Genomic DNA, 57,671 nt, shown 5'->3' with positions numbered 1-57,671 from the left:
GCCTGACACCGCTGGAGATTCAGGAAGTGCTCCTCCAGTCGGCCGTCTACTGCGGCGTCCCCGCAGCCAACACCGCCTTCGCGCTGGCCGACCGCATCATCACCGAACACCTCGATACCCAGCACCTCGATACCCGGCACCTCGATACCCAGCACCTCGAAGGAACGGACACCTGATGGGCACACCGCAGCACACCTCGGTCGGCATCATCGGCGGCGGCCCGGCGGGCCTGCTGCTCGCGCGGCTGCTGCACCGCTCCGGAATCGACTGCGTCGTCCTGGAGACCCGCGACCGCGCATACGTGGAGCACCGGCAGCGCGCGGGCATCCTCGAACAAGGCACCGTCGACGTGCTGCGCGCCTGCGGGGCGGGCGAGCGGATGGACCGGGAGGGCCTCGTCCACGACGGCATCGAGCTGCGCTACGACCGGCGCGCGCACCGTCTCGACTTCCCGGCGCTGACCGGCGGCCGCAGGGTGATGGTCTATGCCCAGACGGAGTTGGTGAAGGACCTGATAGAGCTTCAACTCGGCTCGGGGGCACCGCTGTTGTTCGAGGCGCAGGCGGTCGCGGTGGAGGGCGCGGACACCGACCGGCCGCTCGTCCGCTACACCCACCAGGGCCGCGAACACACCCTCACCTGCGAATACGTCGTCGGCTGCGACGGCTTCCACGGCGTCACCCGGGACGCGATCCCGGACCGCGCCCGCCGGACGTACGAGCGCGACTACCCGTACTCCTGGCTCGGCGTCCTCGCCGACGTGCCGCCCTCCTGCGACGAGCTGATCTACGCGCACTCCGACCGCGGCTTCGCGCTCTTCAGCATGCGCACACCCACCGTCAGCCGGCTCTATCTCCAGGTCCCCAACGGCACCGACCCGGCGGACTGGCCCGACGACCGCATCTGGGACGAGCTGGCGGCCCGCTCGGCGATCGACGCCCCGTGGAAGCTGGAGCGCGGTCCCCTCACCGCCAAGTCCGTGCTGCCCATGCGGAGTTGTGTCGTCGAGCCGATGCGGTACGGGCGGGTGCTGCTGGCCGGCGACGCCGCGCACATCGTGCCGCCCACCGGCGCCAAGGGCCTCAACCTCGCCGTCGCCGATGTCACCGTCCTGGCCCGCGCCCTCGCCCAGCGGTACGAGACCGGCGCGACGGAGCTTCTCGACACGTACTCCGACACCTGCCTGCGCCGGGTCTGGCGTGCCGAGCACTTCTCGTACTTCATGACGACGACCCTGCACACCGAACAGGACCAGAGCCCGTTCGAGACCCGGCTCCAGCTCGCCCAGCTCGACCGTCTGGCCGCCTCCCGGCACGCCTCCGCCGAACTGGCGGAGAACTACACGGGGCTGCCCCTGGAGTGAGGTGAGGGGAAGGGGGGAAGGCCGCTGCGCGAGCCGGCGTGCTCACCGCTCCTCGTCCGAGTGCGCCATCCGGTAGCGGACCAGCAGCATCGCCGCGTCGTCGTGCAACGGCCCCTCGGCATGCTCGACCAGGTCCTCGCGCACGGCACGCAGCGCGGCCTCGGGGTCGGGGTCCTTGAGCAGCCCGGCACGTTCGTCGAGGGGGTAGAAACGGTCCACCGCGTCGCGGGCCTCGGTGACTCCGTCGGTGTAGAGGAGCAGCTGGTCGCCGGGCGCGAACGGCACCTCGTAAGGGAGCGGCGCCGCCGAGCCGAGGACGGCGAGACCGAGCGGCATGGCACGTTCCGGCGGCTCCGCGTAGCCGACCGCGCCGCTGGGGCGGACGACCAGCGGCGCGGGGTGGCCGAAGTTCAGCAGCGTCGCCTTCGGGCCGTCCCCGATCTCGGCGAGCACCGCCGTCACGAACCGTTCGCCCGACAGATGCCGGTTCAGCGCCCGCTCCAGCCGCTCACCGACCGCCGTCAGATCCGGTTCGTCGTGTGCCGCCTCCCGGAAGGCGCCCAGCACCACCGCCGCGCTCTCCACCGCCTCAAGGCCCTTGCCCTGCACGTCCCCGACGATGATCCGCACCCCGGCGGGCGAGGTCACCACCTCGTAGAGGTCGCCGCCGATCTGCGCCTCGGCGACCGCGGAGGTGTACGAGACGGCGATCCGCAGCGGTCCCGCACCGCGCGGCACCGGGCGCAGCAGGACGCGCTGGGCGACTTCGGCGATCGAGCGGACGTTGGCCAGTTCCCGCTCACGGCGCTGTCGCATGACGGCCGCCACCACGCCGGCCGCGGTGACCCCGGCCACCGTCAGCAGGGCGATCAGCCCGCGCCGGCCCTCGAACAGGCCGTTGTACACCCCCAGTCCGACGCAGAGCACGGACGCGATCAACCCGACGAGAGCGGTACGGCGCCAGCCGCCGACCAGCCCGGCGAAAGCGGGCCCCAGGGAGACCAGGGGCAGCAGACCGACACCGGGGCCCGCGGTCAGATCCACCACGCCGACGAAGGCCATGACCGCATACGGGAGCGCGCACAGCACACGGGAGCCGGGGCGCGGCTCCCCGTTGTCCACGGCCAAGGCGTTCTCCGACGGGTCACTGGGCGGTGGGGGAATTGGCCACCGACCTGAGCATATGCAACATTTGCCGCGCTGAATCACCTCGGGAGCAACGCTGTTACCGAATCGCAGCGGGGGCGCGCGGGGCGCTTCGCCGGAGTGCGCCGGGTGCGCGCACGATCGGCGTCATGGGTTCGGCAGTGCGGGTGCTCAGTGCTTACGGAGTGATGACACGGCCGTCGCGGCGCGGGCCGTGGCGTCCCGCCGTGCATAGCGTGACGGCATGCGTGTACTGGTCACCGGCGGTGCCGGGTTCGTTGGATCGCAGGTCGTCGAGGCGCTCGTGGCGCGCGGGCACGAGCCCGTCGTGCTCGACGCGCTGTTGCCCTCGGCGCACCCCGAACCCCCGCCGCCGCGCCCTGGGGAGCACCGCGTCGTCGCGGACGTAAGGGACCGCGGGGCCGTCGACGCCGCCCTGCGGGGCGTCGACGCGGTCTCTCACCAGGCGGCCATGGTCGGCCTGGGCAAGGACTTCGCGGACGCCGCGCACTATGTGGCCTGCAATGACCTGGGCACCGCCGTACTCCTCGCCGCGATGGCCGCGGCCGGGGTCGGCAGGCTGGTGCTCGCCGGGTCGATGGTGGTCTACGGCGAGGGCCGCTACGAATGCCGTGCGCACGGGGTCGTACGGCCCGGCCCGCGGGCGGTGACCGACCTCGACGCCGGGCGCTTCGAGCCGCACTGCCCCGACTGCGGCGCGGAACTGCGCCCGGGGCTGGTCGGTGAGGACGCGCCGGCCGATCCGCGCAATGTGTACGCGGCGACCAAGCTCGCCCAGGAGCATCTGGCCGCCTCATGGGCGCGCGCGACCGGCGGCCGGGCCGTCTCGCTCCGCTATCACAACGTCTACGGGCCCGGGATGCCGCGCGACACCCCGTACGCCGGGGTGGCCTCGTTCTTCCGCTCGGCGCTGGCACGCGGCGAGGCACCCACCGTCTACGAGGACGGCGGCCAGCGGCGGGACTTCGTCCATGTGCGGGATATCGCGGCGGCCAATGTGCGGGCGCTGGAGGCCATGGCGGACCGGGAGACGGACGGGCCGGGCCGGGGGACGGCTCGGGAAGCGGGGACGCTCACCGCGTACAACACGGGGAGCGGGGCGCCGCACACGGTGGGGGAGATGGCACGGGTGCTGGCCGAGGCGTATGGCGGCCCGGCCCCCGTGGTGACGGGGGAGTACCGGCTGGGCGACGTCCGGCACGTCACGGCTTCGTCGCGGCGGATCGCGGAGGAGCTGGGGTGGCGGGCGGAGGTCGAATTCGCGCCGGGGATGCGGGAGTTCGCCCGGGAGGGGATGCGGGCCGGGGCCGGACCGGGGACGGTGCGGCGTGCCTGAGGAATATCCGGCGGGACCGAGGGTGTGTCACGGGACGCCCCCGGCCCGCCGGCGTCCATGTTTCGTAAGAACCCGAAGTCCTGAATGTCCGCTTCTGATTCCTAGGGTGGCAGCGTGACGAACTCCCCTCTCCCGACCCCTCCCGCAACCTCCGGCCCCGCCTCCGTGGACGTCGTGCTGCCCTGTCTGGACGAGGCCGCCGCACTGCCCTGGGTGCTGGCGCGCATCCCGGCCGGCTGGCGGGCGATCGTCGTGGACAACGGCTCCACGGACGGCTCGGCCCAGATCGCCCGCGCGCTGGGCGCCACCGTCGTACACGAAGCGCGCCGCGGCTTCGGCGCCGCCTGCCACGCGGGACTGCTGGCCGCCGAAGCGGACATCGTCTGCTTCTGCGACTGCGACGCCTCTCTCGACCCGGCCCTGCTGATCCCGTTCGTCCGTGCCGTCCATGACGGCGAGAGCGATCTGGTCCTCGGTCGCCGGCGCCCGCAGGGACGTGGCGCCTGGCCGGCGCACGCCCGGCTCGGCAACCTGGCGCTCTCCCGGATGCTGCGCCGGCGCACCGGACTGCGACTGCACGACCTCGGCCCGCTGCGTGCCGCCCGGCGCACCGCCCTGCTCGGCCTCGGCCTCACCGACCGGCGCAGCGGCTATCCGCTGCAGATGGTCGTCCGCGCCGCCGACGCCGGCTGGCGCATCGAGGAGCGGAACGTGCCCTACCGGCCGCGTACCGGCCGGTCGAAGGTCACCGGCACCTGGCGCGGCACCTGGCACGCGGTACGCGATATGCGGGCGGTGCTGGGCCGGCCCCGGCAGATGGAGGAAACCGCCCGATGAACGCACCCGCAGTTCGTCCGGAGCCGACGACGGTCCTGGTCATCGCCAAGGAACCGGTGCCCGGCAGGGTCAAGACCCGCCTCACCCCGCCCTACAGCCCGCACCAGGCCGCCCAACTGGCCGAGGCTGCGCTGCACGACACCCTCCAGGCCGTGAGCGCCATGCCGGCCCGGCGGCGAGTCGTCGTTCTCGACGGCCGGCCGGGCAACTGGCTCCCGGCCGGTTTCGACGTCCGGCCGCAATGTCCCGGCGGTCTCGACGAGCGGCTGGCCGCGGCCTTCGCCGGCAGTGCCGGCCCGACGCTGCTCATCGGCATGGACACCCCCCAGGTGACACCCCGGATCCTCGCCCCGGCCCTGGAACCCGACGCCTGGCGGAACTGCGACGCCTGGTTCGGCCCCGCCGAGGACGGCGGGTTCTGGGCGCTGGGCCTGGCCGCCCCGGATCCTCGGCTGCTGCGCGGCGTCCCGATGTCCACCGGCCGTACGGGTGCCGCCCAGCGGGCCCGCCTCACCGCCGCCGGACTCCGGGTGCGCGAACTGCCGCCGCTGCGCGATGTCGACACGGCGGACGACGCCCGGCGGGTCGCGGCGGCCGCGCCGGGCGGACGGTTCGCCGCCACTCTCGCCCGGCTGACCCCGGCCCTCGGACGGTGAGCAGCACCATGCCGCCCACGATGCCGCCCACGGCGCCGACCACTCGGCACGACGCCGTCTCCTGGTGCGCGGACCCGTACGCCGACGCGCTGCGCAGCGGCCGCGGCCCGTTGTTCCTGCGCCGCACCGACGGCTGGTTGCTGCCGCTGGAAGTCGAGCGCTGGTGCGCCGGGGCGGACGCCGCCGACCTGTCGGCGCTACGCCGCTGCGAGGGCACGGTCCTCGACATCGGCTGCGGGCCCGGCCGGCTGGTCGCCGCCCTCGCGGCGCAGGGTCACCGGGCGCTCGGCGTCGATGTGAGCGATGCGGCGGTGGCGCGTACGACGGCGATCGGCGGGGCCGCGCTGCGCCGTTCGGTCTTCGACTCCCTTCCCGAGGAGGGGAGTTGGGGTACGGCGCTGCTGCTGGACGGGAATATCGGCATCGGCGGCGACCCCGCCGCCCTGCTCGTCCGGACGGCGGAACTGGTCGCCCGCCACGGGCTGCTCATCGTCGAGACCACACCGGCGTACGCCGACGGGGCGGACGTCGACGAACGGGTCCAGGTACGGGTCGCCAACGGTCTCGGCGGCGGACGCGGTGCACAGGGCGCTCTCTTCCCCTGGGCCCGGGTGGGCACCCCGGCGCTGCTGCGGTATGCCAGGGCTGCGGGCTGGACATGCGTCGAACAGTGGACCGTCGCCGAGGAGCGGAGTGCCGTCGAAGGCGAGGATCAGCGGCCGTCCGCCGGACGCTGCTTTGTCGCGCTGCGCCGTCGCCGCGAGATACCCGGCAGCCGTGGCTGAACCGTACGGCACAGCAGCCACAGGGCCGAGAGCGCGAAGAGCCCGGCCGTGACCAGCAGCCAGCGGGAGAGGAAGACATCGCCGGGCAGGCCGGTGACGGACTCGTAATGCGCCGTCGAGCCGCTCCCCGCACCCGCGATCAGCGGGAACCACACCAACAGCAGCAGCCCGGACAGGGCGGCCGGGACCCGTACGTACAGCGTCCACGCCCGGTGCCGGTCGGTCGCCGCCGTGCCCCTGCGCACCGCCCGGTCGGCGAGCGCGTACAGCGGCAGCAGCACCAGGTCGTGCAACAGCGCCGCCCCGACGAACCACACGATCACCAGCGGCCACTGCTCACCGGCCAGCAGCCGTAGGCCCGCATAGGCGGTGAGCGCGAACGAGCCCAGCATCAGCACCAGATGCAGTGGCCCCTCGCCGTACCAGCGGCGACGGCGCTTCTTCTGCGACGGCACCCGCGCTGCCCGCTGAGCCCGGTTCGACCGCCCCGGCAGCGCCGGCACCACCGCCCGCTGCCACCGCGCCGGCCGCGCCTCCGGCTTCTCCCGCTCTTTCGATCGCCGCGGCTCCTTCGATCCCTCCGGCTCCTTCGACCGCTCGCCTCGCGCCATCACCACTCCCCGAACGTCATACGGGCCACCCACTTGGTGTTGAGCACTCCGGGTGCCGCCGGGACGATGATCCGCGCCGGATAGCCGTGGTCCGGCGACAGATCCTCGCCGCCCACCCGCAGTGCGAGCAGTGACCGCGGATCGCGCACCTGGTTGTCGCGCAGCGCCGCCAGCCGGAACGCGCCGTGCAGCTGGAGCGACTCGACCAGCACGTCCGGCGGTTGCTCGCCGAGCCCCACCAGCGCGGCGAGATCGCGCAGCCGCACCCCGCTCCACCGCTGATCGTCCGTCGACCAGCCCTCCACGCAGGCGATCGGCAGCGCCGCCTCGTGCTGCGGCAGCTTCAGCAGATCGGTACGGCTGAGCCGGACCCTCCTTCCGCTACCGCCGGGAGGCGCCCCCGGCCCGCCGACCTCGATCGTCAGCCGCCAGTCGTCGCCGGTGTCCTGCGGTCTGATGCCGCGGGACGCCGCGGTCTTGTTGATCTGGAAGCCGTTGGGGCCGCTGCCGGGGTCGGGGCCTCCATGCGGCGCCAGCAGGGCCGTACGGCGCCACCACCCGCCGATGCTCTGCCCAGCCGTCGTCGCGAGCAGCAGCAGCGATCCGCCGCCGACCAGTGCCAGCGCACCGCGCCGCGAGACGGTCGGCGGGTCCGGCCGGGGCGCCACCAGCCCGGTGTCGTCGTCGGCTGTCCGCTGCGGCCCGCCCCGCCCGGGGTCCGTACGTTCCCGCAGCGCCCGCAGCGTCCGCGGAAAGCGCAGCACGACATGGGCGACGAACGCGCCGGTGAACACCCACGCCCCGTAGAAGTGCAGCGGATAGAACGACCCCGGGAAGAGGTACTCCAACTGGATGTTGAGGATCCCGGTGACGAACTCGAACAGTGCCCCGCCGACCAGCAGAAGCAGCGACAGCCGCTCCAGCGCATGGCCCACGGACCGGGCCGGCGGCAGCGCGAACAGCTTCGGGATCACCGACCAGAGCTTCGCCAGCAGGATCGGCACCAGCGCGACGCCGAGGGTGACATGCAGACCCTGGGTCACGCGGTAGAGCCACGCCGGGTCCGTCGGCCAGTCGAAGAGGTAGAAGCCCAGCAGGCCCTTGTCGGGCGTCTGGTCGTTGACCCCGCCGGCCAGATTCGGGTTGTACGCGGCGTAGGACAGCATCCCGGTCACGAACAGCAGCGTGACCCCGGCCAGCAGGACGACACCCAGCAGCGCGGTCAGCCGGGGACCGCGCAGCGGACTGCGCCAGAAGGCCGGTGAGGTGGGGGAAACCGGGGGTGCGGGGGATGTGGCGGAGTTGAGGCGGTCGGCGCTCATGCTCCGACCGTAAGCCGCGATCGGCGCGCCACGGCCGCTGCGACGCGTGACGAAAGTCTGACGTCGGCCTGCATTCTGAGGCCGGCCCGCATCAGACGTCGGTCTGCATCAGGCGTCGGCCCGCATCAGACGCCGGTCTGCGGTCACCTGATGTCGGCGGTGACATCTGACGGATCGGTGACGCCGCCCCGCCGGACGGCCGTAGCCGGCCGCCGACGCCCTAGCGTGCCGGTGTGACCCCCGAAGACCGCACCACGACGTCCGGCAGAGAACGCACCGCGCCGCCCGAGAAACCCACCCGGCGCCCGCGCCGGGCCGATCTGCTCGCCGCCGCGGCCGGCGCCGTCCTCGTCACGGTCGCCGCGGTCGTCGGCACCGTCATCCAGCGCGCAAACGGCAGCCTGCACCTCAACTGGCCCCCGCTCTACGCCTCGTGGTTCCCCCATCTGGGCCCCGGCACCCCCGCCGCGCTCACCGTCGCCGCCCTCGTGATCGTGTACGGGCCCCCGATGGCGGCCCGGCTGACCTGGCGCGCCCTCGTCCCGGCCGCCTGGGCCACGGCGATGGCCTGGACCTGGTCGCTGGCCCTGATCGACGGCTGGCACACCGGTGTCGCCGGCCGCCTCGCCACCAAGTACGAGTATCTGACGGTCATCCGCCGCTTCGACGATCTCGGCCCGGCGGTGCGCGACTTCACCCATCACATCCTCAACGACGCGCCGGACCACTGGCCCGCCCATGTCGCCGGGCACCCGCCGGCCGCGGTCCTCACCTTCGTCGGCCTCGACCGCATCGGTCTGGATGGCGGTGCCTGGGCCGGGATCTGGTGCATCACCCTCGGCACCTCCGCCGCGGCCGCGGTCCTCATCGCGCTGCGTGCCCTCACCGACGAGGTGACCGCGCGCCGGGCCGCCCCGTTCCTGGTGCTGGCACCGGCCGCGGTCTGGGCCGGCACCTCCGCGGACGGCTATTTCGCCGCTGTCGCCGCATGGGCGCTCGCGCTGCTCGCTCTCGCCGCGACCCGTACCGTCCGCGCCCCCACGGCAGCCGCCCTGGCTTCAGGGCTGCTCTTCGGCCTGACCTGCTATCTCTCGTACGGCCTCACCCTCATCGCGCTGATCGCCGCCGCGGTCCTGCTGATCACCCGCACGACCCGACCGCTGCCGCTCGCGCTCATCGGGATGGCCGCCGTCGTGGCCGCCTTCACCCTGGCCGGATTCGACTGGTGGGAGGGCTACCGTCTGCTGGTCGAGCGCTACTACCAAGGCGCCGCGGCCGTACGCCCGTACGCGTACTGGATCTGGGCGAACCTCGCCTGCACCGTCCTGATCACCGGACTCGCCACGGTCGCCGGCCTCCGGCGCACCCTCGTGGCGGCCCCCACCGCCCTCCGGCCGACCTCCACCGGCCTCCGGCGGCGGCCCCTCGCCGCCCTCCGGCGGTCCCCGTCCGGGCGGCTCGCGCTCCTCACCCTGGCCGCCCTGACCGCCGTCCTCGTCGCCGACCTTTCCGGAATGAGCAAGGCCGAGACGGAACGCATCTGGCTCCCCTTCGCCACCTGGCTGCTGCCCGCGACCGCGCTGCTGCCCATGGACCGGCACCGCCACTGGCTGTCCGCCCAGGCCGCTTTGGCGCTTCTGGTCAACCACCTGCTCTACACCGGCTGGTGAGCGGCCGTCGGCTACTGCTCGTCGGCTGCTGACCGTTCGGCTACATGGGCGAGGGGAGGTGGAGGGATGAGCGCGCCGCCGTCACCCGGCCGGAGCGCAGGATGCGGATCGGACCGCGGCGGCAGGACGGGCAGGAGGCGCGGCTCAGCGGTGAGGCGACCGGGAGGCCGCCCACGAAGTAGTCGGAGCGTCGCCGGCCGGCCAGGTCGACGGAGTGGCGGATCTCGTAGTCCTCTTCCCATCCGTGTCCGCAGTGCAGGCAGACGAACGCGTACGCCTCGTGAACCGACTCGTCCATGGCCATGCTCACCACGCCCTCTCCCGTGCCCCTCGCCCCCGCGCGGAGACCGGATCCATGCCGCATTTATCCATTATTGCTCCAGGTAATGGCGTTCGGCACCACGCGGGGGAGGGGTGGGCGCACCCCGCGATCGTCACCATTGGTTCATCACTGAAAGTGGGCGAACGGGTACGCATTGTAATCACCGTGTTGTCGGCCAGGTGGACGTCCCTACGACGTCCGAAACAGGCCCACACGCAGAGGAGTTGGCACGGCGCCGCCGACCGAGTCCGATCTTGCCGACGCGCTCCACGAAGCGACCCGCGCGGCGGTGTCGGAGCTGTTCCGGGAGTATCCGGATCACCGCTTCTGGCGAGGCGTTCGGCCCCTCGCTGTCCGCATGGTCGGCGGAGGCGCCAGGGCGTGTCCGATGGGTCATGGCCGGGTCCGCGGCGCTACGCCGACTCCCCGTTCTGCTGCTACGGCGAGCGGTTGCGGCTGCGCGCGATGGAGTCGGCGATGGCGCGGCTGGACGAGGAGGGTCTGTTCGGCGCCGGTGACCGGCGGTTGGGCATCGTCATCAATGTCGAGGTGGCGGCGCCCGTTCGGCGTCAGCCCCGCGCCCGGCCCAGGGCCTCGTACACCGCCCTCACCAGGCCTTTGTTGCGCGGGTCGTCGCCCGTCGTCTCGCCGCCGAACTTGTTCATCGTGTACGCGAAGGACAACCGGTTCTCCGGGTCCGCGAAGGCGTAGGAGCCACCCGCCCCGCCGTGTCCGAACGCCAGGGGGTTGGGCCCGGCCTGACCCTGGTGATTGAGCATGTACCCCAGTCCCCAGCGGACTTGGGTGCCGGCCGGCGCCAGCGCGTCGAGCGCGAGATCGGGCTCGTCCGGAAGGCTCTGCGGACGGCGCATCGCCTCCAGGGTGGCGGGCCCGACGAGCTCGCCGCCGGCCAGGGCGCCGTACACGGTGGCCAGTCCGCGGGCCGTGGCATGGGCGTTCCCCGCCGGGATCTCGGCGGAGCGGTAGGCGGCGCTGTTGACGTCACCGGTGGGGATATAGGTCAGTGCCAGCGCGACGACGGCCAGCGGATGGTCGGACAGGGCGCTGAACGGCGGCTTCGGGAAGCCGGGCAGCAGCTCGGCGAGCCGCGCCTCGGTCAGCTGCCCGACCATGTCCGCACAGCGCGTGTGCTCCTCGGGCGGCGTGCCGATGAACAGCCGCGCGCCGAGCGGCCCGGTGATCTCGCCGCGCAGGAAAGCGCCGAGTGACTGCCCGCTGATCCGCCGGACGACCTCGCCGACCAGATATCCGAAGGCCACCGCGTGATAGCCCTGCGCCGTGCCCGGCTCCCACCAGGGCCGGGCGGCCGCCAGCGCCGCACACACATCGTCCCAGTCGTACGCACGCGGGACGGCCAGCTGCTCACGGGGCGCGATCAGACCGGCGCGGTGGCTGAGCAGCCAGCGCACGGGTATGTCCTGCTTGCCGGCCTGTGCGAACTCCGGCCAGTAGTGGGCGACCGGCGTATCGAGGTCCAACTCGCCCCGGTCCACCAGCAGATGCGCGCAGAGCGCGGTCATCCCCTTCGACGTCGAGTAGACGTTCACCAGCGTGTCGCGCTCCCATGCGCGGGTCCTAGCCGCGTCCGCGTGACCGCCCCACAGGTCGACGACCGGCGCGCCGTCCACCGTCACCGCCACCGCCGCGCCGATCTCCTCGTGCTCCCGGAAATTCCGCTCGAACGCGGCGCGTACGCCCTCGAAGCCGGGTGCGCAGTGGCCGCTGACGGTGGCGGGCCGCGGGGAGTCCGGTGCTGCGGAGTCCGGTTCTGGGGAGCCCGGCTCCTCGGAGCCGGGCTCTACGGCGTCAGGTTCCACGGAGGTGCTGTCCACGGTGGATCTCCCCGGTGTCGTGGTCCTCGAATGGGCTTCCCGTACGGGATGATCCGTCCGGTTCGATGACCGTGGCAACAATGAGGGCCCGTACGGCTCAGCGTCCCGTGTCCGGATTCCGACGGGGGAAACGATCACCGCCGCGGCCCGCCCGCAAGATGGTGCGCATGACCGAGACATCCATCAGCCCCGTCGAGGCCCTGCTCGTCGTCGACGTCCAGTCGGCCTTCGTCTCCGGCGACGAGGCGGTCCCCGACGCGGCCCGGGTGCTGGACCGCAGCCGGGACCTGATCACCCGGGCCCGCGCCGCCGGTGCCCTCGTCGTGCATCTGCAGAACGACGGGCCGCCCGGCGCCGTCGACGAGCCGGAGACGCCCGGCTGGCAGCTCCATCTGCCCATCGCACCCGGCCCCCGGGAGACCGTGGTCCGCAAGACGGACGACGACGGCTTCGAGGAGACCCCGCTGGGCCCGCTGCTCACCGGCGCCGGGGTGCAGGCGCTGGCCATCTGCGGAGTGCTGTCCGAGATGTGCGTCGCCGCGACCGCACGTACGGCGCTGGCACTGGGCTTCCGTGTCGTCCTGCCGCACGACGGCCATGCCACCTACGACATTCCGGCGGCACCCGGCATCAGCGAGCCGGTCCCGGCCGCGATGTCGTCCCGGGCCGCCGAATGGGCGCTCGGCGACGAGGTCGAAATCCCCGGCCGGGCGGCCGACGTCACCTTCACCGCCGCGCCCCGGCAGCCGGCCCCGGCCCGTACACCGCACGCGCCCGCCGCCGAAACGGCCACCCTCGCCTGAGGCGGCGGAGGCACGTACGGAGGCCCCGACCCAGAACGCCGGCGCCCGACCGATGAATGAGCCACCCGGGAGAGGTCTACACGTCTACAGAGAAGGCCGGAAATCAACGCCGGCCTCACCGACCTCGCCACAGAAGGACAGACAGCCATGCCCGACACCACAGCCGCCGCGCCCGCCGCCGTCCAGCCGGTCATCGTCACGCCCGACCTGGAGCGTCTGCAGCGCTTCTACACGGAACTCCTCGGCGCCGAGGAGACCACTCGTGTCCCGGAGGAGGGCTCGGTCTTCTTCGTAGGACTGCGGATCGGCAACGGCGAGCTCGTCCTCGTCGCGGACGAGAACGTCGAGACCGGCAGCCCGGTCCGGATCCTGCTCAATATCGCCGTCCAGGACGTGGACGGGCTGCTGGAGCGGGTGGCACCCCTGGGTGGCAAGGTGTCCGGCCCGCCCAATGACATGCCGTGGGGGCAGCGGGTCGCCCACATCCAGGATCCGGACGGCAACGCGGTCAACCTGAGCCAGCCGGTCTGATCGGCCGCCTCACCTCTGGGCCTTCTCCAACGCGTTGACGTACGCGTCCATGAAGTGGTCGCGGACGCCGTCGGAGGCCGGGGCGAGTGCGTCGGCCGTCAGGCCCTTGGCGCGGTCGAGCAGGCCGCCGACCATGGGCATGGCGTCGTGCAGCTTGCCCTTGGAGTCGATGTAGCGCAGCGCGGCGACGTGGTGGAACACGGGCTCCGGCGGGAGTTGGGGCACGATGTCGTTGTTGTTCACGAAGCGGTACATACGGTTGGCGAAGGCCGAGTCGAACTCCCGGGCCAGCAGCCGGTCGCAGGTGCGGGGCTGGCCGAAGGTGTAGATGCCGTCGGCCGTCAGGCCCGGCTCTTCGAAGTGCAGCCGGGCACCGGCGAGCATCGCCAGCGCCCCGCCGAGGCTGTGGCCGGTGAACCAGAGGGTCTGGTTGTTGTCGCGGAACTCCTTGATGGCGTCGAGGACCTTGGGCCAGATGGACTGCAGCGCCTCGCCGAAGCCGTAGTGGACGAGTCCCTTGCCGCCGGGGCCGGGACACGGCGGTGTGGTGGCGTCGGACAGCCAGTCGCGCAGCTCCGTGGGCTGCGTCCCCCGGAAGGCGGTGATGATCATGTTCTTGCCGGCGAGGGTGTACGCCTGGGTGTCCTCCAGCGGGAACGGCGGCGTGAACCGGGTGATGTGGTGGCGGACCCGGTCGAAGCCCCATTCGCGGGCGGTGGCTTCGACGGTCTTCTCGTCCTTGTAGGCGAGCTCGGAGGCCCTGGCCATGCTCAGTGCGTGGCCGAGGCTGTAGCCGGTGGCGCGGTGGTCGATGGTGGAACTGGTCAACGGAACTCTCCCGGCGATGGTGCGAGTGGTTCTGGTTACGGTTGCGACTACAGCGCGTTGGCGCTGACTACACACGGTAACGTTCGTGGGGTGCATTGTGCGGTTACCTCCGTTCAAACCACTCGTACGAGTCTCCGGTCGCACACACCGCGCCGGCGGGCGAGCCTGGAAGCGTCCGGCTCCCAGAGGAAGGCCCCCACAGTGAACAGCGCGCAACAGATGACACACGCGGAACACCCCTCGGCCGAGGTCGTCGTGGAGGTCGACAGCTGTGCGACCCACGACGCGCACGCCGTCTTCAGCGCCCTGCGCACGCTCTTCGCCTCCGACCGGGCCGCGGACGACGTGCCGGAGGAAGCGCCGGGGCCGGGAGCGACCGTGTGGACCGCGACCGTCGATGTGACCGACCTCGAGACGGAGGTCGCGCCGCGGCCGCTGACGGAACCCGTCATCGTCAACATCCAGGGCGGCTACTGGGCGGTGGCCCGGCTGCGCGAGGGGCTGGCCGCCGCGTTCGCGGTGCGGGTGCTCGGCACCGCCGCCGGCGACCAGGAGCAGGAGGTCCAGCTGCGGCTGGAGACCCGGAAGTAGCCCCGGCCACCGACGCGCGGCCGCCGCCCTCTCCTGGTACTCAGGAAACAGCCGAGTCTGCCGAGCCGGCGGGATGGACGGCAGGACTCAGGCGGCTCAGAGCCCGATGGGATCCCCCAGGTGGTTCGGATCGGAATCGGAAAGGACGCGAGCGAGTGGAGTCCACCAACCAACCGGCCGCCGCGGACGCGCAGGCCACCGCGCACCGGCAGCCCCCGCTGGCGTACGACGCGCGCTCCGAGCTGGTCCTGCACGTCAACGGCACGCCGTACACGCTGACTCTGGACCACCGGACCACGGTCCTCGACGCGCTCCGCGAGCATCTCGGTCTCACCGGCGCCAAGAAGGGCTGCGACCACGGCCAGTGCGGCGCGTGCACGGTCCTCGTCGACGGGCGGCGCGCCAACAGCTGCCTGCTGCTGGCCGTGGCCCAGGACGGGCGGCGGATCACCACGATCGAGGGCCTCGCCCACGGGAACGATGGGGCCGACGGTGAGCGGCTGCATCCGCTCCAGGAGGCCTTTCTGGAGCGGGACGCCCTGCAGTGCGGCTACTGCACTCCGGGGCAGATCTGTTCGGCGGTCGGCGTGCTGACGGAGGCCGCGGACGGCTTCCCTTCGCATGTCACGCCGTACACCGCGGCCTCCGGAGCGCCGATGGAGCTCACCCCCGACGAGATCCGGGAGCGGATGAGCGGCAACCTGTGCCGGTGCGGCGCCTATCCCCGCATCGTCGAAGCGGTCGGCGATGCCCGTGACGCGGGGGGTGCGGAGTCATGAAACCGTTCGGCTACCTACGGGCCGGGAGCGTCGAGGAGGCCGTACGGGCCGGTGCCGACCACCCCGGCGCCCGCTATCTCGGCGGCGGCACCAATCTCGTCGACCTGATGAAGCTCGGAGTGGAGCAGCCACCGCTGCTCATCGATGTCGGCCGGCTGCCGCTCGACCGTATCGAGGAGCGGCCGGACGGCGGACTGCGGATCGGCGCGCTGGTCCGCAACAGCGAGCTCGCCGCGGCCGCCCCGGTACGCGACCGCTACCCCGCCCTGTCGCAGGCGGTGCTGGCCGGTGCGTCCGGGCAGCTGCGGAACACCGCGACCACCGGCGGAAACCTGCTCCAGCGGACCCGCTGTACGTACTTCCAGGATACCTCCAAGCCCTGCAACAAACGCGAACCCGGCACCGGTTGCCCGGCCCGCGAGGGCGCCCATCGCGATCTCGCCGTCATCGGCCACTCCGAGCACTGCGTCGCCACCCAGCCGTCCGATATGGCGGTCGCGCTGGCCGCGCTCGACGCGACCGTTCACCTGCATGGCCCCGAGGGCGAGCGCGAGGTGCCGGTGACGGAGTTCCACCGGCTGCCGGGGGACCGGCCCGAGCGGGACACCGTGCTGCGCCCCGGCGAACTGATCACCGCCATCGAGCTCCCGCCGGCACGGGCCGCCGCCCACTCGTGCTTCCGGAAGGCCCGCGACCGGGCGTCGTTCGCCTTCGCCCTGGTCTCCGTCGCCGCCGTGCTGGAGGTACGGGACGGCGCCATCCAGTACGCGGCGCTGGCGTTCGGCGGGCTCGCGCACCGGCCCTGGCGCGCCCGCGCGGCGGAGGAGGTCCTGGTCGGCGCCCCCGCCACCCAGGGCACCTTCGGGCGCGCCGCCGACGCCGAACTGACCGCCGCCCGCCCGCTGCCCGAGAACGGCTTCAAGGTCCCCCTCGCCCGCAACCTCACGGTCGGCGTACTGGCCGACCTCGCCGCCCGTGACTGACGGAGGCGCAAGCAGCACCGAGCGAACCGACTTCGATCCGAGCCCCACCACCCGATCCCGACCACCCAAGGACCTGGCCCACCGCCCAAGGACGCGCGCCATGACCCACGATCCGTTCCCGCAGGGCACGCCCCCGCATCCGCTGGGCAACCCGGTCGCCCGCCGGGAAGGCCGCGAGAAGGTCACCGGCGCCGCCCGTTACGCGGCCGAACACACCCCGCCGGACTGCGCCTACGCCTGGCCGGTGCCCGCGACCTTCGCCCGCGCCCGTATCACCGGCGTGGAAACCTCCGAGGCGCTCGCGCTGCCCGGTGTGTGCGCGGTGCTGACCCATGAGAACGCGCCGCGCCTCGACTCGACCGACGATCCGACCCTGGCGCTGCTCCAGGAAGACCGCGTCCCGCACCGCGGCTGGTATGTCGCGCTCGTCGTCGCGGACAGTCTCGAAGCCGCCCGGGACGCCGCCTCGGCCGTCCGCGTCACCTACGAGAGCGCCGACCACGACGTACGGTTCCGGGCCGGCCACCCCGGCCTCTACGAGCCGGAATCGGTCAACGGCGGCTTCCCGGGAATCCGTGAAAGGGGCAATTTCGAGGCGGCGTACGCGGCCTCGCTGATCAAGCTCGACGCGACGTACAGCATCCCCCCGCTGCACAACCACCCCATGGAGCCGCACGCCTCCACCGCCTGGTGGGACGACGGCCATCTGACGGTTTACGACTCCAGTCAGGGCGCCACCAGAGTGCGCGACGATCTCGCCGCCCTGTTCAAGATCGGCAAGGGCGAGGTCACCGTCGTCTCCGAGCATGTCGGCGGCGGCTTCGGTTCCAAGGGCACGCCCCGCCCCCAGGTCGTGCTGGCCGCGATGGCCGCCCTGCACACCGGACGCCCCGTCAAACTGGCGCTGCCGCGCGGCCAGATGGCCGCGGTCGTCGGCCATCGCGCCCCCACCATCCAGCGCGTCCGCATCGGCGCCACCACCGAAGGCGTCATCACCGCCCTCGCGCACGAGATCATCACCTACACCTCCACGGTCAGCGAGTTCGTCGAGCAGGCGGCCGTACCGGCCCGCGTCATGTACGCCGCGCCCCACAGCCGTACCGCGCACCGCGTCACCGCGCTGGACGTACCGAGCCCGTCGTGGATGCGCGCACCGGGCGAGGCCCCCGGCATGTACGCCCTGGAGTCCGCCGTCGACGAACTCGCCGTCCTCCTGGACATCGACCCCGTCGAACTGCGGGTCCACAACGAACCGGAGACCGAGCCGGACAGCGGCCGCCCGTTCAGCAGCCGGCACCTCGTCGGCTGCCTCCGGGAGGGCGCCAACCGCTTCGGCTGGCTGCCCCGGGACCCCCGTCCGGCCGTACGCCGCGAAGGGGACCTGCTGGTGGGCACCGGCGTCGCCGCGTCCACGTACCCCGTCTTCCTCGCCGGATCCGTCGCCGAGGCGCACGCCGACGCGGACGGCGGCTACCGCATCCGCCTGAACGCCACCGACATCGGCACCGGTGCCCGCACCGTCCTCGCGCAGATCGCCGCCGCCGCGCTGGGCGCGTCCTCCGAGGAGCGGGTGCAGATCGAGATCGGCAACAGCGATCTGCCGCCCGCGATGCTGGCCGGCGGCTCCGCCGGCACCGGATCCTGGGGCTGGGCCGTCCACCGGGCCTGCACGGAGCTCGCGGCGCGGCTGCGCGACCACACGGGGCCGCTCCCCGCCGAGGGGGTGACGGTCACCGCCGACACCGGCCAGGAAGCCGCCGCGAAGAGCCCGTACGCCCGGCACGCCTTCGGCGCCCAGTTCGCCGAGGTCCAGGTCGACACCGTCACCGGGGAGATCCGGGTGCGCCGACTGCTGGGCATGTTCGCGGCCGGCCACATCCTCAACCCCCGTACCGCGCGTTCCCAGTTCATCGGCGGTATGACCATGGGGCTGGGGATGGCACTGACGGAGAGCAGCGGACTGGACGCCGCCTTCGGTGACTTCGCCGAACGCGATCTGGCCTCGTACCACGTCCCGGCCTGCGCCGATGTCCCCGCGATCGAGGCGCACTGGCTCGACGAGCGGGATCCGCACCTCAACCCGATGGGCAGCAAGGGCATCGGCGAGATCGGCATCGTCGGCACCGCGGCGGCCATCGGCAACGCCGTCCACCATGCCACCGGCGTCCGCCTGCGCGACCTCCCGCTCACCCCGGACAAGGTCCTGCCCCACCTGTGACCCGTTCACCGCCGAGCGGTTGCGGCACCCGGCACCTCGGGTGACCATGACCACGACCCATACGTGACTAATTGCTCACTCTTCGTGTTCGGGGTTCGTTGGTCCAACGAGGTGAAGTCGTGAGCCTCGCGGTGAGGAGCGCACGACATGACGCCTGCCAACGACCGGATCACGGACCGCCACCACTACGCACACCACTCCATGCATCACTCCACGCACCACGCCACCCGCCACTCCATGCACCACTACACGGTCGCCCTGCACGCCTCGGCGGAGCGCGTGCCGCAGATGCGGCGCATCGTGGCCGCGCACCTGCGGTACTGGGACCTCGAACTGCATATCCCGGCCGTCTGCAGGGGAGTGGCGGAACTCCTGACCAACGTGCACCGCCACATCGGCCCGGACGCCCGGTGCGTCGTCGAACTCCGCTGGACCGGCCGCCATCTCACCGCCTCCGTCGCCGACCAGGGGCCACCACTTCCACGGCTGGAGAGCGCCGCCGGCGGCGGACTCGCGGCGGTGGCGGCGCTGAGCGACAGCTGGGGCACCTGTGCCACCTCGGACGGCAAGGTCATCTGGTTCACCCGGAGGGTGGAGGCGGCCCGCAAGGCCCCGCTGACGTCGCGGGCGCCGCTGCGCACCGTGCGCGACACGAAGGGGGCGCCTACGGGGTCACCGGCGGCTTCTGCCGTAGCGGCGGGGTGCTGACGTCGGTTCAGGTCCCACCGGATCCGGCCGGTAACCGTCTCTCATCGCGGACGCCCCTCACAACGGCCCGTCCCCACGGGCTACGATCACGGTATGGCAACGGCCAGGTCGCCCTTCGGTATCGTGCGGGACCGCGTATCCGCGGTTCCGCTTCGTGCGCTGTGGCTGGCCCTGCTGCTGTTCGGCGCGATGATCGCGCATGGCACGTGCACGGAGAGCGGCCAGACGCATCCCGCCGCCCCCGGGCCGGCCGCGGTGTCGTCCCCTGCCGGTGCGCACGCTCACGTCGCCGCGCAAGCCCACGTCGTCACGCACGACCAGGCCGCTGCGGAGCAGTCTGTCGCTCCGTCACCTTCCCTACAGCTAGCGGAAGTTGACGAGGGTGGCGGAGGTGTCCCCGCGCATCACTCGGCCGAGGTCTGCGTCTCCGGCCAGCCGCAGCAGGGCGCCGAACTGCCGGTTCCCTGCGCCGCGCCCAGTACGGACTCCGCCTCCCGCGCGCCCGCGCAGGGCCGGTTCGGGGTGGCCGGTGGTACGTCCGTGCTTCCTCCGTTGAGCAACACCACGCGCTCCGTGGTCCAGCAGGTCTAGATTTCCGGCCAATTCCGGCCCAGAGACCCTGCTGATCCGGTCGATTCGGCGTACCCCCGTGCCCCCGTACCCGAATCGGCGGCCACGTCACGCCTGTCACGGAGGTCCCGTGCCCTTCGGCGCCCGCGCCCGTCCACACCCCTGCCCGGAAACCACCCGGCGGTCCCGTCCGCTGATCGCCCTGCTGCTGCTCATCGGCGGCCTGCTGCTGTGCTCGATCGCATGCTCCGCCGGCGTCGACGCCGGCCTCGACGGACACACCCGTACGGCCGGCCCGCCGCCGCTGTCCGCGGAGCGCTACGGCCCGGTGGCGGCCGCCACCGCACCGCACGGCGCGCACCCCGGGCCGCACTGCGCGTCCGGTACGGACGCCGCCGCCCCGCAGAGCCGGTCGGCCGGGCAGGCGGCCGCGCCCGCCGACCTCGGGGTGGCCGCGACGGCCGCCGCCGTCCGGCCCGCCGTACGCGGCGCGTCCCCGCAGCGCAGACCGGCGCCCGACGGACGGTCCACGCTCACCGCTCTCTGTAGGTGCCGCAGATAGGAGCCGCCGCCGCGCGCCGCCACCGGGAGAAGAGCCTTACGTCTGCCCCGGTCGTGCCGGCGCGCGAGAACGCGCCCCTGTCCCTGCACACCGAACCCCGAACGAGAGCGAATCATGCATTCCGTTCCCACGGCTGCCCCCCACGCACCGGCCCGGTCCCTACCGGCCCGACCCGTACAGCCGCACGACCCGACGCAAGCACCAGCCCCGATTGCCGGCGCCACCCGCGCCTCCGACATGTCCGGCCTCGTGGGCAACACCCCCGTCCTGCACATCTCCGAGCCGCTGTCCCCGGCCGGCCGCGGATTCTGGGCGAAGCTGGAGGGCCGCAACCCGGGCGGTATCAAGGACCGCCCCGGCCTCCACATGGTCGAACGCGCCCGCGCCCGGGGCGAGTTGCGGCCCGGCGGCCGGATCATCGAATCCACCAGCGGGACCCTCGGGCTCGGCCTGGCGCTGGCCGGGATGGTGTACGGCCATCCGGTCACCCTGGTCACCGACCCCGGCCTGGAACCCGCCATGACCCGGCTGCTCACCGCGTACGGGGCGGAGGTCGACATCGTCCCCGCGCCGCACCCCGCCGGCGGCTGGCAGCAGGCCCGCCGCGACCGGGTGGCCCAGCTGCTCGCCCAGCACCCCGGTTCCTGGTGCCCGGACCAGTACAACAACCCCGACAACACCACCGCGTACCTCCCGCTGGCCCTCGAACTCGCCTCCCAGCTGGGGCATATCGACGTCCTGGTGTGCAGCGTCGGCACCGGCGGGCACTCGGCGGGCGTCTCCCGGGTCCTGCGCCAGTTCTACCCGGAGCTGCGGCTCGTCGGCGTCGACAGCATCGGTTCGACGATCTTCGGGCAGCCCGCCAGGACCCGTCTCATGCGCGGGCTGGGATCGAGCATCCATCCGCGCAATGTCGCCTACGACCAGTTCAGCGAGGTGCACTGGGTCGCACCGGGCGAAGCGGTGTGGACCTGCCGTCAGCTGGCGGCCTCGCACTACGCCACCGGCGGCTGGAGCGTCGGCGCGGTCGCGCTGGTCGCCGGCTGGCTGAGCCGTACCGAGCCGGCGGGCACCCGTATCGCGGCGGTCTTCCCGGACGGTCCGCAGCGCTATCTGGGCACGGTGTACGACGACGACTACTGCGCCGCCCATGGACTGCTCGACGCGCCGCCGGCGGACGCGCCCGAGACGGTGGACCGCCTGGACGAGAAGGAGGTCACGGCCTGGAGCCGGTGCGCCCGCGTGGCCGATCCGCTGGCCGTGGCGGACCCGCAGGGGCCCGCCCCGTCCGACGCGGTGGAGGAGGCCCGGTGAAGTCCACCTTCACACAGCTGCGTTCCTACGAGCGCGCCGCCCAGCTGCTGATGGTCAATCAGTTCACCATCAACCTCGGCTTCTACATGCTGATGCCGTACCTGGCCGCGCATCTGTCGGGGACCCTCGGCCTGGCCGGCTGGCTGGTCGGACTGGTCCTGGGCGTCCGCAACTTCAGCCAGCAGGGGATGTTCCTGGTCGGCGGCACCCTCGCCGACCGGTTCGGGTACAAGCCGCTGATAGTCGCCGGCTGCCTGCTGCGCACCGCCGGTTTCGCGACGCTCGGACTGGTCGACTCGCTGCCCGCGCTCATCGCGGCGTCCGCGGCCGCCGGGCTGGCCGGGGCGCTGTTCAACCCGGCGGTCCGGGCGTATCTGGCCGCCGAGGCGGGGGAGCGCAGGCTGGAGGCGTTCGCGCTGTTCAACGTCTTCTATCAGGCCGGGATACTGCTCGGCCCGCTGGTGGGCATGGTGCTGACCGGCGTCGGCTTCCGCCTCACCTGCCTGGTCGCGGCCGGGATATTCGCGCTGCTGAGCGTGGTCCAGATCCGGGCGCTGCCGGCCCGCGGGGACGGCCGCGTACGGGGCGGTGCCGAGGGGAGCGTGCTGTCGCAGTGGCGGCGCGTCCTGGCCAACCGGCCGTTCCTGCTGTTCTCCGGCGCCATGATCGGCTCGTATGTGCTGTCGTTCCAGGTCTATCTGGCGCTGCCGCTGGAGGTACGGCGGCTGGGCGGCGAGGGGGAGTTCGGTACGGCGGCGGTGGCGGTGCTGTTCGCGGTCTCCGGGCTGAGCACGATCCTCGGCCAGACCCGGGTCACGACCTGGTGCAAGGCCCGGATGCCGGCCGGTCGCGCCCTCGCCTGGGGGCTGCTGACGATGGGGCTGGCCTTCGTTCCGCTGCTGGCGGCCAGCGCGCTGCCCGTACCGGAGGCCGGTCCGGGCCGCTGGGCGCTCGCCGCGGTGCCGCCGGCGCTGGCCGCGCTGCTGCTCGCCATCGGCACGATGATCACCTACCCGTTCGAGATGGACACCATCGTCCGGCTCTCGGGGGACCGCCTGGTCGCCACCCACTACGGGCTCTACAACACCATCTGCGGCATCGGCATCACCCTGGGCAACCTGCTCACCGGCGCGGCGCTGGACGCCTCCCGTGCTGCCGGTATGCCCGCTTTGCCGTGGATCGCCCTTCCGGCGCTGGGACTGGCCTGTTCCGCCGCGCTGTACGGGCTGCACCGTACGGGCCGGCTGGCCAGGCCGGTGCGGAAGCAGCCGGCCGTGGCGTGACGCAGCCGGCCGTGGTGGTGAAGCACCGGCCCGGCCGGCAAACACTCACACTCCGTCAGGTCCTCCGGCACGGAGGGCGATAAACGGATGCGGGCGGGCCGCCCTCGCGCAGGCGGGGGCGGCCCTTCGTGCGCAGGGTGCCTCTGGCCAGCGTGTTCGCCACACGTACCGTGATTTTTCACGCAGGCGACATCACCCCTTCCCTGCAGTTGGTTCCTCTTGGAACACTCTGCTGACTCCTGTTTCCCCACACACAAGAGGTCCCAAGAATCATGGCTGAACTCAACCGCCGGCGATTTCTCCAGATCGCCGGTGCGAGCGCCGGTGCCGCCGCCCTGACGAGCAGCATCGCCCGCGCCGCGGCCATTCCCGCCGCGCGTCGTTCCGGCTCCATCAAGGACGTGGAGCACATCGTCGTGCTCATGCAGGAGAACCGTTCGTTCGACCACTACTTCGGCACGATGAAGGGCGTACGCGGCTTCGGCGACCCGCGCCCCGTCACCCTGCCGAACGGCAAGCCGGTGTGGAACCAGCCCGACGGCGGCAAGGAAGTACTGCCCTTCCACCCGGACGCCGAGGACCTCGGCATGCAGTTCATCGCGGGCCTCGACCACGACTGGGCCGGCGGCCACAAGGCGTTCAACAACGGCAAGTACGACCAGTGGATACCCGCCAAGTCCGAGCGCACGATGGCGTATCTGACCCGCAAGGACATCCCGTTCCACTACGCCCTCGCCGACGCGTTCACCGTCTGCGACGACTACCACTGCTCGTTCATGGGCGCCACCGACCCCAACCGCTACTACATGCTGTCCGGCCACGTCGGCAACGACGGCAAGGGCGGCGGCCCGGTCCTCGGCAACGCGGAACTCGGTTACGACTGGACGACCTACGCCGAGCGCCTGGAGCAGGCCGGGGTGTCCTGGAAGGTCTACCAGGACATCGGTGACGGCCTCGACGCCAACGGCAAGTGGGGCTGGATCGAGGACGCCTACCGCGGCAACTACGGCGACAACTCCCTGCTGTTCTTCAACAAGTACCGCAACGCCAAGCCGGGCGACCCGCTCTACGACAAGGCCCGCACCGGCACCAACGCCAAGGCGGGCGACGGCTACTTCGACGTCCTCAAGGCCGACGTGAAGGCCGGCAAGCTCCCGAAGGTCTCCTGGATCGCCGCGCCCGAGGCGTTCAGCGAGCACCCCAACTGGCCGGTGAACTACGGCGCCTGGTACATATCCCAGGTTCTGGACGCGCTCACCTCCAACCCCGACGTATGGGCCAAGACCGCCCTGTTCATCACCTACGACGAGAACGACGGCTACTTCGACCACATCGTCCCGCCGTACGTCCCGTCCGGCGCCTCCCAGGGCAAGTCCACCGTCGACACCACCCTGGACTACTTCCCCGGTGACGCGAGCTACGCCGCCGGCCACTACGGCATGGGCCAGCGTGTCCCGATGATCGTCGTCTCGCCCTGGAGCACCGGCGGCTACGTCTGCTCCGAGGTGCTCGACCACACCTCGATCATCCAGTTCATGGAGAAGCGCTACGGCGTCCACGAGCCCAACATCTCGCCGTGGCGCCGGGCCGTCGCGGGCGACCTCACCTCCGCCTTCGACTTCAGCGGCAAGGACACCGACCCGGCGCAGCTCCCGGACACCGCCGGCTACCAGCCCCCGGACCACGAGCGGCACGACGACTACGTCCCGCACGCCCCCGCGAACCCGGCGCTGCCCAAGCAGGAGTCCGGCTCCCGTCCCGCGCGCCCGCTGCCGTACGCGCCCCTGGTGGACGGCGCCGCCGACCCGGCGGCCGGGAAGTTCACGCTCACCTTCGGCGGCGGCGACGCGGCCGGCGTCTGCTTCCACGTGCGCTCCGGCAACCGCACCGACGGCCCCTGGACGTACACCACGGAGGCCGGCAAGACGCTCTCCGACACCTGGAACTCGGCGTACTCCAAGGACGCCTACGACCTGTCGGTGTTCGGCCCGAACGGCTTCCTGCGGGTCTTCAAGGGCCCCGGCAAGACCGCGGGACCCGAGGTGACCGCCCGCCACGACAAGGCCAGCGGCAACCTCAAGCTCACCATGAAGAACGCGGGCTCCGCCGACGTCAACCTCACCGTGACCAACGCGTACGGCGGCGCGGGCGAGACGTTCAAGGTGAAGGCGGGCGCCACCGTGGAGCACACGGTCGACCTGCGCGCCAGCAAGCGCTGGTACGACCTCTCCGTGGTCTCCGACACGGACACCGGCTATCTGCGCCGCTTCGCCGGCCACGTCGAGAACGGCGAGCCGGGCGTGAGCGACCCGGCGATCATCACCGGCTGAGGGGCCGCCGGGCGCACCACCGAACGGGCCCGGCCCGGACCCGAGCGTCCGGGCCGGGCACCCCGCCTTCCGGCGTTCGGCGCGAGGCCACGCGGCGTGCCATCCGTTCCGTAACCGAGCAGGGGCAGCCGGGGTTCCTCGACTGGTGTGGGGGGAGCCCACGGCCCGGTCCCCAACCGGGTACCGGGCCGGGCCCTTCTTCGGCCGGCTTCGGTCCGCACTCATGGGACCGAAGACGGAAGCGCCTTTGTCAGGTCACTTCACGTCGCCCGTTGAATCCGTCGCGGGCCAGAAGATTGCATCTCCCGGCCACCAAATCTGGTCTCCAGGCCAGAAGAGTTCCGCCTCGTCGTCGGCGTGCGCGGTGGTAGCCGTGCCTGCCATACCGAGAAATGCGGCGACGGTCAGAGCGCCGGCCGCGGCTATGGTGCGGATACGCATCAACATTCTCCCTCCATCAGGGCACCCCAAGGGAGTGCCGTGTCCGACCTCGCCCGGGCGGGTACCCGAGCCGGAAGGCGTACGCATAAGGAATGCCCCGACCGAGAGCCGAACGTCGCCGTTCCATTCAACTGCGGGATAGCTTCCACTCGAAGGGAGGCGGCCGGGGTGCGGGCTCGGCGGGCATCCGCTAAGAATGGGAATTCGCGAACAATCCGGGCTCGCAGACAGCAGCGGACGGCCACTCCGCATCCCGTTTCCTTACCCGTTTCCGTTAATTGGCAGGTATCCGTTCATGGCACTCCGGGCGGCAGTTAGCGAAAAGCCGAGGGCCGGCCCTCGGAGCCCGGCTGCTGCGCGCTCCGGGGCCGGCCCCCACTACCGCCGGATGCCGGTTCAGGACGCCGTCAGACCGCCCCGGACCTCGCGGGCCGCCGTGACCAGGTTCTCCAGGGAGGCCCTGACCTCGGGCCAGCCGCGGGTCTTGAGACCGCAGTCCGGGTTGACCCACAGCCGCTCGGCGGGAATGGCGTCAAGTCCCTTGCGCAGCAAGGCGGTTGCCTCCAGGGCGCTCGGGACGCGCGGCGAGTGGATGTCGTACACCCCTGGGCCCACCTCGCGCGGATAGCCCGCGGTGGCCAGCTCCCCGGCGACCTGCATGTGCGAGCGGGCCGCCTCCAGGCTGATGACATCGGCGTCCAGATCGTCGATGGCCTGGAGGATGTCGCCGAACTCCGCGTAGCACATGTGGGTGTGGATCTGGGTGTCCGGACGGACCCCGCCGGTGGTCAGGCGGAACGCCTCGGTGGCCCAGGCGAGATATCCGGCACGGTCGGCGGCCCGCAGCGGCAGCGTCTCGCGGAGCGCCGGCTCGTCGACCTGGATGACCGAACTGCCCGCGGCCTCAAGGTCGTTCACCTCGTCCCGCAGCGCCAGCGCCACCTGCCGGGCGGTGTCGCCGAGCGGCTGGTCGTCGCGGACGAAGGACCAGGCGAGCATCGTGACCGGGCCGGTGAGCATGCCCTTGACCGGACGGTCGGTGAGCGACTGGGCGTAGGAGGTCCAGCGCACCGTCATCGGCTCGGGACGGGAGATGTCGCCGGCGAGGATCGGCGGCCGGACATAGCGGGTGCCGTACGACTGGACCCAGCCGTGCTGGGTGGCGAGATAGCCGGTCAGCTGCTCCGCGAAGTACTGGACCATGTCGTTGCGCTCCGGCTCGCCGTGCACCAGCACATCGATACCGGCCTTCTCCTGGAAGGCGAGGACGTCCCGGATCTCGGTCGCGATGCGCTCCTCGTACGCGGCGGTGCCGATACGCCCGGCGCGCAGATCGGCGCGGGCCGTGCGCAGCTCCGTGGTCTGCGGGAACGAGCCGATGGTGGTCGTCGGCAGGAGCGGCAGCCCGAGGCGTTCACGCTGGGCGGCGGCCCGCTCGGCGTACGGCTGCGACCGGCGGCCGTCGGCGTCGGTGACGGCCGCGGCGCGGGCCCGTACCGCCGGGTCGTGGGTCAGCGCGGAACCGGCCCGGGACGCCAGGTCGGCGCGGTTCGCGGCGAGTTCGGCGGCGATGGTGTCGGTGCCCTGCTGCAGCCCGCGGGCCAGCGTGACGATCTCGCCGGTCTTCTGCCGGGCGAAGGCCAGCCAGCGGGCGATCTGCGGGTCGATGTCCCGCTCGGCGCCGGCGTCCAGCGGGACGTGCAGCAGCGAGCAGGAGGACGACACATCGACCCGGTCGGCGAGACCCAGCAGCGTGCCCAGGGTGGCCAGCGACCTCTCGAAGTCGTTGATCCACACATTGCGGCCGTTCACGACGCCCGCGACCAGCCGCTTGCCGGGCAGCCCGCCGACGGCCGCGAGGTCGTCGAGGTTGGCGGCCGCGGCCCCCGTGAAGTCCAGCGCCAGGCCCTCGACGGGCGACTTCGCCAGCACCGGCAGGGCGTCGCCCAGACGGTCGAAGTAGGCCGCCACCAGCAGCTTCGGACGGTCGGCCGGCGCGCCGAGGTCACGGTAGGCGCGAGCGGCGGCGTTCAGCACGGCGGGGGAGCGGTCCTGCACCAGCGCCGGCTCGTCCAGCTGCACCCACTCGGCGCCGGCGGCCCGAAGATCGGCCAGCACCTCCTCGTACACCGGCAGCAGTCGGTCGAGCAGCGTCAGCGGGTCGAAGTCCGCCGCGACACCGGGGGCGGGCTTGGCCAGCAGGAGATAGGTGACCGGGCCGACCAGCACCGGGCGGGCGGCGAGCCCGAGCGCGAGCGCTTCACGGAGCTCGCCGACCTGCTTGGCGGAGTCCGCGGCGAACACGGTCTCCGGCCCCAACTCGGGCACCAGATAGTGGTAGTTGGTGTCGAACCACTTGGTCATCTCCAGCGGCGCCACGTCCTGCGTACCGCGGGCCATCGCAAAATAGCCGTCCAGGGGGTCGGCGGCCACCGCGGTGCGATGCCGGGCGGGGATCGCACCGACCATCACGCTGGTGTCCAGAACATGGTCGTAGTACGAGAAGTCGCCGGTCGGCACCTCATGGACACCGGCCTCGGCGAGCTGCCGCCAGTTGTCCCGGCGCAGTCCGGCGGCGGTGGCGCGCAGGGCGTCGGCGCCGACCCGGCCCTTCCAGTAGCCCTCGATGGCCTTCTTCAGTTCACGCTGCTGCCCCTGACGGGGGTAGCCGTGCACGGTGGCCCGTGCTGCCGCGGCTGCGGACTTGCTGGTCACGAAACTCTCCTTCGCGAGCGTGTCTCCCTACGATCCCGGGACGGGTCGAGAACACGAGAGGCCGCGAAGGGCCGGCACACCGGCCGGACCACCACGCCATGGAACGGCGCGCGCCCAGCCCGATATGTACGCCGACCCGCCCTCGAGGTCACCGGGATCTCCGCGCACGATCCGGTCGCGCGCGGGCAACGGGCAGGTCTTCGGACTCGTGGGCACATCCGCCAAGGCGGACATCTACTGGCCGTCGCTTCCCAGACCCGGCCGGGCCCAGTGCGTATGACGGCGGTCGTTCCCACTCACCGCTGCGGGGCAGTCCCGGAATCCCACCGGGTTCCCTCTTGCGACGCGCCTGCCTGGCGGGCAGGGCGAACCAGTTGCGTTGCCAGCCTAGACGAGCAACTCCGAGCCCCGCCCGCGGGTCGGGCGCGGAGCAGCCTCAGTCTCTGCTCCGCGCCCGACCCGCGGTCCGGGGCGCACCCCGCCCCGGAGACGACCCGGGTCCCTCAACCCGGTTCGTACGTCTACTGGTTGGTCGGCGGGAGTGGATCGGTGAAGCTGATCCGGTGCTGTGAACTGTGCGAAGGGCGCGTCCCGGTGGGTCTCGGTGCGACTCTGTCAGGGGCGCGCAGCGCCATCAAGGCTGGCTCCCTGCCAAGTTCTGTGTATCTTCTCGGCCGCTCTTGCCAAGGCTGCCAACGTTGCCGAAACTGCCGAGACCGGTCCGCCGGGGATGTCGTACGCTGCGCTGAGATCCTGTGCAAGGCCGGAGGGGACCTGGGTGGGCAAGACGTACGCGGGAGCGCGGCTGCGCCGACTGCGCGAGGAACGGCGGATGAGCCAGGCCGAGTTGGCGCGGACGCTCGCCATCTCGCCCAGCTATCTCAACCAGATGGAGCATGACTCCCGGCCGCTGACCGTGCCCGTACTGCTGCGGCTGACCGAGGCGTTCGGCGTCGATCCCGGCTTCTTCTCCGCGCGGGACACCGGCCGTGTCCTGGCGGACCTGCGGGAGGCCCTCGCCGACGAGATGGCGGACGCCCGGGTGTCGCCCGCCGACCTGTCGGAGCTCGCCTCCCGGCTGCCCGCCGTCGCCGCCGTCCTCCTCGATCTGGGCCGCCGCAACCAGGTCCTGACCGAGCGGCTCGCCGAGGTCGCGGAGCACCGCGGCGCCCCCGACCAGGCCGGACCGCGCTCACCGCACGAAGGGATCCGCGAGTTCTTCTACCGCCGGCAGAACTACCTGCACGACCTCGACACCGCCGCTGAAGAACTCGCCGGCGAGATCGGCATCCGTCCGGGCGAGGTGCTCCCGGCCCTCACCGCCCGGCTCGGCGAGGCCCACGGAGTGCGCCTGGCCACCGACGGCGACCGGCTGCACCACTACGACCCGGCCCGGCGGGTCCTGCACCTGTCCAGCCGTCTGCGGCCCGGCCAGCGGGCCTTCCGGATGGCCACCCAGCTCGCCCTGCTCGAATACGGCGACGAGCTCTCCCGGCTGGCCTCGGAGGACTTCGAACCGGGCGCCGCGACCTGGCCGTTGGCCCGGATCGGCGTCGCCAACTACTTCGCCGCCGCGCTGATCCTCCCGTACCGGCTCTTCCACACCGCCGCCGAGGAGATGCGCTACGACATCGAGCGTCTCTCCGACCACTTCGGCTTCGGCTACGAGACGGTCTGCCACCGCCTCAGCACGCTCCAGCGCCCCCGGCTGCGCGGAGTGCCGTTCTCCTTCGTACGGGTCGACCGCGCCGGCAACATGTCCAAGCGCCAGTCGGCCACCGGCTTCCACTTCTCGCGGGCCGGCGGCACCTGCCCGCTGTGGAACGTCTACGAGGCGTTCGCCGCGCCCGGCCGGATCCACGTCCAGATCGCCGCGATGCCGGACGACCAGCGCTATCTGTGGACCGCACGCGCCGTCACCCGCCACCGCGGTGGCTGGGGCGAGCCCGGCAAGACCTTCGCCATCGGTCTCGGCTGCGAGATCCGGCACGCCTCCCGGCTCGTGTACTCCGACGGGCTCGACCTCGGCAACGCCTCGGCCGCGACCCCGATCGGCATGGGCTGCCGCGTCTGCGAGCGCCTGGACTGCCCGCAGCGCGCCGTACCGCCGCTCGGCCGGCCGCTCGCCATCGACGAGAACAGCAGCACCTTCGTGCCGTATCCGGTGGAGCAGTGAGCAGCCGGCAGCGAGCGGTGAGCCGGGGCTGACGGGGCGTCCGCCGTTCGGGCCGGGGCGGGCGTCGGGTACGCCGAACGTCGCAGCCCGGATGGCCGGGCGCCGCCGCCTGCGTTCTAGTGGGGGTGGGCGGCCGCCACGGACGGGCTGCCCGGAGGCCGCTTGGACAGGCGGCCTGTGCCGCCACCGGTGGGGCGGCAGGACCGGAGGAGTGCCCGGATGAGGAACAGCGTCAGGACGGCCGTTGCCGTGGCCACGGCCGTCCTGTTCGCCACGGTGGTCGCCGGCTGCGGGGACGACGGTGGCGGGGCGGCTCCCACGAACACCCCGGCGCCCACGGGACCCCGCCCGACGAAGACGCCGGGCGCCACACCGACCGCGGGAGCGGGCACGGTCAACGCCCGCTCCGGCAAGCTCGGGGAGATCCTGGTCGACGGCCAGGGCCGGACCCTGTATCTCTTCGAGGCGGACAGGTCCGAGAGGTCCACCTGCTCGGGTGACTGCGCCGAGGCCTGGCCGCCGGCGCTCGCGACCGGCACACCGAAGGCCGGCGGCGGGGTGAAGGGCAACCTGCTGGGCACGTCGACGCGCAGCGACGGCACCAAGCAGATCACCTACAACGGCCATCCCCTCTACTACTTCGTGGGCGACAAGCAGCCCGGCGAAACCAACGGTCAGGGCATCGAGCAGTTCGGCGAGGAGTGGTACGTCGTCGACCCCTCCGGCAACAAGGTCGAGTCGGACACCGAGGGCGATACCGGTGACGGCGGCTACTGATCGGCGGCTCCCCGCCCGTGCACGCCTCGCCCTGGCGGTCTCGATCGTCTGCGTGGCGGCGGCCCTGAGCGGCTGTTCCGACGGGGGAGGCGGTACGTCCACCGCTCCCCCCGCGTCCCCGTCCACACCCGCCGCCGGAGGGCCCCGCATCATCATCAAGGACTTCAAGTTCGTCCCCGCCTCCCTCCTGGGCGTGCGCCCCGGCGCGAAGGTCACCGTCGTCAACATGGACTCCGTGCCGCACACCGTGACGGCCACCGGCAGCGGATCCTTCGACACCGGCAACATCGAGCCGGGGAAGACCGCCACCTTCGTCGCCCCGTCCAAGGCGGGCAGCTACCCCTACGACTGCGACATCCACGAGTACATGGAAGGCACGCTCACCGTCGGCTGACCCGCGCGGAGGGAGGCTTGGAGTAGCCGTGGCATCAGAGATCTCCCCGCCGGCTCCCGGGCGGGCCGGCCGGACGGCACGGGGCATCGCGAGGGTGCTGGCCGCCGCCGGGCTGGCCGTGGACGCCTATGTGCACGCCCATCTCGCCGACCGGTACGACGCCATCGTCCAGGCCGTCAGCCAGGGCACGCTCTTCCGCGTCGAGGCCGGGCTGGCCGCGCTCGCGGCCCTGCTGGTGCTGGCCTGGCGCCGCCCGGTGGCCGATGCGTTCGCCTGGCTCGTCGCGGCCGGCGGGCTGGCGCTGCTGCTGGTGTACCGCTACGTCGACGTCGGCGAGCTGGGGCCGGTGCCGAACATGTACGAGCCGGTCTGGAGCACCGACAAGAAAATCACCGCCGTCGCCCAGGTGGTCACCCTCGTCGCCGCGTCCTTCCTGCTGCTCACCCGAAGGCACCGGCCGGGAAGACACCGAAGGTGACGCGGGCCGTACGGGATGTCCGTACGGCCCGCGTCACCTTCGGAATGCGGAATTATTCTTCGCGCGAGGGGCTTGCGAGGGGCTACTTCAGCGCGCTGCGCTGCTGCCACTGCTGCCAGGACTCCTGCCAGACCTCAAGACCATTGCCGACATCGGTCTTGTTCTGGTTGGTGGTGCCCTTCACCTCGACCGTGGAGCCGATCGTCAGGAAGTCGTAGACCCTCTTGGCGTCGCCGGTCGTCATTCCGAAACAGCCGTGGCTGTTGTTCGTCACACCGATCGACTTGTTCCACGGGGCGGAATGCAGAAAGGTCCCGGAGGCGGTCAGGTGGGTGACCCACTTCGAGTCCAGCATCCACTCGTCGCCGTGGCCGATGGTGGCGGAGTCCATCGTCTCCGCCGCGTTCTTGCTGCGTACGGTGTGCACACCGCCGCGGGTCGGGTCCTGCGGGGAGCCCGCCGAGCCGGTGACGGAGCCGACGTTCTTGCCATTCTCGTACATCGTCAGCGTGTGGGACGGCACATCGATGACGGCCTTGTGGTCGGCACCGACACGGAATCCGAAGTTGTAATCCCGGGCGAACCAGCCGCCGTCACCGGAATTGACACCGGAGAGCGCGCCCTTCACCGAGACCCTCGTTCCGGACGGCCAGTAGTCCTTGGGCCGCCAGTCGATCCGGTCCTTTCCGGAGTAATCCTTGACCCAGCCCCAGGCGCCCTCGACATGCGGCTGGGTGGTGACCTTCAGCGCCTTCTCGATTTCCGCCCGCCGGTCCTTGTCGATGGCGTTGTCGAACAGGATCGAGACCGGCATTCCGGTGCCCACGGTCTGCCCGCCGCCCGGGGTGTTCGTGAGCTTGTTGACCTTGTCGGCCTGCTCCGTGGTGAACTCCGAGGTGGCGGAGGACTCCCTGCCCTCCGTCGACTTCGCCTTCGTCCGCACGGTGTAGGTGGTCTTCGGCCTGACCTTGCCGTCCGACTTCCATGACGTGCCGTCACCGGAGAGTCGGCCGTCGACCTTGGTGCCGTCGTCGTCCTTGACCTCGACCGAGGTCAGCTTGCCCCCGTCGGCCTTCACCGTGATCCCGGAGCCGAGCTTGACCGCCTTGCTGCCCCCGGCCGGGGTGACGGTCACCTTGGCAGGGGCCGCGTCCGACTTGGACGACGCGTCGGCGCCGCCTCCGCACGCGGTCATCAGGGTGGCCGCGGCTATCACGGCGGGTATCAACCGGGCATGGTGGCGTCGTGATCCGGCGTGCACGAGGGTCCCTCCCAAGCAGAACAACTGACAGTGGCGGAACCCGGCCCGGTGGCGGCGCAGCCGCCCGGGCCTCATGTTTGCGTCCGCCTCACATACAGAGGGTTTGTCTGCTTAGGAGGTTGTCCGGCGCATCTGTTATTCAGGACACGGTTTGGTCTCGGTGGACCCGGTTTCCGCCGGCCCGGCAGGGCTGGTGAGGGTACGCGCATACGACTGCGGCCGGCGACTCGGCGGGGTACCGAGTCGCCGGCCGCGGGCGCGGCGTCCGGCGGTCCTAGTAGGCGGAGCTGTCCGGGGCCGGCGAGGGGGGAGTGTGCGGTGTGCTCGGCTCGGCGGGCGGGGTCGTGGGCTCCGAGGTCGTGGCGGACGGCGACGGGGCGGGGGTGGTGGGCGACTCCGTCGTGGCGGAAGGTGTCTCGGAGGGGGTTTCCGCCGGCCGGTTCGTCCGGTAGTCCGACTCGCCGGTGTCGCCCCTGGGGCGCTGGAACCACTGGCCCGTCTCCGTGTCGACAAGGGTGAAGCTGTCCATCTCCGTCGCCGATTTCCGGACGGTCACCACGTTCGAGCTCTGGTACCCGGGCCATTTCTGCCCGGTTGTCTTGGGAGTCGCCCCGAAGCTCTCGGGCGGTGTCAGCGGGTTCCCGCAGGCGCAGCGCACCCGCGGCACGCCGTACGCGTCGATCATGACGGCCGTGCCGGTCTGGAGCACCGACTGGAAGGTGGTGGCCTTGCCGTCCTTGTAGCCGTGGTTGGTGACCCAGGTGTCCCGTTGCAGCTGTACGGGCGTGAGCTGCCGCAGATAGGACGGGAGCTGGTTCCCCTTCTTGCCCAGCACACCGGCGAACGCGTCGGCCTTCTCCGGATAGTGCTGGAGGTAGTCGATCTGCTGCTCGACGTCGCAGCTCGCGGCGTTCATGCTGCCGCCGTACAGGCCGGGCTGCCCGCCGGACACGCTGGGCGCCTTGCCCGGGGCGGACGTCGCGCTCGGCGTCGCCTTCGGCGAGGTGGCCCCGGGTGACTCGTCCGCCGTCGACTTGGTGAAGGGGTCGTCGCCGTCGGCGGCGGCCGCTTGGAGTTTCACCTCGCCCGCGCCGGTCTCGCCGTTCGGGCGGGTGAGGATGATGGTCAGGACGACGGCCGCGACCACGGCCGCCGAGATGATCGCGACCCGCGGAGCGGACCGCCACCAGGGTCTGCCACCGCCCGGCCGGCCGCCGTAACCCCCGCCGCCTTCGCCGCCCCCGCCCCCGTAGCCACCGCCCTCGCCGGGGCCGCCAGGTCCGCCGGGATATCCCGGTGTCGTGGGCTCCTCCGGCCGGTCCTGCCCCACCTGCGTCGGTTCGTGCGAGGGACCGGAGGGCGCGCCGGACGACGGGCCGGAGAGCGGGCCGGACGGCGGTCCGGTGGGGTGGCTGTCCGGCGGCGGTGGAGCTGTCACGGGTCCCTCTTCCAGCGTGTGTGGGCCATCCGGCGATCCGGATTTCGCCCCTGTTTGTCTGGGTTGCAGCCATTGTGTGCTCGGGGTCGGCGCTGTCCGCAAGCGGGGCGGCCCGTGCGTGCTTACGGTGGTGCGTGCAGGAGTTGGCGGGAGTGCCGGACGTGTGGTGAAGGCGCCTCAGATCGGACGGAGGATCAGACGGAGCCCGGGATCCTCCCCAGGCCACCCGCGGATCGTCCCCGTATCACCCGCGGATCACCTGCGGACCATCAACCGCGGATCACCTGCGGACCGTCCCCGGATCAGGCGGATCCTTCCCGCGTGGTCCCGTGCCCGGGAGGAGACAGCGTGAGCCAGATGCCCGGCCCCGCGTCGGCCGTCCCCGCGCGTCCGGCACGTCCCGGCGGCGCCGCGCCGCCCCTGCGGGCCTGGGGGCAGGCCCTCGGCGCGGCCGCCGCGGGCATCGCCACCATGTTCGTGGTCGCCGCCCTCGGCCTGTGGGCGGCGGGCGCGGCGGACCTGCCGGGCGGCGCGTTCTTCCCGGTGGTCGCGGCCACCGTCCTCATCGCGGCCGGCGGCACCGTCGAGCTGTCGGGCGGCGCCGGGTTCATCGTCCAGGCGGACGCCGCCACCGACGTCGTCCCGCTGTCGGTGACGCTGGCCGGCGCGCTGGTGACCGCCACCGTCTTCCTGCTGCCGCTGCGCCACCGGGCGGTGGCGACCACCGGCGAACTGCTCGGCCGCATCGCCCGGACGGCGGCCTGCTGGCTGCTGCTTCTGCTGCTCCTCACGCTCGTGGCCCGCCACAGCTTCACCCTCTCCCTGGGCGACGACATCGCCGACGAGATCGGCGCGGAGCTCGGCGCGACACCCACCGTGGGATTCCGCGCCGACCTCCCCGCGACGCTCGGCCTCGGCCTGCTCTGGGTCCTGGCGCTGCTGGCCCTCACCTTCCTCGTCTCGCGCCGGGCCCCGCTCTCGTCCCGGCTGCTGCACCTCCAGAACTCGGTACGGCCGCCCGCCTTCGCGATGCTGCTGGTGCTGCTCGGCTATGTGGCGGTCGGGCTGATCGTCGGCGTGGTCGTGCTCATCACCGAAGGCCATCCCGCCGAGACCGTCGCGGTGATCCTCCTCGGGCTGCCGAACCTCGCCTGGATCGCGCTGGGCGTCGGCACCGGCGGCGCCTGGACGGGCCATGTCGACAAGGCCATCGGACTGCCCATGCCGCAGGCACTCGACCAGGTGCTGCGCACCCGCGGCGGGAGCCGGACCCTCGACCTGGGCTCGATCGCGGAGCGCGACGGCCGCGCCTGGGTCCTGGTGGCCCTGGCGGCGCTGGTGCTGCTCGCCGCCGCCTTCGCCGCGGCGGTCCGCTCGCCGGCCCGGCTGCCGGCCTGGCGGCACGCCCTGGAAATCGCCGCGGCCCTGGGACTCACCCTGCTCATCGTCGGACTGCTCACCCGGATCTCCGCGCACTACGGGGTCTCCCTGTTCAGTGAGGGGGACCTCGGTGCGGGGCTGGGCGGCGAGGTCACCCTGCTGCCGCAACTCCTCCGCCTGGTGGCGGTGGGCATCGTCTGGGGGCTGGTCACCGGCTACCTCGGCAGCCTGATGGCGCGACGTGTGCGACATCCGGGGGAGGTCGGGGACAACCCTTAGGGGGCGTTCGAACGGATCCCCTAGGGGACGGGAAGGCCCCCTGCGGGTCCACAACGCGGGGGCGCTGGGCGGTATTCCGCCGGGTGGCCCCCTCGATTCCGCCGGGTGCCCCCCGATTCCGCCGGCGGCCTCGCCGGATCACCGTGGCTGATTCCCCCGTTCCCCGGCTACCTCCCCGGGAACACCGGTGTCGCCCATCGAGGCGGTGGCGGGGGAGCGGTGCTGCGCGGTCCCTGGTCCACCCGTACGTCCACGCGTGTCGGAGCGTGGCCCTCCGGTGGGCCGGTGGTGGCGCCGGGCACTGGCGTCCGCCCGGCCGCCCGCAGTGCCGCCACAAATCCCCGGCAGGTGTCGTAGCGGTCCTCGGGGGCCTTGGCCAGGGACTGGGCGAACACCGTGTCGACGGCCGGCGGAAGGTCGGGCCGCAGGCTGGTCAGGGTCGGCGGCGGGTCGTACTGATGGGCCCAGAGCAGGGCCATGTCGTCATCCCGCCGGAACGGCGGCGCCCCGGTCAGCATCTCGAAGATCACGCAGGCCAAACTGTAGACATCGCACCGGCCGTCCACCGGGCGGCCCGAGATCTGCTCCGGTGCCACGTAGTCCAGCGTGCCGACGAACTGCCCGACGCTGGTGAAGCCCGTCAGCGACAGCGATTTCTTCGTCAGGCCGAAGTCCGTCAGATAGGCGTGCTCCGGGCGGTCGGCGTCGGTGCCCTCGGCGATCAGGATGTTGCCGGGTTTGACGTCCCGGTGCACGAGGTCGTGCGCATGGGCGGCGTCCAGCGCGGACGCCACCTGGAGCGCGATCCGGCAGGCGGTCTCCAGCGGCAGCCGGCCGTCGCGGTCGAGCAGCGCCCGCAGGTCCCGCCCCTCGACGTACCGCATCGCGATATAGAGCACGCCCTCCGTCTCACCCGCCTCGAAGACCGGCACGATGTGCGGATGGTCGATCGCCGCGGCCACCCGTGACTCGTGGACGAAGCGCTGCCGGAAGGTGTCGTTGCGGGCGAGTTCGGGCGCCAGCAGCTTCACCGCGACGGTGCGGCCGAGCCGCAGGTCCTCCGCGCGGTAGACGACCGCCATGCCGCCCCGGCCGATCTCCTCCCGCAGCTGGTATCCGGCGATCCGGCGGCCGCGCAGCGCGGAGGTGTCGGAAGCGGGGCGGCTCTCCTCGGGACGGCTCTTCTCGGGGCGGCTCTCCTCAGGGCGGCCGGGTGCGCCCTCGGCGCTCACGGGGAGTCACCCGTGCGGGTCGGTGGGTGCGCGGGGCGTGGCGGCAGGTCCTCCGGCCGGATGGCACGGGTCTCGTCGGGGTCCGGCGCGTCGGGCGGAGGCGGAGGGCCACCGGGCGTACCGCCGCGAGGACCATCCGGAGCTGGTGCTGGTTCCGCCGCCTCGGATGCCGGTTCCCCCGCGCCCGGCACGGGTTCCCCCGCCCCCGCGCCGTAGTCGGCCTCCGGTGGCCCCTCGGCCGCCCGCGCCCCCGCCCCCGCCCCGTACGCCTCCACCGCCCCCAGATCCGACTCTCCGACGCCCGGCCCCCCGGCCTCGGGCGCACCCGGATCGGCACTCTCGGCACCACTCGCCGATGACCCCGCTGACCTGCCACCACTCGCCGACGGCCGTTCCGTCACCGCGAAGGTCTGCAACGAGACCCCGTCGCAGTAACACCACCGCTCGTGCCGTACGTCGTAAAGCCAGACCGCCTCGCCGTCCACGACCACCCCCACCCGCATGCCCCGGGTGCGTTCCGCGAAGGACTCGCCGTCCAGCCGCCCCGCGGCCAGCTCCTCCACCAGCCGTCGGAACCGGCCCAGCTCGCCCTCGACCGCGCCCAGCAGCGGCCGGGGGTCCGCGGTGCGGGCCGCCGGCTGTCCGGCGGCGGGCGGGCCGTGCGGCAGTGACAGCAGCAGCCGCCCGTCGACCCATGCCGACCAGCCGTTGGAGCACAGTGCCAGCGCCCAGTCGCCGCGGCGGTCGACCACCTGGACGGGCAGCAGCGGATCGAGCGGCACCGTCGGCCGGCTGCCGTCCGGCGTCGACCAGGCCGACATGCCGTCCGGCGGGACGACATGGCTGGGGAGGAAGTGGGGCGCGGTCACAGGCGGCTCCTCGGCGCTACTTGCGCATGATCTCGGGCTCGCGCCGTCGCAGCAGCTTGGCGACCAGGAATCCGAGGATGGCCGACAGCACGACCAGCATGACCATGTTGAGCAGCCAGATCCACGGCGAGTGCTGGAACAGCGGGTCGGCGGTGATCTCCTGCGGCACGATCCGGTGCAGATCGATCGTGCCCGCCATGCCGCCGAGCGCCCACCGGGACGGCACCAGCCACGCCAGCTGCTCCAGCCCCGGCACGCCGTGCAGCTTGAGCAGCGCACCGCAGAACACGACCTGCACGATCGCGAGGAGGACCAGCAGCGGCATGGTGACCTCCTCCTTGCGCACCAGGGCGGAGACGAACAGGCCGAGCATCATCGCGGTGAAGGCCAACAGCGCCACGGCAAGGGTGATTTCAGGCAGCGGCGGCAGCAATACCCCTTTTCCTCCCGGCGCGTTCAGATCCACCCCGAACAGTCCCACCATGGTCAGTACGACGGCCTGCACGACCGTGATCAGCCCCAGGACCAGCACCTTGGACATCAGATACGCCGAGCGGGACAGGCCGACGGCTCTCTCCCGTTGGTAGATCACCCTTTCCTTGACCAGCTCCCGCACCGCGTTCGCGGCGCCCGTCAGCACCGCGCCGACACACAGGATGAGCAGCGCGTTCAACGCCGAGTCGGGGGTGAGCTTGCTGCCGGCCAGGGCGTGTGCCATCGCACCCATCACGAACGGCAGCGCGACCATGATGATCAGGAACGTCCGGTCGGCGGACAGCGCCGCCGCATACCGCCGCACCAGCGTGCGCAGCTGGCCGCCCCAGCTCTGTGCCTTGGGCGCGGCCACCGAACCGCGCGGCGCCTCGGGGATGTGGCGGGGCTGCTGCGAGTCCGCGGAGATATAGCGCCGGTGCACGGGGGAGGCCCGGAACTGCCCGGCCCAGTCCCGCTCCCGGTCGTTCTCGAAGGCCTCGAACGCCTCCGGCCACTGCTCGAAGCCGAAGTACGGCAGCGCCTCCTTGGGCGGCCCGTAGTACGCGATCCGGCCGCCCGGCGCGAGCACCAGCAGCCGGTCGCAGACATCCAGGCTGAGCACACTGTGGGTGACGACGATGACCGTACGGCCGTCGTCCGCCAGGCCGCGCAGCATATGCATCACCGAGCGGTCCATGCCCGGGTCCAGCCCGGACGTCGGCTCGTCGAGGAACAGCAGCGACGGCTTCGTCAGCAGCTCCAGTGCCACACTGACCCGCTTGCGCTGGCCGCCGGAGAGGCTGTGGATCGGCTGCTTGACCCGCTGGTCGAGGCCCAGTTCGTGAATGACCTCGTCGACCCGTGCCTGTCGCTCGTCCTTGGCGGTGTCCTCGGGGAAGCGCAGTTGCGCGGCGTAGGAGAGGGCCCTGCGCACGGTCAGCTGGGAGTGCAGGATGTCGTCCTGCGGTACGAGTCCGATGCGCTGCCGCAGCTCGGCGTAGTCCCGGTAGAGGTCGCGGCCGTCGTAGAGCACCGCGCCCTGGTCGGCGGGCCGCAGCCCGGTCAGCGCGTTGAGCAGTGTCGACTTGCCGGCGCCGCTCGGTCCGACCACCGCCAGCAGCGACCGCTCGCCCACGGGGAAGGACACCTCGTCGAGCAGCGCCTTGTGGTCGACGTGTACGGCCAGGCCCTGGACGTCCAGTGACACCTCGCCGGTGTCGACGAACTCCTGGAGTTCCTCGCCGACGAGGGCGAACGCGGAGTGGCCAATGCCGATGATGTCGCCGGGGACGACCGGTGAACGATTCACCGGCTGGCCGTTGAGGTAGGTGCCGTTGTGGCTTCCCAGGTCGACGATCTCGTAGCCCTCGGTCCCGGCGCGCAGCTCCGCGTGCCGGCGCGAGACCGCGAGGTCGTCGACGATCAGGTCGTTGTCGTCCGCGCGCCCGATCCGGGTGGTACGGGCCGCGGGCAGCGGCCGTACCGAACTGGGCCGGCGGAAGGTGTGGGTGGCGGCGGGATAGGCGACCGCGGACGGCTTCCGGGTCATGGTCTCATCCTGCCGCGGCACCCCGGAGAGCACCGCGCACGGGCCGTCGGCGGGATTCCCGAACCGGATCACGCTTCCCGGTCCGACATCGGTCCGCTGCACCCGGCGCCCGTCGGTGAAGGTGCCGTTGGTGCTGCCCTCGTCCTCCACCATCCAGTGGCCGGCCGTGGTCCGCAGTACCGCGTGATGCCAGGAGACCCTGGCGTCGTCCAGTACGACATCGCTGGCGGGATCGCGTCCCACGTGGTAAGTCCGCTGCGGACTCATCACCCGGGTGTCACCGCCGGACTCCACGACGAGCTCAGGCGCGGTAGGAGAATCCGGCCCCTGTGCCATACCAGGAATTTTACGGCGGTGTCCTGGCCCCCGCCTGTTGTGACTCCGGAGCCCGGCGGCCGGCTACTCGCGCGAAATGCCGGAGGTCAACTAAGGTGACGCTCCGATCGGCCCCACCTGCAAATTCCATAGAAATACCGGGATTTGCTTCGCTGAATGCAGGATGTCCTGCCGAACCAGGACGCATTGCGCAGCGCGGGCTGTGTGGGCATCGGTGGTGTGGGCAACACCGCTGAACGTCGGCTTTGTATGACCCAGGCCGGCGCCGTAACCGTCCTTGTGGGGACGGAAAGGCGCCGGTTCCCCTCTTATTCACCTACCTCCCGAAGGCAAGGCAGAGATGGCACGAGTCCCCCGGCAAACCTCCCAGCAGTCCCTCCGCCAGAGGGCTCACCCCGTCGACGAGGTACTGCCCGTCGGCAAGCTCACGCTCTACGGATTCCAGCACGTCCTCGCCTTTTACGCGGGAGCGGTAATCGTCCCGATCCTCCTCGGAAATGCCTTGGGCCTGTCCCACGAGGAGCTTGTCTACCTGATCAACGCGGACCTGCTGACCTGCGGTATCGCCACCATCATCCAGGCCCTCGGCGTCTGGAAGATCGGCGCGCGACTGCCCCTGGTCCAGGGCGTCACCTTCACCGCCGTCTCACCGATGATCGCCATCGGCCTGGGCGCGGGCGGCGGCACCGCCGGTCTGCTCGTCGTCTACGGCGCGGTGATCACGGCGGGCATCGCGACCTTCCTCCTGGCGCCCTTCCTCAGCAAGCTGGTGAAGTACTTCCCGCCGGTCGTCATCGGCACGATCCTCACCATCATCGGCCTCACGCTGATACCCACCGGCCTCCAGGACGCGGCCGGCGGTGCCCAGTTGGCCGGAAAGCCCGAATTCGGCGATCTCAAGAACCTCGGATACGCCCTCGGCACCCTGCTGTTCATCCTGGCCCTGGTCCGTGTCGGCAAGCCGTTCCTGAGCAGCCTCGCGGTGCTCCTCGGCCTGGTCGGGGGCACCACCGTCGCCTGGTTCCTCGGCGACGTCGACCTCAGTGCGGTCACGAACGCCGACTGGATCGGCGTCAGCACGCCGTTCCACTACGGCATGCCGAAGTTCGAGCTGTTCCCGATCATCGCGATGGTCATCGTCATGATCATTACGATGGTGGAGACCACCGGCGACGTCTACGCCATCGGCGAGGTCACCGGCAAGAAGGTCGACAACGACACCGTGGCCAGCGCGCTGCGCGCCGACGGTGTCGCCACCGTCCTCGGCGGCGTCCTCAACTCCTTCCCCTATGTGGCGTTCGCCGAGAACATCGGTCTGGTGCGGATGTCCAAGGTGATGAGCCGCTATGTGGTGGTCGCGGCCGGCGGATTCATGATCGTCCTGGGGCTGCTCCCGAAGGCCGGCAGCCTGGTCGCCGCGATCCCGCACCCGGTGCTCGGCGGCGCGGCGATCTCGATGTTCGGCATGGTCGCCGCGGTCGGCATCCAGATCCTGGGCAAGGTCGATCTGCGCGAGGAGCGCAACGCCCTGATCGTGGCCGTCGGCTTCGCCGCTTCGCTGCTGCCCACCGCCATTCCGCAGCTCTTCGAGCGGATGCCGGAGGACGTCCGCGCGGTCCTCGACAGCGGCATCACACTGGGCAGTCTCACCGCGATCCTGCTGAACCTGCTCTTCAACGTCATCGGGCGTCGCAAGTCGATGGAGATCGACTGGGACGACATCGAGGACGACGACGAGCCGATGGATCCCCACATGGGCACGGGTGGGCGGGGGACAGGCGGGGCTGCCGCGCACTGAGCGGCGCCGTACGCAGAGGCCGGGGTGGGACCCGTACGTGGTCCCACCCCGGCCTCTTGTCTCCCTGCCGAGGGTCTCGTCGCGTCTCCCCGTCGAGCCCGCTCGCGCTGTCCCTAGTGGTTCACCGTGTTGAACGGGGGCGCCTCGCCCGCGTCGCCGATCAGCTCCCAGAAGTGGTCCACCAGCCGGCGCAGATACGCGGAGCGCTCGGCCTTGATGCCCTTGAGCAGGGAGTCGTCGTTCCTGGCCACCACATGGCCCATGTAGCGCTCGGAGAACTCCTGGAACTCCGTGTGCATGGTGCGCAGCGCGTCGCCGACCCGTGTCTTGTTGAGTGTGGTGATCTCCGTGATCGGTCCGACGTGTGCCTTCCAGCGCCCGTCGATGGCCGTCCGCAGATGCCCGGCCAGTTCGTCGACCCGGCCCATGACCCCGATCAGCTTGCGCAGCGACAGGCCCAGGGCCTCCACCAGCGCCTTGGTCTGGCGGTAGTCGCCGGGCCACTCCTGTGCCGCCTCCGCCGCCCGGTAGATCTCCGGATCCATGCCGATCAGCTGAGCCAGCCGCTCCGCGCTCAACTGCCGGGCCATCCGGTGCTCGGCCAGGGTCCGCGGTTCCACACCCATCAGCACGGTCGGCGGGCACCACAGGACATCGGCGAGCACGAAGAGCTGGTGCTCGGTCGGGATCTGGGAGCCGTACTCCCACGCATCGACCATCTCGGGGCGGACCGGGGCCCCGCACGCCGTCATGGTCTGGGCGACCTGAGCCGTGCTCAGACCCACCCGGGCCCGCGCGGATCTGGCCTCTGCTGGGGAAAACGGAGTGCTGTACACGTACGGGACACCTCGCTGCACCCGGAGCGCGAGGGTGCTTTGGGGGAGCGGTAGATGGAGGAACCTCCAGGGGCGGGCAGATTAACAGATGGTCCAGAGGTACGAATCTCCAGTTCCTCCGCGACGCAAAGGCGCGAGCCGGCGCCTTTGGCGGAAGCCGGAGTTACTGCCTAGTAGTTGATTTCGGTCATCAAGCCGCGTACCGGATATAGCAGTTCGAGAAGCGCGTAACGGTCGGCGTGCCGAAAGTGTGGAGCCGCGGACCCAAAGGCGCGAAATGGCCGTGTATCGGCGTTAGGGGCGCGTTTCCGTTCCGCGAGGCTGGTAATACAGTCGGCCGTAATGAGAGTGTTACGTAGATGAAGGTGCAGTGTCACAGTGATCGCCGAGGCTTGCGTTGTCGACGCACCCACCGACCCGGGTTCGCCGGCTGCACTGAACCTGCACTGAACGACATTCGGTCCTCCCCCCACAATCCGATCAGGATGGGACCTCCACATGCGAACACTCCTGGATCGCGCTCGCGCGCTCCGAGGCTTAATACCTGCGCGTCCTGACGAGAGAGGTCGACTCGCGGAAAGACGGTCTCCAGGCCCTGTCCGGTGGACAGGGTCTCTCGGTGCCTCCGTCAATTGCCGGTGCCCTGCGCCAGACGCAATTGGGCCGGGCCGCCCGGCACCCTCTCGCCATGACCACCGCGCCACCCCGCGCGCTTTCGCGACCGCACGGACGATTTCCGGTTTCCCGCTCCGGGGCAGACCTGGCCACGCCGTTTCCGGCGTCAGATGAAGTCGCCTTCCGGGCAGGCCCGTTGAGCCGCCCGCCGTGCGTGTACCGCCACTGAACAGGCCACCGACCGGCCTTTGACGCCGGGCTGCCGCCTGCTGCTGTGACCCGGACGCCAAGGCCCCCCATGGTCCGCAACTCCCGCACTCCTGGCGACCGGACCGGCTTTCGCGTGCCTCCATGCAAGAAAGGACAATCCCGGTGCTCACTTCGCACCAACCAAGCCCCCAGGACTCCTCCGTGGCGCTGCTCGGCAACGCGGACACGGCAGTCCACAGCGGCCTCGGCCGCCACCCCGAACTCGCCGGCGCCCCCCACGCCGACGCGCCTCGGACCGACGCCCCCCACCCCCACGCCGATGCCCCCGCCGGCGGCGGCCACGTCCTGGTGGTCGGCACCCCGGGACCGCGTGTGGACCGGCTGACCCAGACCCTCCGGTCGACCGGACACGAGGTCAGCCACGCCCCGCCGGGCAAGGTGAACCAGCAGGTCCAACAGGCGCCCCCGGACGCGGTCGTGGCTCTGGACGAGCACGGCCGACACGGCCCCGACCCCAGCCGTACACCGGGCGACCAGCGGGCCGGCCTCGACCTGATCCGCGAGGTCCGCACCATCCCCGGCGGGCGCGCCCTGCCGCTCGTCATGGTCACCGCCACCCCGGAGCCCGCCGGCATCGTCGACATGCTGCGCAACGGGGCCGACGACTGCATACCCGAGGCCTCCGACCCGGTCGAGCTGTCCGCCCGGATCGAGGCCAAACTCCGCCGCGTGCCGGTCCCGGTGGAGAGTCTGCTCCTCGACCCGCGCACCGGCCTCTACTCCCACCCGCACTTTCTGGACGAACTCGACCGGGAACTCCAACGCCCCGAAGCGAGCCGGCGCGGCGGCGTCATCGCCGTGGTCGGCGTGGCCGAGATCGGCGCCCTCGAAGCCCGGCTCGGACCGCGGGTACGCCGTGAGGTCGCCGAACGGCTGGCCGGTGTGGCGGAGCGGCTGGGCAGTTTCTGCGACCGGCTGGGCTGGGACGACGACGGCCATCTGCTGATGCTGATGCCCGGTGTCGACGAGGAGACCGCACGCCGCGCCCTCCAGAAGTTCGCCAACACCGTGGCCGGCACCCGCTTCGTCGTCGCCGACGAGAACGTCCGCCTGACCCCGGCGATCGGCTGGCTGCCGCTGGCCGAATGCCCCGACGGAACACAGGCGATCGCCAAGGCGCGGGACGCCGTACAGGAAGCCATCCGGCACCGGGACCTACGGCCCGTCAGGTACGCGCCCTGGATGCGCGGTGCACCGCACCGCCACCGGCGCCGCCCCCTCGGCTCGCTGATCCGCCCCGCCCTGTCGGCGCTGTCGCCGGTCCTGACACTGCTGCTCGGTGTCGGCGTGCCGTTCGTGCTCTACCAGCAGACATACGAGCTGGGTTGGGACCTCGGCTCGGCCATGTACTGGGTGGTGGTGGCAGGGCTGGTGCTGTCCGCGCTGCTCATCGTCCTGGAGTGCCTGTACTCCCTCGACTCGACCCCCCGGCCCGAGAAGCCCGGCCAGCCCTATCCGCCGGCCAGCGCCGTCATCGCCGCGTATCTGCCCAATGAGGCGGCGACCATCGTCGACACCGTCGAGTCGTTCCTCCGCCTCGACTACCCCAACGAGCTGGAGATCGTGCTCGCGTACAACACGCCGCACCCCCTGCCCGTCGAGGAAACCCTGCGCGAGATCGCTGCCCGCGACCCGCGCCTCGTGCTGCTCCCGGTCGCCGGCTCCACCTCCAAGGCGCAGAACATCAACGCCGCCGTCACCCGCGTCCGCGGCGAGTTCGTCGGCATCTTCGACGCCGACCACCACCCCGCCCCGACCGCCTTCCGCGACGCCTGGCACTGGCTGTCCAACGGCTACGACGTCGTCCAGGGCCACTGCGTGATCCGCAACGGCGACAGCTCCCGCGTCGCCAAGCTGGTCGCGGTCGAGTTCGAGGCGATCTACGCGGTCAGCCACCCGGGCCGCACCCGCCTCTACGGCTTCGGCGTCTTCGGCGGCTCGAACGGCTTCTGGCGCACGGATCTGCTCGCCCGCACCCGTATGCACGGCTCGATGCTGACCGAGGACATCGACTCGACGCTGCGCGCGCTCAACGAGGGCTCCCGGTTCGCCGTGGACCGCACGCTCATCTCCCGCGAACTGGCCCCCACCACGCTGAAGGCGCTGTGGAACCAGCGGTCGCGCTGGGCACAGGGCTGGCTCCAGGTGTCGCTCAAGCACCTGTGGCAGGGCCTGCGTTCGCCGGTCTTCACGGTCCGTCAGAAACTGGGGATGTTCGTCCTGCTCGGCTGGCGCGAGATACAGCCCTGGCTGACACTGCAGATCCTGCCGATCCTCCTCTACTCGGCGTGGCGCGCCGGCGGCTTCGAGCGGCTCGACTGGGCGGTGCCGATCTGCGTCCTGGCCGTGGTGTTCACGATGGCCGCCGGGCCCGTACAGGCGCTCTTCGCCTGGCGGCTCGCGGTCCCCGAACTGCGCCAGCGCAGCCCCTGGTTCTGGTCGTACTTCTTCGTCTCGACCTTCTTCTACAGCCACTTCAAGAACCTGGTGGCCCGACAGGCCCATCTGAAGGAGGCGTTGGGGGACCGGCAGTGGCGGGTCACCCCGCGCGCCGCCGCGAAGGCGGTGGCCCGACGATGAGCACGCTGTCCGAAGTCCGCCCCGCCAAGCCCGCCCCCGCCGCCAGGCTCCGTCCGCCGGAGGGGGCCCCGTCCCGCAGCCGGGCCAGTGACATCGACGGCTTCCGCGGGCTCGCCGCGCTGAGCACGGTCATCTTCCACGTATGGCAGCAGTACTACAGCTACGACTCGAACGGCATGCACCCACCGGTCGCCAACGAGTACGTGGGTGCCGTCCTCTCCCTCGAAGTCATCGACCTGTTCTTCGTGATGTCCGCGTATCTGCTGACGCTGTCGTACGCGCGGGCCGCGATCGACGGACGGTCGATCCGGCCGGCCCGGCTGTTCCTCTTCCGCCGCGCCATCCGCATCCTGCCGCTGTATTTCCTCGCGGTCCTCGTCGTCTGGGCGACCCGCAATCCCACCCTGCCGGGCAACTGGCAGGACCTGGTCGAGCATCTCACCTTCACCCATGTCTTCGACCAGCAGCGGATCTTCTACACCCTGGGCCCGACCTGGTCCCTCTCGCTGGAGGTGCTGTTCTACTTCGTGCTGGTCGGGCTGGGGCCGCTGGCGGTACGCGCCTGCCGGCGGCTGCGGCAGCGGCGCACCCGGGTGGCCGTGTGCGCGGCCGGCTGCCTGCTGCTGTACGTCGTGCCGCTGGTCTGGATCGCGGTCGCCCACTACGTCTACGGGGTGCCGCACACCGACTGGGCCGTCTACTTCGGCCCGCAGGCCCGCTTCGGCGGATTCGCGGCAGGCATGGGACTGGCGGTGCTGACGGCAGCCCTGGGCGACCGCGGCAAACTGCGCAAGGGCCCCGCGCTCACCCTCTCCATGGCCGCGCTGGCCGGCCTCTACTACCTCTCCCTCGACTCCGCCCCCGAGAACTTCACCTTCACCTACTACCACCCGCTCGCCTCCGCCCTGTGGGTGCTGCTGCTCTTCAGCACCCTCCGGGTACGCCAACGCACCTACTGGAACCGGATGCTGACGGCCCGCTGGCTCACCGCGGTCGGGCTGATCAGCTACAGCCTCTTCATCTGGCACGAGCCGGTCATGCTCCAGCTCCACAAGGCCGGGCTGCTGCCGACGGGCCAGGCGGGCTTCCCGCTCGCCATCGCGATCGTGCTGCTGGCGGCCGTGCCCACGGCGGCGGCCAGCTACTGGCTCATCGAGTACCCGGCAACGCTGCTCGCCCGCCTCAAGGACAACCGCGGCCGGCCCCGCGACTTCTACCCGGAACCGGCCACCCGCTGACGGCTCGCCCGGTCCCGCTCGGCCCCGCCCCGTGGATCCGCACCGGGCGGGGCCGGGTCGCGTCTGCTCACCGGACGCCGCCTAGCCTGCGGGTATGGGGACGCACAGGCGAATAGGGACGGGCATCGACCGGCGGCAGATGCTGAAGCTGGGGGCGGGCGCCGCGGGGGCGCTCGCCTCCGTCGCCGTCTGGCGGGCCGTCAACCAGGCCCTGGAAGAGGACAAGCCGCCCGCCCACCGACCGCGCTGGACCTTCCTCCTGGAGGACGAAGGCGATCCGGGCACGGACCTGGCACCCGTCGTCCACGACCACGGGACGGTCTACCTCGCCACACAGGACGGCCCGGGGCTGTACGCGTTCGACGCCACCACCGGCCGCAAGCGCTGGCACACCCCGCTCCCCGGCACCTACAGCAGCGACCTCACCGTCTCCGCCGGAACGGTCTCGTCCGGCACCGTGTACCTGACCACCGATGACGGCACCGTGCACGCGCTGCGCACCTCGGACGGTGAACACCGCTGGACGGCCCGCCCCAGCGGGCCCAGGGACGACATAGCCGGGTTCAGCGCCCCCATGTCCGCAGGCTCCCTCGTCCTGCTGAGCATCCTGCCGTCCACCTACGACGAGGACCCGGACCCGCCCCCGTCGGTCCTGTACGCGCTGGACGCGACCTACGGACATCTCGTATGGGACCGGGACGCCACGCTCCTGGACGTACGGGACGGCCTCGCCTACATCAGCCTCCCGGACGGGGGAATCGGCGCCCTCGACCCGCAGACCCAGGAACTGCGCTGGTCGGCCCCGCCCGGCAAGAAGCCGGCCCACCGCACCGTGGACGTCTTCGGCAAGGACACCCTCTACGGACGGAACGGCGACATCGGCATCGGCTCGGAGCTGGTCGCCTACGATCCCCGCACCGGCGCGGTGCGCTGGACGAGCCCCGCCGAGCACGCCTCCTCCGCGGTCCTCCAGGGCGACACCGTCTACATCAACGCTCCGGGTCACGGCAAGAACGCCCAGCAACGGCTGCACGCGCTCAACGCCGCGACGGGTGCGGTGCGTTGGACCGCCCCGGCCTTCTCGACCGTCTCCTACGAGAGCCCCGTGATCGCCGCCGACGCCGACTCGGTGTATCTGATCTGGAGCGAGGACCTGAACCTCGACGAGTCACTCACGACCGTCCAGGCGTACGACGCGCGTACCGGCCGGCCCCGCTGGCGGGCAGAACGCCCCGAGTCGTCCTACTGCGCCGTCACGGCCCCCGGGCACCACCTCATCGTCGGCTACCTGGACGACTGGTACGGCTATGACGCCCGCAGCGGCCGGGCCAGGTGGCGGGTTGGTTCGGGGGAGGACGGGTCGGCGGGGACTCCGCCGCTGGTCGCGGACGGCATGGCCTTCTGCGGCAACGAGGAGGGGGTGCGGGCCATCCGGCTCACCCGGCGTCCGGAGGAGCGTTAGGGCCGTCCGAAGGGTCGGGGCCGGAAGAGTCCAGGGCCCCGGGCTCCGGGCGCCGCCGTCCGCCGACCGTTGCCCGAGCCGGAGCCCACACCAGGTCGTCAGGACCGGCATGGGATTCTGAGATGTCATGATCTGCCGGATGCGCGGCGGACGTCCGGCGATACGAGGATGGACGATGAAGCTCTGCTTCCTGGTGGAGGAGCAGTACCGGCACGACGGCATGCCGCTGGATGTGATCCGCCAACTCACCGCCTGGGGCCATCAGGTGGATGTGGTGTGGCCCGGACGGTCGCTGATCCCGATATCCGAGGCGATACAGGCCGGCAGCCATGACGCCTGGGTCCTCAAGACCGTCTCCGGCGGGCCCGGGCTCACCTTGCTGGAGGCCGCCGCCTCGGTCGGTCTGACCACGGTGAACGACGCCCGCGCCATCCGCGGTGTGCGCGACAAGGCGCTGGCCGCGGTGATCGCCCGCAGTCAGGGCCTGCCGGTCCCGGTGACGTACGCGGCCTCCAGAGCGCAGGAGTTCGCGGCGATCCCCGCGTCGGAATTCCCCCTCGTGGTGAAGCCGGCCGACGGCAGCTCCGGGCGCGCCGTCCGGCTGGTGGCGACGCCGGAAGAGCTGATGGCACCGGCCCTGGAGCCGGGCGCCGGGCCGGGCGGCGCCGACCCGGTGGGCGAGGGGATGCTGATCGCCCAGCCGTATGTCGCCAACTCCGGCACGGACCTCAAGGTGTACTGCGTCGGCGGCGAGCTGTACGCCACCGAACGGTGCTCACCGCTGCACCCGGGGCGGACCGTCCCCGAACGCCGGGTCCCGCTGCCCGCCGATGTCGCCCGGATCGTCTCCCGGATCGGCGCGGTCTTCGGCCTCGACCTCTACGGCGTGGACATCGTCCTAGGCCCGGACGGCCCGATCGTCGTCGACATCAATGACTTCCCGAGTTTCCGGCAGGTCCCGGACGCGGTGGCACGTGTCGCGGACGCGATCCTGCACCTCGCGCGCACCGGCGCTGGAGTGCCGGAAACCGTCGCTGCCTCTTCCCCGACGTCCGCCCGAACCCTCGTCCCGGCCGGTTCCGGCGTTCCGGCAGGCCACGTCCGGTGAGGATCTGCCTGATCACCGCGGCTCCCGACCACCCGCTGCTGGCCGCCGCGACCGACATACTGACACCCCGTCACCAGGTGACGTCGATCGACCCGGGCGAGGGCGCGGCCGCCGGACGCCCCGCGGCGGACCTCGCCGGGCCGGAAGCGCTCGCCGACGTCTATCTGCTCAAAGCGCGGACCCCCAGGGCACTCGCTCTCGCCGCCTCCCTTGAGGAGCGCGGCGCCCCGGTGCTCAACTCGGCCGCGGCGACCGCACTGTGCCAGGACCGGACCGAGATGGCCGCGCTCGCCCTGCGGGCCGGTCTGCCGTTCGCCGCCACCAGGACCGTGGCCACGCTGACGCGGCTCGCGGCGGAGCGGCCGGCCGTCCCGCTCGTCATCAAAAGCCGGCACAGCCGACGCCATGACCTCGTCGCCCGCGCCGACGACACCGCTCGCATACGGGAACTGGCGACGGTCTGGCCCGACGAGCCCGTCGTCGTCCAGGAGTTCACGCCGAACAGCGGCTGGGACCACAAACTCTGGGCCGTGGAGGGCCGTCTCTTCGCCGCGCTGCGCCGCTCCGAACTCACCCCGGAGGGACGCGGACCGACCCTGCCCCTACCGGTCCGCGACCTCCCCCCGGGGTGGGCCGACCTGGTCCGCCGGGTCGGTGAGGTCTTCGCCCTCGACGTCTACGGCGTGGACCTGATCGACGCCGGCGACGGCGCGCCCCTGATCGTCGACATCAACGCCTTTCCCGGTATTCGCGGTCAGGCCGGCGCCCCGGAAGCGCTGGCGGAGCTGGCGGTGCGCGTGGCGGCGGGGAAGCGCGGGCCGCGGGCCTTGGTCGCCTTCAATCCGCCCGGTGTTCCTTCGGGTTCGCGATAAAGGAGCTGCCGCTCCGCACCCGGTGACGTAATGTGCACTCCCGTAGAGTGTCTATTACCTTGGGAGGGTGTGATGGTTCCGGACCTCGTCAGGACCTGGGCGGTCGGCTGGGCCGTGTCACGACACCGGCCCCGGCCGGCACAGCTGCCCTGGGGGCACTACATCGAGGTGGGCAAGCCCGACCAAGTGGGGCGCCATGTACTGCCCGACGCCACCGAATCCTCGGTACGCGAGGCCGCCGCCTCGGTCACCGTGCCGCACACCTGGCTCAAGGCGCCCGTCGCGCCCGGGACGGTCGAGCGCTGGCTCCCGCGGGGCTGGGTGGTGGACCGGGCGGAAACCGGCCATCTGATGGCCGTGGACCTGCGGGCCACGGACCCGGTGGCACCCGACGGCTACACCGCTTCCGTGGAGTCCGGCGACGGCGTCGTCCATGTCCGGGTCCACGACGCGGCAGGCGAGTTCGCCGCCGAGGGGCAGATGGCCCTCGTGGGAGAGGCCACGGTCGTCGACCGTGTGGTGACCGAGGAGGCCCACCGACGTCGCGGCCTGGGCGACTTCGTGATGCGTACGCTGGCCGATCGTGCGGTGGCGGAGGGCGCGTCCCTCGGCGTCCTGGGCGCGACCGACGAAGGGCGCGCGCTGTACGAGACGCTGGGGTGGAAGGCGCACGCCCCGCTGGCCGCCTGCATCTACCGGCCCTGAAGCGCTCCACCGTCGTGACCGGCACCGTCCCGGCCGGCACCTCAGGCGCGACGGTGTCCCTTGCGGAACACCGTCGCGCCGCCAGGCTCAGACCGCGGTCCGCTCCACGGGAATCCACAGCTCCGCGTCCGCCTGCGCGGCGTCCTGCGACAGCCGGGTGCGCAGGATCTCGGGCCCCGGCCTGCTCCGGTACGGATTGGACGGGAACCACTGCGTGAACACATCCCGCCACAGGTGCTGGAGGGCCTGCGGGAACGGCCCGGAGTTCTCGAAGACGGCCCAGGTCCCCGCAGGGACGGTGAGCGCGTCCAGATCCTCCGGCACTTCGGCCCTGGTCACCACGCCGTGGTAGTAGTCGAGTTCGGTTCCCTCCGCCCGACTCGGGTCGAGGCCGTCGCTCACTCCCACGATGCCCTCCGGCGCCTGATCCGACAGCGCGGTGACACGCCGCATCGTCTCCTGATCGATGCTCCGGATGAAATCGGCGATCGCCTGGTTCGCCCCCTCATGGACGAGCGGGACGCGGGCCTTCCTGCCGACCACACGGAACTGTTCCTTCTCCAAGATCCGGTACCGCAGGCTGCTGCTCCCCTCGATGACGAGACGGAAGGACATCCGCGGCTGGGAGCGCAGAGCGGCACCGGTCCGCCGGGCCTCACCCGGACCCACCCCGTGCACGGCCCGGAACGCGCGCGCGAACGCCTCCCCCGAGCCGTAGCCGTAGCGCACCGCGATCTCCAGCAGCGTCGGCTCACCGGCGAGCACCTCGGCTCCCGCGATGGTCAGCCGCCTGCGCCGGATGTACTCCGACAGCGAGATCCCGGCCAGCGCGGAGAACATCCGGCGGAAGTGGTATTCCGACGTCACCGCTATCCGCGCCAGCTCGGCGACCTCGATCCGTTGGTCGAGATGCGACTCGATGTGTTCCAGGGCCTCGTTCAGCCGCTCCAGCACTCGGACTCCTTCCCTTGCGCCCACAACTTTAGGAACGCCGCGCCCTGCCGGACCCGACATTCCGTGCCCGGTCCCATCGGGTGCGAAGAAGCCACGTCGGGCGACGTCGTAGGTACGGGTACTCATGCGCGGACCCGTCCGTACCGCCTATTTTCTCCCGGTGTCCACGAACTCGACGTCGCAGCCTGCCTCCGACGGCAGGGGCGGCATGTGCTGCTGTCTGCTGTTCCTCGCCCTGCCCGTCGTCTGGCTCCTCTGCGCCCCGCTCCTGCCGGATCGAGTGGCCTGGCTCCCGTACGGGTTGGCGGCCGTGATCTGGAACGGCACGGACGGTCAGGGCGGCATCAGCCACCTGCTCGGCTAGCCGGCGCTGAACTCGGCTGTGTACGCCCCTGTTTCACTCCTGTGCGCCGGACCTTCCGGGGCCGGCGCTTATGCGAAATCGACGCCCCAAAGGCACCTCATAAGCGGCCCTTTCAGAAATACAAAGCCGCCTTATGAGGGCAAATCTAGTCGCATATGGGGTGTGGCGTGGTGTGTCCCATAACACCTGGAGGCAATGCCTCCGGTAATTCCACGCATGGTGGTGCGGTGCACGACGGACAGTAGTCGCACGCTTATGCGGAATTACACATTCGCGGAAACATGTATTTCCGGCCGAAGCCGGTCCGACGGTCGGTTGCGGACACCTCGGTCCGAGAAACACGATCGGACACAGATCCCGCATGCCGTCGGCCGTGAGCCGGCCGTTCGGCATGCCTGTCTCCGAGGAGGTCCTGTGAACGACCGGATGAGTCTCAGCCCGGATGCGGCACGGCAGCTCGCGAACACGACCAAGACCACCCCCCAGATGCGCGGCATCACCCCGCGCTACCTCCTGCGCGCCCTGCCCTGGGTGGACGTCGAATCGGGCGTCTTCCGCGTCAACCGGCGCCGCACCTACGTCCTCGGCGACGACCGCATCACCACACACTCCGACGGCGGCTCGCCGCGCATCATCCCCGGAGACCTGCGCGAACTGCCCTACCTCCGGGAGGCCGACGACGCGCTGCTCGGCGAACTGGCCGGCGCCTTCACGGAGGTCGCCTTCGAGGCCGGGGAAATGCTGGCCCAGGACGGAGACGCACACGACCGCCTGTGGGTGCTCGTCCAGGGCCGCGCCGAGAAGCGGTCGAGCGGCCGCTACGGCGAGGACGCCCTGCTCGAAGTGATCGGCGACGGCCAGTTCTTCGACCTCGCCGCCTGGACCCGCGCCGAGCCCATCCCGTACCGCGTCAAGGCGCTCACCCCCGGCGTCGCCCTGTGCGTCGAGCGCAGCGTGCTCGCCGGGCTGTGCGAACGCGACGCGGCCGTGCAGGGAGCGCTGGACGCCTTTGTCACCTCGGGCGACGTCATGGCGGGCGCCGAGGTGCCGGTCGACCTCAGTGCCGGGCACGACGGCGAACCCGACCTCCCCGGGACGTTCGTCGACTACGAGGACACGCCCCGCGAGTACCACATGACCCTCGCGCAGACCGTGCTCCGGGTGCACACCCGCGTCTCCGACCTCTACAACGGGCCCATCGACCAGACCCGGGCCCAGTCCAACCTCACCGTGCACGCGCTCCGCGAGCGGCAGGAGGCCTCGCTGCTCAACCACCCGCAGTTCGGCCTGTTCAACAACGTCGCCCCCGGGCAGCGGGTGCAGTCGCGCACCGGCGCCCCGACGCCCGACGACCTGGACGAGCTGCTGTCCCGGGTCTGGAAGCAGCCCGGCTACTTCCTGGCGCACCCCAAGGCCATCGCCGCCTTCGGCCGGGAGTGTACGCGTCGGGGTGTGCCCCCGGTCATCGACAACCGGTTCGGCAGCCCGCTGCTGACCTGGCGCGGCGTCCCGCTGCTGCCCTCCGACAAGGTGAAGTTCTCCGGCAACTCGGGCATCGGCACCACCGAGATCCTGCTGATGCGCATGGGCGAGGCCGAGCAGGGCGTGGTGGGTCTGCGCCCCGCGAAGGTCAACGACGAGGTCGAACCCGGCCTGTCGATGCGCAACATGGGCGTCGACCAGAAGGGCATCACGTCCTACCTGATGACGGCGTACTTCAACGCCGCGGTGCTGGTGGAGGACGCGACCGCGGTGCTCCAGAACGTCGAGGTGTCCAACTACCATGACTACTCCTGACGTTACCGGCGGCCTGCCGTCGACGGCGGTGCTGAACCCGGTGGGCGGCGGTCTGCCGACGGGTGGTCCGCCGGCCGGCGACCCGCCGACGCCGGAGGAGGCCGCAGCGCCCCCAGGGGGAGTACCGACCACGGGTGCGGTGCCCGGTACGGGTGCGGTACCGACCACGGCGGCCGTGCCCGCCAGCGGTGCGGTGCCGACCACAGGGGCCGCTTCGCTCCCCGGGGCCGTACCCACCACAGGGGCGATGCCGGCCGCGGGCCTCCCCACCGGTCAACCCGCCGCCTTCTCCCCGGAGATGGCCCGCAGGGACTTTCCGATCCTGCACCGGACCGTCAACGGCCACCCCCTGGTCTGGCTCGACAACGGGGCCACGACCCAGAAGCCACGCCAGGTGATCGAGGCGGTGGCCGGCTTCTACGGTGCGGCCAACTCCAACATCCACCGCGGCGCGCACACCATGGCCAGGGAGGCCACCGAGGCGTACGAGGGGGGCCGGGCAGCGGTCGCCCAGTTCCTGGGCGCCGCCTCCCCGGACGACATCGTCTTCGTACGCGGCACCACCGAGGCCATCAACCTCGTCGCCCAGACCTGGGGGCGGGCCAACCTCGGCCCCGGGGACGACATCCTGGTGCCGGTGCTGGAGCACCACTCCAACATCGTCCCCTGGCAACTGATCGCCAAGGAGACCCGGGCCCGGGTGGTCCCCGTCCCCCTACAGGCGGACGGGCGGATCGACCTCGACAAGTACGCCGACCTGCTCTCCATGCGGACCCAACTCGTCGCGATCAGCCAGGCGTCGAACGTGCTGGGCACCGTCCCGCCGGTCAAGGAGATGACCGCGCTGGCGCACCGCTACGGGGCGAAGGTGCTGGTGGACGGGGCGCAGGCGGTGGCGCACTTCCCCGTCGACGTACAGGACCTGGACGCCGACTTCTATGTGTTCTCCGGACACAAGCTGTTCGCCCCCACGGGCATCGGCGCCCTGTACGCGAAGCCGGAGATATTGCAGCAGATGACGCCGTGGCAGGGCGGCGGCAACATGATCGAGTCGGTCGACTTCGGCCGTACCACCTTCGCCCCCGTCCCTCACCTTCTGGAGGCCGGTACCGGGCATATCTCCGGGGTGGTCGGCATGCTGGCCGCGCTGAACTGGCTGACCGCCTTCGACCGGGACGCCATCGCCGCGTACGAGACCTCGCTGATGGCCTATGCGCAGCAGGCCCTCGCCACGGTCCCCGGACTGGAGGTGATCGGCTCCGCGCCGGAGCGGATCGCCGTACTCACCTTCACCCTCGCCGGCCACGACCCGGCGGAGATCGCCGCCTGGCTGGACCGTGACGGCATCGCCATCCGCGCCGGCCACCACTGTGCCCAGCCGGCGTTGGCCCACTACGGCCTGGAGAGCGCGGCACGTGCGTCGCTCGCGCTCTACAACACATCCGAGGAGGTGGACCAACTGGTGGCATCGCTGCACCGCTTGCAGCAGGCCACCTGACGCCGGTTCGTGGAAAGTCGGGGCGGCTGCGTCACCGGATCACCGGTGGCGCAACCGCCCTCGCGCATGACCACGAGGCGGACGGGCCGCTAGGCGGTCGCGTACACGGCGTTCGCGAACTCCGCGATCTGTGTGTCGGTGAGGTTCTTGGCGAGGTTGGCTTCCGTGATCATGCCGATCAGCTGGTGGCCGCCCTTGACGTCGATCACCGGCAGTCGCTTGACCTGGTGGTCTTCCATGGTCTTGAGGACGTCCTTGGCCTCCGCCTCGGCGTCGATCCAGAACAGTGGCCTGTCCAGGGAGCCGGCCTGCACCGTCGCCGGGTCGACTCCCTCGGCGATGCACTCGACCAC

General features: G+C 71.6%; 50 protein-coding genes, 1 pseudogene and 1 riboswitch (2 of these 52 cut by a window edge). Of the genes and pseudogenes, 35 read left to right on the top strand and 16 right to left on the bottom strand.

From position 1 onward, the window contains the following. On the top strand, positions 1-176 hold the final stretch of the coding sequence (pcaDC, locus tag FCH28_RS25010; protein WP_136742392.1) for a bifunctional 3-oxoadipate enol-lactonase/4-carboxymuconolactone decarboxylase PcaDC. Its footprint begins 1,168 nt before the window's first position; only the last 176 of its 1,344 coding nucleotides appear in the window; the start codon falls outside the window, past its left edge; it ends in the stop codon at positions 174-176. Beyond that, positions 176-1,363 (top strand): 4-hydroxybenzoate 3-monooxygenase, encoded by a 1,188-nt coding sequence (locus FCH28_RS25005; protein WP_136742391.1) that lies wholly within the window; start codon positions 176-178, stop codon positions 1,361-1,363. The genes pcaDC and FCH28_RS25005 overlap by 1 nt, the downstream gene beginning before the upstream one ends. Before the next feature lie 42 nt (positions 1,364-1,405). Here the strand turns inward: FCH28_RS25005 and FCH28_RS25000 are convergent, their stop codons facing one another. After that, on the bottom strand, positions 1,406-2,425 hold the full coding sequence (locus FCH28_RS25000; protein WP_136742552.1) for a PP2C family protein-serine/threonine phosphatase: 1,020 nt from the start codon (positions 2,423-2,425) through the stop codon (positions 1,406-1,408). A gap of 328 nt (positions 2,426-2,753) precedes the next feature. Here FCH28_RS25000 and FCH28_RS24995 point away from each other — a divergent pair, with 328 nt between their 5' ends. The 4 genes from FCH28_RS24995 (at position 2,754) to FCH28_RS24980 (ending at position 6,144) form a co-directional block, all read left to right on the top strand. Further along, the gene (locus FCH28_RS24995; protein ID WP_136742390.1) at positions 2,754-3,866 is read left to right on the top strand and encodes an NAD-dependent epimerase/dehydratase family protein; all 1,113 of its coding nucleotides are present in this window, start codon (positions 2,754-2,756) and stop codon (positions 3,864-3,866) included. A 114-nt stretch (positions 3,867-3,980) separates the two neighbouring features. Continuing rightward, entirely contained in the window at positions 3,981-4,703 is a 723-nt protein-coding gene (locus tag FCH28_RS24990; RefSeq protein WP_246103165.1) for a glycosyltransferase family 2 protein, read from the top strand. Beyond that, positions 4,700-5,359: a TIGR04282 family arsenosugar biosynthesis glycosyltransferase gene (locus tag FCH28_RS24985; RefSeq protein WP_136742389.1), complete on the top strand. Its 660-nt coding sequence runs from the start codon at positions 4,700-4,702 to the stop codon at positions 5,357-5,359. Before FCH28_RS24990 ends, FCH28_RS24985 begins: the two co-directional genes overlap by 4 nt. After that, positions 5,356-6,144, top strand: a complete 789-nt coding sequence (locus tag FCH28_RS24980; RefSeq protein ID WP_425471989.1) for a class I SAM-dependent methyltransferase — start codon at positions 5,356-5,358, stop codon at positions 6,142-6,144. Before FCH28_RS24985 ends, FCH28_RS24980 begins: the two co-directional genes overlap by 4 nt. Here FCH28_RS24980 and FCH28_RS24975 read toward each other — a convergent pair. Continuing rightward, positions 6,072-6,536: a hypothetical protein gene (locus FCH28_RS24975; RefSeq protein ID WP_246103199.1), complete on the bottom strand. Its 465-nt coding sequence runs from the start codon at positions 6,534-6,536 to the stop codon at positions 6,072-6,074. The two genes, FCH28_RS24980 and FCH28_RS24975, sit on opposite strands and share 73 nt — an antisense overlap. Positions 6,537-6,754: 218 nt before the next feature. Next, the gene (locus tag FCH28_RS24970; protein WP_136742388.1) at positions 6,755-8,077 is read right to left on the bottom strand and encodes a molybdopterin-dependent oxidoreductase; all 1,323 of its coding nucleotides are present in this window, start codon (positions 8,075-8,077) and stop codon (positions 6,755-6,757) included. A gap of 233 nt (positions 8,078-8,310) precedes the next feature. Between FCH28_RS24970 and FCH28_RS24965 the strand changes: the two genes are divergently transcribed. Beyond that, a complete protein-coding gene (locus FCH28_RS24965; protein WP_136742387.1) occupies positions 8,311-9,747 on the top strand; it encodes a hypothetical protein in 1,437 nt (478 codons plus the stop codon). Positions 9,748-9,787: 40 nt separating this feature from the next. Here the strand turns inward: FCH28_RS24965 and FCH28_RS24960 are convergent, their stop codons facing one another. Then, positions 9,788-10,111, bottom strand: coding sequence for a hypothetical protein (locus FCH28_RS24960; protein ID WP_246103163.1), 324 nt, complete (start codon positions 10,109-10,111; stop codon positions 9,788-9,790). Between FCH28_RS24960 and FCH28_RS39930 the strand changes: the two are divergent. Further along, positions 10,103-10,573 (top strand): annotated as a pseudogene (locus FCH28_RS39930) (hypothetical protein); the annotation flags it as partial. The gene FCH28_RS24960 and the pseudogene FCH28_RS39930 overlap by 9 nt on opposite strands. Positions 10,574-10,638: 65 nt before the next feature. Here FCH28_RS39930 and FCH28_RS24950 read toward each other — a convergent pair. Continuing rightward, a complete protein-coding gene (locus tag FCH28_RS24950) occupies positions 10,639-11,922 on the bottom strand; it encodes a serine hydrolase domain-containing protein (RefSeq protein WP_246103161.1) in 1,284 nt (427 codons plus the stop codon). Between the two features lie 167 nt (positions 11,923-12,089). On the opposite strand from FCH28_RS24950, the gene FCH28_RS24945 reads away from it, so the two are divergent. Then, positions 12,090-12,725 (top strand): isochorismatase family protein, encoded by a 636-nt coding sequence (locus FCH28_RS24945; RefSeq protein WP_136742386.1) that lies wholly within the window; start codon positions 12,090-12,092, stop codon positions 12,723-12,725. 147 nt (positions 12,726-12,872) lie between these two features. Beyond that, positions 12,873-13,256, top strand: a complete 384-nt coding sequence (locus tag FCH28_RS24940) for a VOC family protein (RefSeq protein WP_136742385.1) — start codon at positions 12,873-12,875, stop codon at positions 13,254-13,256. 9 nt (positions 13,257-13,265) lie between these two features. Here the strand turns inward: FCH28_RS24940 and FCH28_RS24935 are convergent, their stop codons facing one another. Then, positions 13,266-14,084 carry a lipase family protein gene (locus FCH28_RS24935; RefSeq protein WP_136742384.1) on the bottom strand — a complete coding sequence of 273 codons (819 nt, stop codon included), beginning with the start codon at positions 14,082-14,084 and terminating at the stop codon, positions 13,266-13,268. Between the two features lie 201 nt (positions 14,085-14,285). On the opposite strand from FCH28_RS24935, the gene FCH28_RS24930 reads away from it, so the two are divergent. From FCH28_RS24930 to FCH28_RS24885, 10 genes are all read left to right on the top strand, one after another. Next, on the top strand, positions 14,286-14,675 hold the full coding sequence (locus tag FCH28_RS24930) for a hypothetical protein (RefSeq protein WP_136742383.1): 390 nt from the start codon (positions 14,286-14,288) through the stop codon (positions 14,673-14,675). A gap of 218 nt (positions 14,676-14,893) precedes the next feature. After that, entirely contained in the window at positions 14,894-15,454 is a 561-nt protein-coding gene (locus FCH28_RS24925; protein ID WP_187363922.1) for a 2Fe-2S iron-sulfur cluster-binding protein, read from the top strand. Further along, positions 15,451-16,437: an FAD binding domain-containing protein gene (locus FCH28_RS24920; RefSeq protein WP_136742381.1), complete on the top strand. Its 987-nt coding sequence runs from the start codon at positions 15,451-15,453 to the stop codon at positions 16,435-16,437. Before FCH28_RS24925 ends, FCH28_RS24920 begins: the two co-directional genes overlap by 4 nt. Before the next feature lie 100 nt (positions 16,438-16,537). After that, positions 16,538-18,655 carry a xanthine dehydrogenase family protein molybdopterin-binding subunit gene (locus FCH28_RS24915; RefSeq protein WP_136742380.1) on the top strand — a complete coding sequence of 706 codons (2,118 nt, stop codon included), beginning with the start codon at positions 16,538-16,540 and terminating at the stop codon, positions 18,653-18,655. A 237-nt stretch (positions 18,656-18,892) separates the two neighbouring features. Further along, on the top strand, positions 18,893-19,363 hold the full coding sequence (locus FCH28_RS24910) for an ATP-binding protein (protein ID WP_136742546.1): 471 nt from the start codon (positions 18,893-18,895) through the stop codon (positions 19,361-19,363). A gap of 93 nt (positions 19,364-19,456) precedes the next feature. After that, positions 19,457-19,954, top strand: a complete 498-nt coding sequence (locus FCH28_RS24905) for a hypothetical protein (protein ID WP_136742379.1) — start codon at positions 19,457-19,459, stop codon at positions 19,952-19,954. A 109-nt stretch (positions 19,955-20,063) separates the two neighbouring features. Further along, the gene (locus FCH28_RS24900; RefSeq protein WP_136742378.1) at positions 20,064-20,495 is read left to right on the top strand and encodes a hypothetical protein; all 432 of its coding nucleotides are present in this window, start codon (positions 20,064-20,066) and stop codon (positions 20,493-20,495) included. Between the two features lie 237 nt (positions 20,496-20,732). Next, positions 20,733-21,809 (top strand): PLP-dependent cysteine synthase family protein, encoded by a 1,077-nt coding sequence (locus tag FCH28_RS24895; RefSeq protein ID WP_169314247.1) that lies wholly within the window; start codon positions 20,733-20,735, stop codon positions 21,807-21,809. Further along, the gene (locus FCH28_RS24890; RefSeq protein ID WP_136742376.1) at positions 21,806-23,092 is read left to right on the top strand and encodes an MFS transporter; all 1,287 of its coding nucleotides are present in this window, start codon (positions 21,806-21,808) and stop codon (positions 23,090-23,092) included. The genes FCH28_RS24895 and FCH28_RS24890 overlap by 4 nt, the downstream gene beginning before the upstream one ends. A 272-nt stretch (positions 23,093-23,364) precedes the next feature. Continuing rightward, positions 23,365-25,422, top strand: coding sequence for a phosphocholine-specific phospholipase C (locus tag FCH28_RS24885; RefSeq protein WP_136742375.1), 2,058 nt, complete (start codon positions 23,365-23,367; stop codon positions 25,420-25,422). Positions 25,423-25,677: 255 nt separating this feature from the next. Here the strand turns inward: FCH28_RS24885 and FCH28_RS24880 are convergent, their stop codons facing one another. Beyond that, positions 25,678-25,869, bottom strand: coding sequence for a hypothetical protein (locus FCH28_RS24880; RefSeq protein ID WP_136742374.1), 192 nt, complete (start codon positions 25,867-25,869; stop codon positions 25,678-25,680). Positions 25,870-26,259: 390 nt separating this feature from the next. Beyond that, positions 26,260-28,578 carry a 5-methyltetrahydropteroyltriglutamate--homocysteine S-methyltransferase gene (gene metE / locus FCH28_RS24875; protein WP_136742373.1) on the bottom strand — a complete coding sequence of 773 codons (2,319 nt, stop codon included), beginning with the start codon at positions 28,576-28,578 and terminating at the stop codon, positions 26,260-26,262. Between the two features lie 174 nt (positions 28,579-28,752). Beyond that, positions 28,753-28,968, bottom strand: a riboswitch (cobalamin riboswitch). Between the two features lie 388 nt (positions 28,969-29,356). Here metE and FCH28_RS24870 point away from each other — a divergent pair. From FCH28_RS24870 to FCH28_RS24855, 4 genes are all read left to right on the top strand, one after another. Beyond that, positions 29,357-30,754, top strand: coding sequence for a short-chain fatty acyl-CoA regulator family protein (locus tag FCH28_RS24870; RefSeq protein ID WP_136742372.1), 1,398 nt, complete (start codon positions 29,357-29,359; stop codon positions 30,752-30,754). A 219-nt stretch (positions 30,755-30,973) separates the two neighbouring features. Further along, entirely contained in the window at positions 30,974-31,531 is a 558-nt protein-coding gene (locus tag FCH28_RS24865; protein WP_136742371.1) for a COG4315 family predicted lipoprotein, read from the top strand. Further along, positions 31,515-31,925, top strand: coding sequence for a cupredoxin domain-containing protein (locus FCH28_RS24860; RefSeq protein ID WP_246103159.1), 411 nt, complete (start codon positions 31,515-31,517; stop codon positions 31,923-31,925). The genes FCH28_RS24865 and FCH28_RS24860 overlap by 17 nt, the downstream gene beginning before the upstream one ends. 28 nt (positions 31,926-31,953) lie before the next feature. Beyond that, the gene (locus tag FCH28_RS24855) at positions 31,954-32,403 is read left to right on the top strand and encodes a hypothetical protein (RefSeq protein ID WP_136742370.1); all 450 of its coding nucleotides are present in this window, start codon (positions 31,954-31,956) and stop codon (positions 32,401-32,403) included. Positions 32,404-32,485: 82 nt separating this feature from the next. Here FCH28_RS24855 and FCH28_RS24850 read toward each other — a convergent pair whose 3' ends face one another. Together FCH28_RS24850 and FCH28_RS38275 are read right to left on the bottom strand one after the other, a co-directional pair. Further along, positions 32,486-33,631 (bottom strand): L,D-transpeptidase family protein, encoded by a 1,146-nt coding sequence (locus tag FCH28_RS24850; protein WP_136742369.1) that lies wholly within the window; start codon positions 33,629-33,631, stop codon positions 32,486-32,488. Between the two features lie 307 nt (positions 33,632-33,938). After that, positions 33,939-35,102 (bottom strand): DUF6777 domain-containing protein, encoded by a 1,164-nt coding sequence (locus tag FCH28_RS38275; protein ID WP_169314237.1) that lies wholly within the window; start codon positions 35,100-35,102, stop codon positions 33,939-33,941. Between the two features lie 348 nt (positions 35,103-35,450). On the opposite strand from FCH28_RS38275, the gene FCH28_RS24840 reads away from it, so the two are divergent. Beyond that, complete coding sequence (locus FCH28_RS24840; protein WP_136742368.1) at positions 35,451-36,761, top strand: streptophobe family protein; 1,311 nt, start codon at positions 35,451-35,453, stop codon at positions 36,759-36,761. A 167-nt stretch (positions 36,762-36,928) separates the two neighbouring features. On the opposite strand, the gene FCH28_RS24835 is transcribed toward FCH28_RS24840, so the two are convergent. The 3 genes from FCH28_RS24835 to FCH28_RS24825 form a co-directional block, all read right to left on the bottom strand. After that, a complete protein-coding gene (locus tag FCH28_RS24835) occupies positions 36,929-37,900 on the bottom strand; it encodes a serine/threonine-protein kinase (RefSeq protein ID WP_246103196.1) in 972 nt (323 codons plus the stop codon). An 89-nt stretch (positions 37,901-37,989) separates the two neighbouring features. Beyond that, entirely contained in the window at positions 37,990-38,862 is an 873-nt protein-coding gene (locus FCH28_RS39925) for a hypothetical protein (protein ID WP_136742366.1), read from the bottom strand. A gap of 16 nt (positions 38,863-38,878) precedes the next feature. Beyond that, complete coding sequence (locus tag FCH28_RS24825) at positions 38,879-41,221, bottom strand: ABC transporter ATP-binding protein/permease (RefSeq protein ID WP_136742365.1); 2,343 nt, start codon at positions 41,219-41,221, stop codon at positions 38,879-38,881. A 340-nt stretch (positions 41,222-41,561) separates the two neighbouring features. Between FCH28_RS24825 and FCH28_RS24820 the strand changes: the two genes are divergently transcribed. Next, complete coding sequence (locus FCH28_RS24820) at positions 41,562-43,019, top strand: nucleobase:cation symporter-2 family protein (protein ID WP_136742364.1); 1,458 nt, start codon at positions 41,562-41,564, stop codon at positions 43,017-43,019. A gap of 113 nt (positions 43,020-43,132) precedes the next feature. On the opposite strand, the gene FCH28_RS24815 is transcribed toward FCH28_RS24820, so the two are convergent. Beyond that, on the bottom strand, positions 43,133-43,771 hold the full coding sequence (locus FCH28_RS24815) for a transcriptional regulator (protein ID WP_136742363.1): 639 nt from the start codon (positions 43,769-43,771) through the stop codon (positions 43,133-43,135). Between the two features lie 1,071 nt (positions 43,772-44,842). Between FCH28_RS24815 and FCH28_RS24810 the strand changes: the two genes are divergently transcribed. From FCH28_RS24810 to FCH28_RS24785, 6 genes are all read left to right on the top strand, one after another. After that, positions 44,843-47,320: a glycosyltransferase gene (locus FCH28_RS24810; RefSeq protein ID WP_246103157.1), complete on the top strand. Its 2,478-nt coding sequence runs from the start codon at positions 44,843-44,845 to the stop codon at positions 47,318-47,320. After that, a complete protein-coding gene (locus FCH28_RS24805) occupies positions 47,317-48,558 on the top strand; it encodes an acyltransferase family protein (protein WP_136742361.1) in 1,242 nt (413 codons plus the stop codon). The genes FCH28_RS24810 and FCH28_RS24805 overlap by 4 nt, the downstream gene beginning before the upstream one ends. A 94-nt stretch (positions 48,559-48,652) precedes the next feature. Continuing rightward, positions 48,653-50,020 (top strand): outer membrane protein assembly factor BamB family protein, encoded by a 1,368-nt coding sequence (locus FCH28_RS24800; protein WP_136742360.1) that lies wholly within the window; start codon positions 48,653-48,655, stop codon positions 50,018-50,020. Between the two features lie 175 nt (positions 50,021-50,195). After that, on the top strand, positions 50,196-51,128 hold the full coding sequence (locus FCH28_RS24795) for an ATP-grasp domain-containing protein (RefSeq protein ID WP_136742359.1): 933 nt from the start codon (positions 50,196-50,198) through the stop codon (positions 51,126-51,128). Then, the gene (locus tag FCH28_RS24790; protein ID WP_136742358.1) at positions 51,125-52,000 is read left to right on the top strand and encodes an ATP-grasp domain-containing protein; all 876 of its coding nucleotides are present in this window, start codon (positions 51,125-51,127) and stop codon (positions 51,998-52,000) included. The genes FCH28_RS24795 and FCH28_RS24790 overlap by 4 nt, the downstream gene beginning before the upstream one ends. 72 nt (positions 52,001-52,072) lie before the next feature. Beyond that, complete coding sequence (locus FCH28_RS24785) at positions 52,073-52,705, top strand: GNAT family N-acetyltransferase (RefSeq protein ID WP_136742357.1); 633 nt, start codon at positions 52,073-52,075, stop codon at positions 52,703-52,705. A gap of 87 nt (positions 52,706-52,792) precedes the next feature. Here the strand turns inward: FCH28_RS24785 and FCH28_RS24780 are convergent, their stop codons facing one another. Then, positions 52,793-53,659: an AraC family transcriptional regulator gene (locus tag FCH28_RS24780; protein WP_136742356.1), complete on the bottom strand. Its 867-nt coding sequence runs from the start codon at positions 53,657-53,659 to the stop codon at positions 52,793-52,795. A 160-nt stretch (positions 53,660-53,819) separates the two neighbouring features. On the opposite strand from FCH28_RS24780, the gene FCH28_RS24775 reads away from it, so the two are divergent. The 3 genes from FCH28_RS24775 (at position 53,820) to FCH28_RS24765 (ending at position 57,318) form a co-directional block, all read left to right on the top strand. After that, entirely contained in the window at positions 53,820-54,023 is a 204-nt protein-coding gene (locus FCH28_RS24775) for a hypothetical protein (protein ID WP_136742355.1), read from the top strand. A gap of 414 nt (positions 54,024-54,437) precedes the next feature. Further along, positions 54,438-55,820 (top strand): family 2B encapsulin nanocompartment shell protein, encoded by a 1,383-nt coding sequence (locus FCH28_RS24770; protein ID WP_136742354.1) that lies wholly within the window; start codon positions 54,438-54,440, stop codon positions 55,818-55,820. Next, entirely contained in the window at positions 55,807-57,318 is a 1,512-nt protein-coding gene (locus FCH28_RS24765) for a SufS family cysteine desulfurase (protein WP_246103156.1), read from the top strand. The genes FCH28_RS24770 and FCH28_RS24765 overlap by 14 nt, the downstream gene beginning before the upstream one ends. Before the next feature lie 89 nt (positions 57,319-57,407). On the opposite strand, the gene FCH28_RS24760 is transcribed toward FCH28_RS24765, so the two are convergent. Next, positions 57,408-57,671, bottom strand: partial view of a CBS domain-containing protein gene (locus FCH28_RS24760; RefSeq protein ID WP_136742353.1) — the 3' portion only. 171 nt of this gene lie beyond the right edge of the window; the window shows 264 of its 435 coding nt (coding positions 172-435); the start codon falls outside the window, past its right edge; the stop codon is at positions 57,408-57,410.

Source organism: Streptomyces piniterrae (genome assembly GCF_005048155.1).
GTDB classification, from domain to species: Bacteria; Actinomycetota; Actinomycetes; order Streptomycetales; family Streptomycetaceae; genus Streptomyces; species Streptomyces piniterrae.
Note: the sequence above shows the minus strand (reverse complement) of the source record. Positions and strands in the feature narration are given on the sequence as shown.

Bases quoted from the DNA above. Each gene is read 5' to 3' on its own strand.
- FCH28_RS24785 (WP_136742357.1), top strand. From the start codon at position 52,073: ATGGTTCCGGACCTCGTCAGGACCTGGGCGGTCGGCTGGGCCGTGTCA.
- FCH28_RS24945 (WP_136742386.1), top strand. From the start codon at position 12,090: ATGACCGAGACATCCATCAGCCCCGTCGAGGCCCTGCTCGTCGTCGAC.
- FCH28_RS24820 (WP_136742364.1), top strand. From the start codon at position 41,562: ATGGCACGAGTCCCCCGGCAAACCTCCCAGCAGTCCCTCCGCCAGAGG.
- FCH28_RS24915 (WP_136742380.1), top strand. From the start codon at position 16,538: ATGACCCACGATCCGTTCCCGCAGGGCACGCCCCCGCATCCGCTGGGC.
- FCH28_RS24995 (WP_136742390.1), top strand. From the start codon at position 2,754: ATGCGTGTACTGGTCACCGGCGGTGCCGGGTTCGTTGGATCGCAGGTC.
- FCH28_RS24815 (WP_136742363.1), bottom strand. From the start codon at position 43,771: ATGACGGCGTGCGGGGCCCCGGTCCGCCCCGAGATGGTCGATGCGTGG.
- FCH28_RS24880 (WP_136742374.1), bottom strand. From the start codon at position 25,869: ATGTTGATGCGTATCCGCACCATAGCCGCGGCCGGCGCTCTGACCGTC.
- FCH28_RS24895 (WP_169314247.1), top strand. From the start codon at position 20,733: ATGTCCGGCCTCGTGGGCAACACCCCCGTCCTGCACATCTCCGAGCCG.
- FCH28_RS24910 (WP_136742546.1), top strand. From the start codon at position 18,893: ATGCACCACTACACGGTCGCCCTGCACGCCTCGGCGGAGCGCGTGCCG.
- FCH28_RS24920 (WP_136742381.1), top strand. From the start codon at position 15,451: ATGAAACCGTTCGGCTACCTACGGGCCGGGAGCGTCGAGGAGGCCGTA.
- FCH28_RS24865 (WP_136742371.1), top strand. From the start codon at position 30,974: ATGAGGAACAGCGTCAGGACGGCCGTTGCCGTGGCCACGGCCGTCCTG.
- FCH28_RS24940 (WP_136742385.1), top strand. From the start codon at position 12,873: ATGCCCGACACCACAGCCGCCGCGCCCGCCGCCGTCCAGCCGGTCATC.
- FCH28_RS24970 (WP_136742388.1), bottom strand. From the start codon at position 8,077: ATGAGCGCCGACCGCCTCAACTCCGCCACATCCCCCGCACCCCCGGTT.
- FCH28_RS24765 (WP_246103156.1), top strand. From the start codon at position 55,807: ATGACTACTCCTGACGTTACCGGCGGCCTGCCGTCGACGGCGGTGCTG.
- FCH28_RS24805 (WP_136742361.1), top strand. From the start codon at position 47,317: ATGAGCACGCTGTCCGAAGTCCGCCCCGCCAAGCCCGCCCCCGCCGCC.
- FCH28_RS24800 (WP_136742360.1), top strand. From the start codon at position 48,653: ATGGGGACGCACAGGCGAATAGGGACGGGCATCGACCGGCGGCAGATG.
- FCH28_RS24985 (WP_136742389.1), top strand. From the start codon at position 4,700: ATGAACGCACCCGCAGTTCGTCCGGAGCCGACGACGGTCCTGGTCATC.
- FCH28_RS24960 (WP_246103163.1), bottom strand. From the start codon at position 10,111: ATGCGGCATGGATCCGGTCTCCGCGCGGGGGCGAGGGGCACGGGAGAG.
- FCH28_RS25000 (WP_136742552.1), bottom strand. From the start codon at position 2,425: ATGGCCTTCGTCGGCGTGGTGGATCTGACCGCGGGCCCCGGTGTCGGT.
- FCH28_RS24905 (WP_136742379.1), top strand. From the start codon at position 19,457: ATGGCAACGGCCAGGTCGCCCTTCGGTATCGTGCGGGACCGCGTATCC.
- FCH28_RS24975 (WP_246103199.1), bottom strand. From the start codon at position 6,536: ATGCTGGGCTCGTTCGCGCTCACCGCCTATGCGGGCCTACGGCTGCTG.
- FCH28_RS24885 (WP_136742375.1), top strand. From the start codon at position 23,365: ATGGCTGAACTCAACCGCCGGCGATTTCTCCAGATCGCCGGTGCGAGC.
- FCH28_RS24825 (WP_136742365.1), bottom strand. From the start codon at position 41,221: ATGGCACAGGGGCCGGATTCTCCTACCGCGCCTGAGCTCGTCGTGGAG.
- FCH28_RS25005 (WP_136742391.1), top strand. From the start codon at position 176: ATGGGCACACCGCAGCACACCTCGGTCGGCATCATCGGCGGCGGCCCG.
- FCH28_RS24795 (WP_136742359.1), top strand. From the start codon at position 50,196: ATGAAGCTCTGCTTCCTGGTGGAGGAGCAGTACCGGCACGACGGCATG.